The following is a 56624-nucleotide window of genomic DNA, read 5'->3' on the forward strand; positions in this document are numbered from 1 at the left end:
AAACGACTCTATACCAATGAGTACTGGCTAGTAAATAAAGATCAAAATTTATGGATAGGATTTTTTGAAGGTAAAAAGATAAAAGTACCTAAAGGAGTATATTTAAATATATCAGATGAAAGTTATCAAGCCCAGCAAGTCGTTCGAATAAAAGAAAATAGAAAAATATCGCAGTTCTTAATGTCATCAGGAATGGATGAGTATCCAGATATATGTCTTAATAAGAATGATAAGATAATGAAAGACGAAAAATTCTATACATATTTTTATTCAGGTTGCACATATGACTCTCTTCAGAGAAACTCAATCAAACATGATGGGCATTATGATATTTTACTTTTCGATAAAAGATTTAATACATTAGTTAAACTGGATTCAATTCCTTATTCAATCCCTGAAGGTCTTAAATATATGAGTGAATCTTTGGTATCAAAAAATGGATACTATAGGTTTGATTCGGCGCAGGGGGCATTTAAGATAACAGGAAAGGATCAGATCGTTATTGTTGATCCTGACACAGGCAACGTTGTACCCAAGGTACCAAAAACAGATGATAATGGGAGAACCATTTTGATGAATGGAAAGCCAGTAATGGTTGATGACCCAGATAGTTATAACCCTGTAATTTTAAAAAGACTTCCTGATGTTACTGTTGCCAATTGATATATTAAATTGGATAAATCAGAATATGAGAAAAATTATTTGTGTAGGTGATAAAACATCTCATGGTGGATCTGTCTTAACGGGCTCATCTCAGATAACCATTGATGGTAAATCTGTGGCACGCAAGTCTGATTTGGTTTCATGTCCAACACACGGTATAAATAGTATAAATGAGGGAGATGAAAAACATTGCGATAACGGGTTAGCTGTTGCGTTAGAAGGGCATCGCTGTTCATGTGGCGCTATTCTTATTTCCGCCGGTTCGCGTGTTTTAAAGGAGTGAATTTATGCCAGTAAATATTTTTGATATTCCTTCGGAGGAAAAAATATCCAAAACAGCATTATCATTATGGGTTGAAATTGGAATTTGCGTTTGCATACTTGCTGTATATGTATGTGTTTTTTTGATCTATTTTCCTGAGTTTTTATCAAAAAATAGTTATGCTTTTTGGTCTGAGTTATTGCTGGTACCATTACTCTTCTGCGGGGCTGTGTTTTTCTTCAGAATTATATTATGGAATAATAAGAATATCGAAGCAATTAACTGGAATAGAACTCGCCAGGATTATTATCAGGAGTTGCTTCAAAAAGGAAGGGCCTATCTTGATGTCATTGAGTTGCAGGTCAGATTGCCCGATTTAAATGGTAATGTGACTAATAGCATAGAGGGGAAGTTATTGCCTGTGCGCTATGCACCAAAGTTAACGCATATGTCCAGATATCTTACTTTTAATTCTCCAATACCTGAATTAATTAGCATTTATCAAATGCAGGAGAGAAATGCTATTTTATTTAGTAAAATAATCGGGGGTATTATTAACGATATCCATATGCATTTAAGTCTTTTGCCTAAGTATGCCAGGGTAAAAGTGGTGTGTGTTCTTAATGATAATTTAAAACCTCTCATAAAAAAGATTTGGCAGGAACGGCTTGATAGTATATATCTGGGGGCGAATATTGAGTTTAGTAAAAACTTATCAGAATCCATTGATAACTGGTTGGATAGATCTTCTGATGAATATATAGTTCTTATTGCTGCCAATTTTCATGGCGCAGAATTACTTGACGATGAAATCGACAATAAATCTGAATCTGTGGTTTTTTTGTTTGGAAGATTGAGAAATGATGGTGAGACTGGTGACCACTCATCTTTAGGGGCTTTTTTTCGTCCTGAATGTGATTGGGCAGGAATAGATAAATCCCTCCTCTGGGGAAGGGTTAATGAAGGGCGAGGGCTATCTGGTGTTATATATTCTGGGTTGAATGAAGAAGAGTTAAAAAAAATGGTGTTAAAAACAACAGATGTAATGTCGGAAAGTGCACTTTCGTCGTATATGTACGTTGATTCAGACAACTATTTATGTAAGTGCCCGCCTCTTACCGAGTTTTTGCAATTGAGTTATGTAAATGAGCATCTCCCCCCAGGGCAGTATTTATTGATAAGTAAAAATAATGATATTTTGAATTCCCATTTATTTAACTCGGCTGCCAGTGTTTAGAGGTTTATTATAATATGAAAAAAATCTTTATTAAATTTTCTGGCGTTTTTTTTGTTATAATCATTGCTATTATTTTGCTTCTAATTTATTACCTGTGGGGATCATCCCTGGGATGGATGGAACCAGCAGAAAAATTTCGCGTACTCTGTACCATTCTCGCAGTTCCTGTTTTCCTCTCTTTGTTGCTAGTCAGTCGCTACTCACTTGTTGCGTTTGGGTCAAGATTGCGTTTTTTCCGTAAGTTAAATGATAAACAGAGTACTCAGTCAAACAATAATAGTGCTCATTTGAAACAAGTAGACATAAGTAAAAAAATAATAACCGAAGTACAACAAGCTCTGCGCCATACTTACGGTCATTTCTGGCATAGCAAAATTCGTATCTTGCTTGTAACTGGCAACGCTGCCGATGTCGAACATCTCACCCCCAAGCTCCCCCGTGAACTCTGGCAGGAAGATCGCGGCACGTTGCTGCTGTGGGGCGGTGACCTCAACACCCCAGCCGACAGCGTCTGGCTGACCGCACTGCGCAAACTGCGCCGCCGTCCGGTAGATGGTCTGGTGTGGGTCACCTCAGCCTTTGACCAGCTTTCAGCGCCAGGGCTGGAGCAGCCGCTGCCGGTACCGTCTGAAAGCACCATGGATTCTCTGTCTCATGCCATCTGCGCACGTATGGAAGCGCTTGGCTGGAAACTCCCCCTGTATGTCTGGTCCCTACACACGCGCGGCGGTAAACCAGAAGGTCGCATTACCCAGGCGACTGGTTGTTTGTTACCTGCAGGCTGTCGTGCCGAGGGGCTGGCAGAACAACTCTCCACCCTGACGGCAGATTTGACTTCACAGGGTCTGCAGCAGACCTGTAGTGAAGTGAAACATAACTTCCTACTGTCCCTTGCCGACCAACTCATTCGTGAGCCGGAAAGCATGACCGCACCGCTGTCGGTGATGCTCAATCCGTACCGCCCGCTGCCGCTGGCCGGTGTGGTGTTCAGTCAGCCTTCAGCCGGTGCAGAACGCGCCGTGCCGCACCACTGGGGCATGGATAAGCGCTGGGATGTTCTGCCTGAATCAGTCCGGACGCTTCCTGCCGGGCTGCGTCCTCGCAAGCCCGGTATTCCATGGCGCAAGGTAATGGCATCTGCAGCTGCGCTCACGATGGTGAGCTGGGCTATGTGGATGAGCATCGCGTATGTCACCAACCGCAGCCAGATTGACGGTGCGAATGCTCAGGCCGAACTTGCCGCTCGACAGAATCAGCCCCTGGAGCAGCGTCTGCAAGCGCTGTCTGAACTTCAGAAAACGCTGGCCCGTCTGCAGTACCGTTCTGAGCATGGTGTGCCGTGGTACGAAAAGGCCGGGCTGAGCCAGAACAATGCGCTGCTGGCGGCACTCTGGCCACACTATCAGGACAGCGCGTTGCCGCTGTTGCGCGATGCGGCTGCAGACCATCTGCAGAAGCAGGTCAGTGCCTTTAACGCGCTGCCTCCGGATAGCCCGCTGCGCGAGCAGAGGGCAAAAGCGACCTATGACCAACTGAAACTTTACCTGATGCTGGCGCGTCCTGAGCATATGGATGGTGCCTGGTTTAGCACGGTGCTGCTTCAGGACTGGCCGAAGCGTGACGGCGTGAAAGACGGTATCTGGCTAGGCGTGGCTCCGTCGCTGCTGTCGTTTTATGGTGCACAACTGGTCACACATCCTGAGTGGAAACTGCGAGCTGATGAAAACATGGTCAGCCAGGCGCGTTCCCTGCTGGTTCGCCTGATGGGCGTGCGTAATAGCGAATCGACCCTGTACCAGAAAATGCTTTCACAGGTGGCACATCTGTATGTCGATATGCGTCTCGAGGACATGACCGGCGATACTGATGCTGCCCGCCTGTTCAGCACCACCGAGATCGTGCCAGGTATGTTTACCCGCCAGGCATGGGAGCAGGCCGTCCAGCCTGCCATCGAAAAGGTGGTGAAGGCGCGCCGGGACGAGCTCGACTGGGTGTTGACGGACAGCAAACGTCCGGTCAGTAAGCAGGATGAAATCTCACCGGAAGCACTTAAAAATCGCCTGACGGAGCGTTATTTTGCCGATTTTGGCGGCGCCTGGCTGGAATTCCTCAACAGCCTGCGCTGGAACCAGGCCACCACGCTGTCGGATTCCATTGACCAGCTGACTCTGATGGCCGACGTGCGCCAGTCACCTCTGGTGGCGCTGATGAATACCCTTAATGTGCAGGGGCGTACCGGACAGACCGGGGAGGCGATTTCGGATTCACTGGTGAAATCAGCGAAAAATCTGCTGGGCGGTGACAATACGGATGTCATTGACCAGAGTGCCGGCGTTCACGGCCCGCTGGATGCAACCTTTGGTCCGGTGCTGGCGCTGATGGATAAAAGCAACACCGTTGCGCAGTCGCTGAGCTTGCAGTCGTACCTGACCCGCGTGACGCAGGTTCGGCTGCGCTTGCAGCAGGTGACTAATGCTGCCGACCCTCAGGCCATGACCCAGACCCTTGCTCAGACCGTATTCCAGGGCAAGGCCGTGGATCTGACTGAAACCCGCGACTACGGCAGCCTGATTGCTGCCGGTCTGGGGCAGGAGTGGAGCGGTTTTGGTCGTTCGGTCTTTGTGATTCCGATGGAACAGGCCTGGCAGCAGGTGCTGGCTCCGGCGGCCGCTAGCCTAAATGCCCAGTGGCAACAGGCTGTAGTGGCTGAGTGGAACAGTGCCTTCGGTGGGCGCTATCCATTTAACAATTCCAGCAGTGATGTATCCCTGCCGCTGCTGGCTAAATACCTTAATGTCGATTCCGGGCGTATTGCGCAGTTCCTGCAAAACCGCCTCAAAGGCGTGTTGCACAAAGAAGGAAACCACTGGGTGCCGGACAGCATCAACTCGCAGGGGCTGGCCTTTAACCCAGAGTTTCTCAATGCCATCAACACCCTGAGTCATATCTCGGATGTCGCCTTCACCGAAGGCAATGCCGGGATGAACTTCGAACTGCGTCCGGGTACTGCCGATGGCGTGATGCAAACCACCATGATTATCGACAACCAGAAGCTGATATACGTTAACCAGATGCCAGTCTGGAAGCGCTTCGCCTGGCCTGCGGATACTGAGGCCCCTGGTGCGAACCTGAGCTGGATAAGCACCCAGGCAGGCACCCGTCAGTATGCGGATATTCCAGGCGCCTGGGGATGGATCCGACTGCTCGACAAAGCTGCCGTCAGTGCTTATCCGGGCGTGGGTAGCAGCTACAGCCTGAGCTGGCTGGCTCAGGACGGTCGTACACTCAATTACACCCTGCGTACCGAAGCGGGAGAGGGCCCGCTGGCGCTGCTGAAGCTGCGTAATTTCCGCCTGCCAGAGACCATCTTCAGCACGACAGGCCTGGAAGCATCAGACCAGGCCGAAAGCGCAAGCAATGATACAGAGAACGTATATTGATGAGCACGCTCAATGCTTTACTCAGCGCCTGCCAGACTGAGCAGGAGCCACTCCTTGCGGCCACCCGTGAGCGGGTTAGGCTCTGGGATAGCTGGCTGCAGCCGCTGTCCGGTCCATCACCTCAGGGTGACGACCCGGGTTATGACGATGACTTTCAGCAGATGCGCGAGGAGGTAAACAAACTCTCAGGTGCGGATACCGAACTTATTTGCCAGCTTGCAGAGAAGCTTCTGACCACGACCGCCAAAGATATCCGTGTGGCCACCTACTACTGCTGGGCAAAGCTGCACCGCGAAGGTGAGCAGGGGCTCGCTGAAGGACTTGAACTGCTGTGCGGCCTGCTGGAGCGCTTTGGTACACAACTGCATCCACAGCGTGATCGCAGCCGTAAGGCGGCACTGGAATGGCTGGCGGGATCGCGAATGACTGATTCTCTTTCCCTGTACCCCGAAGTGGTCAGGATCGATGCGATACGTACCACCGGGGCACTGCTGCTGATAGAGCAACTGACGGAAAATGAGCCGGATGAAATTCGACCGGAACTCAATACGCTGTATGGTGCTCTTGAAAGCCGCTTGCAGAAAGCGGGTGGTGTGGATGCGGTTGTGCCTCAGAACGCCAGTGCCTTCGAACCCCCTGCGAGTGCCAGCCACTACGATGCCCCGGTCATCGGACGTATCACCTCCGGTCAGGATTTGCTGGCGCAGGCCCGCGTGCTCGCTGAATATCTGCGTGAACAGCCGGACGGCTGGCTGTCAGCACACCATCTGATGAAGAGCCTGCGTCACGATACCCTGCGGGCAATTCCGGCCCCGGATGCGCAGGGCCGCACCCGCATCGAACCGCCAAGAGCAGACCAGCGCGCGTTACTTAAACGCCTCTACCTACAGCAGAACTGGGCTGAAATGCTGGAAACGGCGGACAACGCGTTTTCTCGTGGTGCCAATCACCTGTGGCTGGATTTGCAGTGGTATATCCATCAGGCGCTGACGAAATCCGGTCAGGACACGCTGGCCGGTATTATCGCGGCTGACCTGAAAGGGCTGCTGACCCGTCTGTCCGGGCTCGAAACACTGGCCTTCAGTGACGGCACACCATTTGCGGATGACGTGACACTGAACTGGATCCAGCAGAGCGTGCTGGATTCGACAGGCGGGTGGGGCAATGACACTCCTTCCGCACAGATGTCCCCAGGCAACGATGACATTCTGGCGCTGGAGCCGGAAGCAGTGGCACTGGCCGACAGTGAAGGCCCGGATGCGGCACTGAGCTGGTTGCAGGCCCGTCCCGGCATCACTACCGTACGCCAGCAGTGGCTGCTGCGCCTGCTGATGGGGCGTATCGCGGAGCAGTACGGCAAAAATGAGCTGGCGGTGCATCTGTTTGCGGAGCTGGGCGAGCGGGCCGGTGAAGTCACCCTTACGAACTGGGAGCCTGAGCTATTGTTTGAGGTACAGACCCGTCATCTGAAACTCCTGCGGCTGAAAGCCAGTCGCAGTGAGGCTGATAAGACTCGCCTTACACCGGTAATGGACCAGTTACTTGCCGGGTTGATCGCAGTTGATCCTGCCCGTGCCGCCGTGCTTTGCGGATGATAATTAGTCATACCTTCAGGAAAGAAATCAGAATAAAGGGAAATTAAAAAATGAAACGTCTTAGAATATTTACTTGTTTAGGTGTGATGTTCTTGCTTTCAGGTTGTACAGCACTGCTGTGGGGAGGAAATAAGGTCGCCGAGCCAAAAACAGAGAGACATATTCAGATTCAGGACAGTGTAACCGGTGTATTTCAGTATAAAAACCTTGCTGTTTCTGTTGTTCAGGGAAGCAAAAAAACTACTGTTAACGTTCCCTCTGAAGGTGTTGCCTTTGTAGGTGAAAAATATATATACATTCTGACCCGGGGGGCTGATGAACTTCTGTCCTTTAATAAACTTGCAACTCAAATTCCCCTGATATCAGGTCGGGAAGAGAATACCCTTAAGTTTCTGATAAACAAACCATCAGGCAGCGACAGCGTGCTTCAGTTCAGCGATGCTCTTCCTGTCGAAGTCAATGAACCCTCCAGGATGCTTTCAAAAGAAGAGTTAGAGACTATTCAGCATGCAGGCTTCCGGAGCAACGGTGTCCGGTATGTCAGGGACGTATATATCACGGGAGTGATTATTCCCAAAGTGAGCCTTAATTATAATTTTGATAAGACTGAATCTTTGGGGAGAACGTACAGCGTTCAGTTTTATTCGCTGGAGTCTGGAACCGATTTTCATCCCGTAAATCTGGCGACCAATATTGTCGTTACCCCGTTAGCACTCACTGCTGATATTGTTTTTTTCCCGATATCATTAAGTCTGCTTCAGCTCATTAATGGCCCTTCACCATTCGGACATTAATCAAACAGGTGTTTTATGGAAGATTTAACCCTGCGCTATTTTGATGCAGAAATGCGCTACCTGCGTGAAGCCGCAAAAGAGTTCGCGCAGACCCATCCCGATCGTGCAGCGATGCTCGACCTGGATAAAGCCGGGACTCCCGATCCGTATGTTGAACGGCTGTTCGAAGGATTTGCCTTCTCAATGGGGCGGCTTCGCGAAAAGATTGACGACGATCTGCCGGAGCTGACTGAAGGACTGGTCAGTATGCTCTGGCCACATTACCTTCGGACCATTCCGTCACTCTCGGTGGTCGCGTTCACGCCTGCGCTTCAGACCGTTAAGATGGCAGAGGTGATGCCCGCGGGGCTGGAAGTGTACTCCCGCCCGGTGGGGCCGAAAAACACGGTCTGCCGTTACCGCACAACCCGCGATGTGATGCTCAACCCGCTGAATATCTCTCGGGTGACCATGACCACTGAGCCGGACGGGCGCTCGTTACTGAGAATGCGCTTTGCCTGCAGCACACAGGCGGACTGGTCCCATGCGGACCTCAGTGACCTGAGCCTCTATCTCGGGGCGGATGCACCGGTCAGCAGCCAGCTGCACCTTATGCTGACCAAACGGCAGGCCGCACTCTATATGCGCCTGCCTGGTCAGACTGACCGTATCCGGCTTGACGGATATTTCTCACCGGGCGGCTTTCGTGACGAAGACTGCCTGTGGCCGAAAGGCGATACCGCGTTCAGCGGCTACCAGCTTCTGTTGGAGTATTTCACCTTCCGCGACAAGTTTATGTTTGTCCACCTTAACGGCCTTGAGGGCATCACGCCGCCAGCGGGGGCCGAGTATTTTGATATTGAAGTGGTGTTCACTACGCCATGGCCATCTGACCTGCCGGTCACTGATGATGCGGTTCGCCTTCACTGCGTGCCGGTGATTAACCTGTTTACGCTGGAGGCTGACCCGCTGACCATTACCGGGCTTGAAAGCGAATACCTGCTGCGTCCAAAACGTCTGCAGGACGGACATACCGAGATTTATTCGGTGGATTCAGTCACTGGCTCAAACCGCACCAATGACGCGGAGTATGTGCCGTTTAGCAGCTTCAGGCACAAGGGCGGGATGATGCGCCGTCATGCTCCCCCCCGTTACTACCATACCCGCGTGAAGCGCAGCGTGACCGGGCTGTATGACACCTGGCTTATCCTTGGCGGGCACCAGTGGGAAGAGGACCGCCTGTTTGAACGTGAAGCCGTGTCGCTGCAAATCACCGGCACCAACGGCCAGCTGCCGCGCCGTGCGCTCCAGAGCACGCTGCTTGACCGCTGTGAGCAGGTGATGAGTACGCAACTTTCAGTACGTAACCTCTGCAAACCAACGCTGCCAGTCTATCCGCCTTCTGAAGACCGTTTTCACTGGCGGGTGCTGAGCCACCTGGGATCCGGATTCCTGAACATGATGAGTACTGCCGAAGTGCTGCGCGGCACGCTTGCCCTGTATAACTGGCAGGAAGATGAAATGAACACCCGGCGTCTGGAGGCGATTCAGCATGTAAAACATCATCGCCTTCAACGTTTTGAACAGGGCTATCTGCTGCGGGGGCTGGATATCGAAGTCACCCTCGACAGCAATGGTTTTACCGGTGAGGGTGATATTCACCTGTTCGGTGAAATGCTCAACCGATTCTTTGCGTTGTATGCCGATATGAACCAGTTCAACCAGCTCACCCTCATTGTTCAGCCAGAAGGAAAATGTATCCGGTGGAAAGAGAATCACAGTCCGCGTCTGCCAGGCTGATAGCGCAACTGGGCGACCGGCTGCCGTACATGAACTTTTATCGTTTTTGCCAGCTGCTGGAGCAGAGCCAGCCGGATAAACCGGTCACCGGTAGCACCTGGCAGGTGCGACATGAGCCGGTACGCTTCCGTCCCCATTCGGGGATGGGGTTCCCGGCCTCTGAAATCAAAGGGGCAGAGCTACCGGAACATCCGCACCTTCCACCCACAATCCGTACCACCTTTATGGGGCTCTACGGCGTGGAGTCTCCGCTGCCGACGCACTATATCGATGACATCGCTCAGCGACGGGAAGGGTACGAAGCTAACGCGGACTTCCTCGATATCTTCAACCACCGGCTGATTGCTCAGTACTACCGTATCTGGCGTAAATATTCATACCCGGCGACTTTCGAAGAAGGCGGCAAGGACAAAACCTCGCAGTACCTGCTGGGACTGGCCGGGCTCGGGATTAACGGCTGCACGGACAGTATCGCGACCCCGGCTTCGCGCTTTCTGGCACTGCTGCCGGTCATGTTACTGCCGGGGCGTACCGCAGAAGGCATGGCCTCGCTGGTGCGCCTGCTGGCACCCAACACGCAGGCGAAAATCTGGCACCATGACAAACGCCGTGTGCCGCTGAAGAAGCCACTGACCATGAGCGTCAGCCAGCCCGTCACCCTGACAAATCGACCGGTGATGGGCAACTATGCCACCGACGTGAACAGCCAGGTGCTGATGCGTCTGACCACCACTGACCCGGCAGAAGTGCAGGGCTGGTTACCGGGCGGGGAGCTTCACGCGGACCTGATGGCGCTCCTGCACGTGTATCTTGGCTCTCGCCTGGAAGTCCGCCTGCAGCTGTGTGTCGATCGTAGCCTGCTGCCTGACGCGACAATGAGCACTCAACCCAAAGCGGGTGCAGTGCAACTGGGCCGCACCGCCGTGATGCGACCGCTGAATGCGGCTAAGACTGCATCACACCCAAAAACAATAACCATCAATCTTGGCCGCTACGAGCGCGTACAGGAAAATATTCACCGCAGGGAGACTGATGAAGATGGCGATTACCGCTGGTAAATTTCCTCTGGTTACGCTGGCTACAGGCATTACGCTGATGCTGGTAGGCTGTGGACTTACTCAGAGTGTTACGGACGGCACTGTCGCCGTGACTAAATCAATTTTTTATAAGCAGGTGAAGATCCTGCATCTGGATATACGTGCCCGTGAAGCCGTGAACAGCAATGCTGGTGGTGTAGCTCTGTCGACGATTGTGCGTATTTATCAGCTTAAAGATCGCAAAACTTTTGACAGCACGGACTACCCGTCATTGTTTAAAGACGACAGCCAGGCTGTCAAGGCAGACCTGGTGGCGGAGAAAGATATACGGCTGCAACCGGGTGGTGCTGTCATGGTCGATATGCCAATGGAAAAGGATGCGCAGTATGTGGCAGTGGCCGGGATGTTTATGTCACCGGACCAGGAGAACAACACCTGGCGTGTGGTAATGAGCCGCGATGAGCTTGATCCTGAGAAGGCCCGGGTGATTGAAGCGGGCAACAATCGACTGACTCTGCAGGCGCTGAAAGATGAGTGAATCATCTCGTCCTTCTCTGTATGAAGTACTTTATGGCAATTTCACCGGCGGTCTCGACCTGCATCAGGTCAGCGAGCAGAACCAGGTCATTTTGTCCGTACTCGATAACATGCAGCGCGTTCTCAACTGTCGCGCCGGCACGCTGGCGCATCTGCCTGACTACGGCCTGCCGGATATGACCAAAATCCTGCAGGGCATGCCGGGAACGGCTCATGAGCTTATGGGCACATTATCTGCCGTCCTGCTCAAATACGAACCGCGCTTGAAAAAAATAACCGTTGTTCTGCTGGAACAGAACATCCCCGGCGAACTGCGCTATGCCATTGACGCTGAACTTAAAGGGATTGGTCTGGTGCGCTACGGGACTGAATTTATGCCCGAAGGGCGGGTCCTGTTAAGGCATCTCAGACAACAACAGTATCTCGACACAACTCTCCATTTGTAAGGTCCGATAACATCATGTCCGTAAAATTACAGTTCCTGAAGAAGTTGCAGGCGCGACAAGCTGCACCTGTTCCTGCAATCAGCAAGAGTCAGGCTGATATTGCAGAGTTTCGCCAGCGAATGGCTCAGCTGCAGGATGAAATGGACGCGTGGCTGACGGATACGGGACTGAATGTGGAGCCACTAACGGTATCCGTTCCGGATCTGCTGGTAGAGGGCGGAGCTTTTGAGATTTCCGGTATTGTTCTGCGTTATGACTGCCGGGCGGTAAAATTTATGCCGATCTTTCTGTATGGACAGGGAGTCGCCGGTTGTGTCGAGGTGACTTTCTGTTCCGGGGATAAGGTGATTTCTCAAGGACGCCTGTTCATGCGGGTGGGGAGCGCAAATGGCTGGATCTTTACTCCCCCAGATACCTCATCCCGATCCGGACAACTATTGGACGAAGGTGTGTTTTTCGGTCTGATTTTAGCGCTGCTGCCATAGCGATAACATTCATTCCTTTTATGCGTCATTGCATTTTTAATCGCCAAATAGCCTTAGAGATCAATTGACAAAATTAACCACACGGATATGCAGGCCCATCCAGGATGACCACACACACAACGCTAAAAACCGGCGGCGACCCGCGCACGCTGCCAGATTACGCTAACCTCCGCGATGAACTCAGCAAGCTGACGCATCCTGCTCGCCCGGATGTGAACTGGCAGTATGTCGAAAGACGCTGTCTCTCTCTGTTTGAACAGAACGGCGTGGAGTTGCAGACCGCGGCCTGGTACACCCTTGCCCGGACTCACCTGTCGGGGTTAGCTGGCCTGAACGAAGGGCTGGCGATTCTGGAGGCCCTGATTAGCCATCAGTGGGACGTTTTCTGGCCGAAGACGCTACACGCTCGTATGGAAATTCTTAGCGGCCTGAGCCAGCGACTGCAGCAGCGCATGCGTATGCTCCCACTCAACAACAGCCATCTTAGTGAGCTTTATCGTGTTGAAGCGTTGCTTACCCGCCTGAGTGCGGTCCTTCAGCGCCTTGAACTGAAACACCTAAGCCAGTTCGATACGTTACGAATGATGATACGTTCGAATGCTGAACGGCTGGAAAGCAGTAATGACGCATCAGATCTGAATGCACTCATGCTGCCCGATCGCGAATTACCTCAGGAGAGGGCAGACCCGATTGACGAAGTGAAATGGGTCTATGTTGTGCAACCGGAAAACCAGCCTAATGCAGAGGGGCTTACGACAGCGCATGGATCGGCCAGACCATGGAAGCCCTTTGTCGCCGGGATGTGTTCTATGCTGGTGGTCTGCGTCGCCGTAGCGTGGGGAGGGGGCTTTCTCTCCAGACCCGATCCCTTAACGACTCAGGCCATTGCCTCGCTGGCGCCGTTACCTGAAGTGCTTACACCTGTTCAGCAAGACGCGTTAACGCAGCGAGGAACGTTACCGTCTACGTTTATCTCAGATACGCAGCAGCAGCTTGCACGGCTGGATAAACTGTCTCCTGACTGGAATATTTCCTACAGCCTACAGCTGTTAAAGCAGCTCCAGACATTACGGCCCGAAGAGGCTAAAGCGCTGATAATACAGTGGCAAAAAAAGTTTAACGCGACGGCGTTGCCTGTAGACGCAATGAACAGCTGGTATCAGGGGATGATGACGCTTCAGCAACTGAGTGATCGGCTGAGTAGTCTGGATGAGCAAAAAGGAAAATATATAACCGTGAGTGAGCTTAAATCCGTGGTTTTTTCGACTATACAGTCATTTAACCATGCGATACCCGCTGAAGAGCAGCTCAGGCGCCTGTCGCAGTATCCTGCAGGAAGTGCGCTCCCTGAAGCAGAAAAGACCCAACTTGAGCTTCACCTAAAGCAACTGGCAACGCGTTATGCTCAAATAAAGCAGGATGCTTCTGCTCAATGAGTTTTTGCAGCGAACAGACTAATTCGGGTTAAAAACAGAGGAAGATAAAAGTGTCCCCTGCAGGAATCGAACCTGCAACTAGCCCTTAGGAGGGGCTCGTTATATCCATTTAACTAAGGGGACGAGGCGGCACGAGTATAGCGTTATTTACACTTTGCGTTAAGCGCGTTGCCGCCTGACTGCTCAAAGAGTCACCATTCAGGTTGATTTTTTTGCTGCTTTATCCTTTTCTGCCTGCGCCTTAAGCTCGGCTTTGCGTTTATTCGACATGTCGTTACGGATTTGGGCATGGCTTAACAGCGCGAAGATAAACGTTCCACCGCAGATATTCCCCGCCAGCGTCGGAATGGCGAACGGCCAGAAAAAATCGCTCCAGTGAAGCGTACCGTTAAAGACCAGGTAAAGTATCTCAACGGTACCGACCACGATATGCGTGGTATCCGCCAGCGCAATTAGCCAGGTCATCAGTATGATCACCACGATTTTAGCGCTACCGGCAGAAGGGAACATCCACACCATTGTGGCGATAATCCACCCAGAGATAATGGCATTTGAAAACATTTCGACTGGCGTGTTTTTCATCACATCCATACCGATCTTCACAAATGCGTCCCGGGTGGGTTCATCAAATATCGGCATATATTCAAATGCCCAGGCCGCGATGCCCGTGCCGATGATATTTCCCAGCAGAACCACGCTCCAGAGCCTCATCAATAAACCAAAATTGCCGAGGGTAGGGTTTTGCATCACCGGCAGTACGGCGGTCACCGTGTTCTCAGTAAATAGCTGCTGGCGGGCCATGATGACGATAATAAAGCCGAAGGTGTAGCCGAGGTTCTCCAGTAAAAATCCGCCGGGAACGCCCTCCAGCTGCACATGAAATATCCCTTTAGCAAGCAGCGAGGCGCCCATTGACAATCCAGCCGCGATAGCTGACCAGAAGAGGGCCATGGCATCGCGCTCCATCTCCTTTTCGCCGTCCTGGCGTATATGTTCGTGAATTGCCATCGCGCGGGAGGGGAGGCGCTCCTCATCAATCTCTATCTCCTCACCGCGCGCTTTCTCCTCGCTTTCAATTTCATGTTCCTCATTACTTTCGCCAATTTTGTCTTCACCCACTTCTTTCATATCTGCTCCCGGAGGTTGATCTTTCTTTTAAGCGTAGCGGCTTTTATCGGGATGCCTGTGGGGATGCTCTTAAATTGGCGGGAATGACAACAAAGGTGATACATCTTGTTCAAAGACATTATAAAATTGCCAGCGAAACGAATTCCAAAAGTCAGGCTATGCTGAGATCAGAGTCACGGTGATTACTGCCCGTAACTGTACTCATAGACATCGGTAAACGTGCTGTTACAATCACTTGCACGTTTTCAGACGGAGCGCCAGATGCTCCGTTACGGATGGCAATCAACGATAGCCATACTGAACAGGGAGATATTTATGAAACTTCGGCTGTCGGCGCTTGCGCTGGGCGCGACGATGCTTGTGGGCTGCGCCAGCTCCGGGGAGCAAACGGGACGCTCCGATCCTCTCGAAGGATTTAACCGCTCTATGTATAGCTTCAACTACAACGTGCTGGACCCGTATGTGGTTCGCCCGGTGGCAGTAGCATGGCGCGATTACGTTCCACAGCCCGCGCGTAACGGGTTAAGCAATTTTACCAGCAACCTCGAAGAGCCTGCGGTGATGGTCAACTATTTCCTGCAGGGCGATCCGTATCAGGGGATGGTGCACTTTACGCGCTTCTTCCTGAACTCCCTGCTGGGTATGGGTGGTTTTATCGATGTTGCAGGTATGGCAAACCCGAAACTGCAGCGTGAACAGCCGCACCGTTTCGGCAGTACGCTGGGGCATTATGGTGTCGGTTACGGTCCTTACGTCCATCTGCCGTTCTATGGCAGCTTCACCGTGCGTGATGATGGCGGCGATATGGTCGATACGCTGTATCCGGTTCTGTCGTGGCTGACCTGGCCGCTGTCGGTGGGTAAATGGACGGTGGAAGGGATTGAAACCCGTGCGCAACTGCTTGATTCAGACGGTCTGCTGCGCCAGTCGTCCGATCCATACATTATGGTGCGTGAAGCGTACTTCCAGAATCATGACTTTATCGCCAACGGCGGCAAGCTGAAGCCGGAAGATAATCCAAACGCGAAGGCTATTGAAAACGAACTCAAAGATATTGATTCGGAATAAATAAAAAAGGTGAGCAACGCTCACCTTTTTTGATCCCTGCGCGATTAGAACGCGTAGTTGAAGTTAGTACCGAACAGCCAGGCTTTACCTTCAGAGGTAAATTCGTACGGGCCTTCCTTGAAGGTCACTTTCTGGCCATGCATATAAGATACGCCCGCATCGACAGAAGCATTCTCGTTGAACGCGTAGGTTGCACCAGCACTCACCCAGAAGCGGTCCTGATCCGGAATGGAAATGGAGCGCTTATCAGCCGGTACCGGGCTGTCATCGAATGCGATACCGGTACGGAATGTCCAGTTATCATCCATATAATAGGTGGTACCCAACGCAATGCGATAGGCGTCGTGGAAGCTCTCGTCCTTATAGAACAGCGTTTGACCGTTGGTGCCGGTCGCTTTCAGTTCCTGGAACTGGCTCCAGCTGGTATAGGCCAGGCTATAGTGAATAGCCCACTGTGGCGCTACGCGGTTGTAACCCGAGACTTCCCACATTTCTGGCAGATGCAGTGACAGTGAGCCAGGGACAGTTTGACCGGAAGTCCCCCACGGGATAGTGGTACCCGCACCAGGGACCAGGCTGTTGACCGGCGTCAGGATGCCGCTCTTGTAATCACCGTCGAAGTCAATTTTTACTTCGGAACGATAGGTCAGGCCCCAGCGGTTGTTTTTGTCCAGCTCGTACAGAATACCGGCGTTCCAGCCATAGCCCCACTCATCGCCCTTCAGGCTGGCAATTTTGTTGCTGTTTTTCGGCAGGCGAGCCGTTTGTTCACCGGCGTAACGCTCAATTTTTGCATCGGCGTAGACGGCATCAAAGCCCAGACCGAAGCTCCAGCTGTCGTTCAGACGATAAGCACCGCTCAGGTTCAGGTTTAGCGTTGTCAGGTCTGTTTTACCGCCGTATTCGCCTGCCGGGTAGTTGTTATTGAACTCGGTAGCAAGGCCATAGTTAGACGTGACGGATGCGCCCCAGCCAAATTGTTCATTGATTGGTGCAACGAAGTGCAGGTTAGGTACCCACGCCGTTGGCGCAATGTTATCTGCTTTCAGGCTCGCACCAGAAGGTGACGTGCCGGAAATGTTGACATCAGGATCGATATACACCGCACCAGCAGAGAAGGTCGGGCGATCGAACATCATGATTAATGCAGGGTTACGGCTTGCGTTACCCGCATCATCAGCGATTGCACCTTCCCCTGAATACGCGCGGCCAAGGCCAGAGGAAGAAAATTCGTTTAGCTGAAAGCCCGCTGACCAGGCGGAAGTAGAGACGATTGCCACTGCGACTGCCAGCGCAGTCTTGTTGAACAGGGTTTTCTGGCTCATGACCATAACCTCATTGAGTTATTTTTATTCAATAATTGTTACATACCGTAACAGGAGCGCGAAGTGTAGGGTCTGAGGTATGACAGACAAATCAGACCAGTGGCCAGAGTATAGGTCCGACCAGCCTGAATGTTGCAAGTTTGTTTATTAATATTTTCAAACATGTTTCTTGAAACGAGATCTGGTTGGCAAAATTGTGACCATCGCGGCTCACCCAAAAGGGTGGTTTTTGTTTTAGATCATTTTTTAGTGTGATATCGGTCACTTATCCGATTTTGCGCCATTAACGGCTGGAGAGAGCCAGCGCTGGGGCGTAAAATATCAGCATCGTGTTTATCTCGCGCGCTGCGCGAATACAGAGGAAATTGAGCTATGAGTAAATGCAGTGCTGATGAAACCCCGGTTTGCTGCTGTATGGATGTTGGCACCATCATGGACAACACCGATTGCACCGCGTCTTACAGCCGTGTGTTCACCAACCGCGCCGAAGCCGAAGAAACGCTGGCCGCGCTGAGCAAGCGCGCGCGTGATGTGGAGTCCGATCCGTGTGAAATCAAATCTACCTTCACGGAAGTGGACGGCGGCGTGAAGCTGGATATCGACTTTGTGTTTGCCTGCGAAGCTGAAACGCTGATTTTCCAGCTCGGTCTGCGTTAATCCTTTTTGCCCGGCGGCGCTTCGCTTGCACGGGCCTACGATCGTGTAGGCCGGGTAAGGCACCGTCGCCACCCGGCAACAAACCGCACAATTGCCTCTGCCATGCAGGGGCATTTTCTTTTTCTTCTCTGTGTTTTACCTCGCATTTTTAAGCTTCCCCGATTGGCTGAATGTAAAAAAATGGTTAAGACTGTTATCAGGTCAGACCACTTTATAGTCATGTAAAATTTTTCACAGGGGAAGGTTATGAGTCAGGCATTACCGCTAATCACCCGACAAGGTGACCGCATTGCCATTGTCAGCGGTCTGCGTACGCCGTTTGCGCGTCAGGCGACGGCGTTTCACGGTATACCGGCTGTCGATCTGGGGAAAATGGTAGTGGGGGAGATGCTGGCTCGCAGCGAAATTCCGCCTGAGGTCATCGAACAACTGGTCTTCGGCCAGGTGGTACAGATGCCTGAAGCCCCTAACATTGCGCGTGAGATTGTTCTCGGTACCGGCATGAACGTTCATACCGATGCCTACAGCGTTAGCCGCGCGTGCGCGACCAGCTTCCAGGCGGTAGCAAACGTGGCGGAAAGTCTGATGGCGGGCACCATTCGCGCCGGGATCGCAGGTGGCGCCGATTCTTCCTCCGTACTGCCGATTGGCGTCAGTAAAAAGCTGGCCCGCATTCTGGTGGATGCTAATAAAGCCCGCACCACCGGTGCGAAGCTCAAACTCTTCTCGCGTTTACGCCTGCGCGATCTCATGCCCGTGCCACCTGCCGTCGCGGAATACTCGACTGGCCTGCGAATGGGCGATACCGCCGAGCAGATGGCAAAAACCTACGGCATCACCCGCGAGCAGCAGGATGCGCTGGCGCATCGCTCGCATCAGCTGGCAGCGAAAGCCTGGTCGGAGGGCAAACTCACCGACGAGGTCATGACCGCCTACACGCCTCCCTATCGAGAGCCTCTTACTGAAGACAATAATATTCGTGGCACCTCGACGCTGGCGGATTACGCCAAACTGCGCCCGGCGTTTGACCGCAAGCACGGCACCGTGACGGCGGCCAATAGTACGCCACTGACCGATGGTGCTGCTGCGGTGATCCTGATGACGGAGTCGCGTGCAAAAGAGCTGGGCATCACGCCGCTGGGCTATTTGCGCAGCTATGCCTTTACCGCCATTGATGTCTGGCAGGACATGCTGTTAGGTCCGGCGTGGTCCACGCCGCTGGCGCTGGATCGTGCGGGGCTAACGCTGGCGGATTTAACCCTGATTGATATGCACGAAGCCTTTGCCGCGCAAACCCTGGCAAACGTGCAGCTGCTGGCAAGCGAGCGTTTTGCACGCGATGTGCTGGGCCGCGCCCATGCCACCGGCGAAGTGGATCAGAGCAAGTTCAACGTGCTGGGTGGGTCGATCGCCTACGGCCATCCGTTTGCGGCCACGGGCGCGCGAATGATCACCCAGACACTACACGAACTCCGTCGCCGCGGCGGCGGGTTTGGTCTCGTCACCGCCTGCGCGGCGGGCGGCCTTGGTGCAGCAATGGTTCTGGAGGCTGAATAATGGATATGCCATCTGCATTTAATCTGACGGTTCGCCTCGATAACGTCGCGGTTATCACTATTGATGTGCCTGATGAAAAGATGAATACCCTGAAGGCTGAATTCGGCACTCAGGTTCGCGCCATGCTCAAGCAGATCCGCGAAAATAAAGCGATTCGTGGTCTGGTCTTTATCTCGGCTAAGCCGGATAACTTTATTGCCGGGGCCGATATCAATATGATCGCCCGAGCGAAAAGCGCGCAGGAAGCTGAAGATCTGGCGCGTCAGGGACAGCAGGTGATGGCTGAAATCAACGCTCTGCCGATTCCGGTTATTGCCGCGATCCACGGTGCCTGCCTGGGCGGCGGGCTGGAGCTGGCGCTGGCCTGTCACAGCCGTATCTGCACTGAAGATCCGAAAACCGTTTTAGGGTTGCCAGAAGTGCAGTTAGGCCTGCTGCCGGGATCGGGTGGAACACAGCGTCTGCCGCGTCTGGTTGGGGTTAGCACCGCCCTGGAGATGATCTTAACCGGCAAGCAGCTACGCCCCCGTCAGGCACTGAAAGTGGGGTTGGTTGACGACGTCGTTCCGCACACCATTCTACTGGACGCTGCCGTTGAGCTGGCGCTGAAGGGACGTCAGACAAAACGTCCCCTCCCTGTACGCGAGCGCGTGCTGGCAGGGCCACTGGGGCGCGCGCTCCTGTTCAACATGGTAGGCAAAAAAACCGAGCAAAAAACCAAAGGCAACTACCCGGCGGCAAAGCGCATTCTGGAAGTGATGGAAACCGGGTTGTCGCAGGGAAGCAGCAGCGGCTATGCCGCTGAGGCCAAAGCCTTTGGTGAACTGGCGATGACGCCGCAGTCGCAGGCGCTGCGCAGCATCTTCTTCGCCAGTACTGAGGTGAAAAAAGATCCTGGCAGCGAGGCAGAGCCTGCGCCGCTGCGCGCCGTTGGCGTGCTGGGCGGTGGGCTGATGGGCGGCGGAATCGCGTTTGTTACCGCCAGCAAAGGCAAATTGCCCGTGCGCATCAAAGACATCAGCGCAAAGGGCATCAACCACGCGCTGCAGTACAGCTGGCAGAACCTTGATCGGAAGGTCAAACGCCGCCATATCAAGGCAAGCGAGCGTGATAAAACCTTGGCGACGATCTCCGGCACGACGGATTACAGCGGTTTTGCACACCGGGACCTGGTGATTGAAGCCGTATTCGAAGACCTGGCGCTTAAGCAGCAGATGGTGGCTGACGTAGAGCAGCATTGCGCGCCGCACACTATTTTTGCCTCAAACACCTCGTCTTTACCGATTGGCGATATCGCGGCGAAAGCTGCTCGTCCGGAGCAGGTCATTGGTCTGCACTTTTTCAGTCCGGTCGAAAAAATGCCGCTGGTGGAGGTGATCCCGCACGCCACGACCAGCCCGCAGACCATCGCTACCGTGGTGAAGCTGGCGAAAAAACAGGGTAAAACCCCGATTGTGGTCGCGGACAAGGCTGGCTTCTACGTCAACCGTATTCTGGCACCCTATATCAACGAAGCGATGCGGCTGCTGACGGAAGGGGAGAAAATCGAGCACGTCGACGAGGCGCTCGTAAAGTTTGGCTTCCCCGTCGGTCCAATCCAACTTTTGGATGAGGTGGGAATAGACACCGGCACTAAAATTATACCTGTGCTGGAAGCGGCTTATGGCGATCGTTTTACCCCGCCTGCAAACATTGTTTCTGCAATTTTGAAGGACGATCGCAAAGGCAGAAAAAATGAACGCGGTTTCTATCTTTACGGCGCGAAAGGGCGTAAAAGCAAGAAACAGGTCGACCCTTCGGTTTATGGGCTTATTTCGGCCACCGGTCAGGGAAGACTGTCTGCCGTTCAGTGCGCAGAACGTTGCGTCATGATGATGCTCAATGAAGCGGCGCGCTGCTTTGGTGAACAGGTGATCAAGAGCGCACGCGATGGCGACATCGGCGCGGTATTTGGTATTGGTTTCCCGCCGTTCCTTGGCGGCCCGTTCCGTTACATGGATACGCTCGGTGCGGGTGAAGTGGTTGTCATTTTGCAACGTCTGGCCTCGCAATACGGTCCGCGGTTTACACCGTGTGACGAATTATTGCAGATGGCGGAGCGGGGCCAGACATTCTGGCCTGCAAGGGAAACTGATTTCGTAAACTGAAGTCAAAGAAGGGTAAATCCTGAGGTGAATGAACCTGTTCTGGCGATTTTGTAAACAGAGATTGACTATACTTACGCCATTGAGGTAAAAAACAGCGTTTCATTCACCGAATGGATCAGGCACAATGCCCGGCCATCGGGTTTTCTACCTCAGAGCATTAATCGCGGGTAGTTAACGCCGGTGATTCTGGTTAACAAAAGCGGTGCAATATGCAAGTTTTTATCATGCGTCACGGCGACGCGGCACTCGATGCCGCCAGTGACTCAGTACGTCCTTTAACCGTCTGTGGCTGTGACGAATCCCGTCAAATGGCGACGTGGCTTAAAGGTCAAAAAGTGGACATTGAACGCGTTCTGGTGAGTCCGTTCCTGCGTGCAGAACAGACGCTGGACGTGGTAGGGGAGTGTATGAACCTGCCATCCAGCGTGGACGTTCTCCCTGAGCTGACGCCATGCGGCGATGTCGGTCTTGTCAGCGCTTACCTTCAGGCGCTGTGCAATGAAGGTGTCGCTTCCGCACTGGTCATTTCCCACCTGCCGCTGGTCGGCTATCTGGTATCTGAGCTGTGCCCGGGCGAAACGCCGCCAATGTTCACCACTTCCGCCATTGCCAACGTCACTCTCGACGAAACCGGCAAAGGGGTCTTCAACTGGCAAATGAGCCCGTGCAACCTGAAGATGGCAAAAGCCATCTGACGTGACGTGTGACAGGGCGGGGTACTACGTGTTTCCCGCCCTTCTGTCAGGGCAACTCTGGCGGCTGCCACTCCTCAACTTCAATCAACACCAGCAATGCGGCATCGCCGCCGTACTCTTTCGGTGCCTGATGAAACGCCATCACGTGCGGGTGCTGAGCCAGCCACAGCGGCGTCTGTTGCTTCAGAATGTGCTTACCGTGGCCGTGCATCACGCAGGCGCAAAAAACGTGTTCGCGGCGACAGGCGGCAATCAACGCCCCCAGCTCCTGTTTCGCCTGCATCTGCGTTAAGCCGTGCAGATCGAGAAACAGCTCCGGCGAATAATCTCCGCGTCGTAACTTTTTCAGCTCAAAATGGCTGACGTCTTCGCGCACGTACTTCACAGCCCCTTGCGTATTGAGCAGCGGCTGAAATTCATCTGAAAAATAGTGGCTGTTATCCGCCTGCTCCTGTAGCAGCCGTTTGACCGGAACTTCGCTGATTTTTTTACGCTGCGGACGGTGGACAATCGTGTCCTGCGCGATTTTACGCGTCCCGGTCATCAGCTGGCGGAAGAGAGCCTGATCCTCCTCGCTGAGCGATGTTTTCTTTTTCATTCGTCATTCTCATCTCGTATTTCTGATAGTGTACCCGACTAAACGCATTTTTTAACCTCAAGCGGTACGCGTCATTGCTGATTTATCGCCGTCTTCATGGCAAACTAGCCGCCGAAAATTATGCGAGCATGCCCTGGAGGAAAGAGTGGATAAAATATTTGTCGATGAAGCAGTAAACGAGCTGCATACCATACAGGACATGTTGCGCTGGTCGGTTAGCCGCTTCAGCGCCGCTAATATCTGGTACGGTCACGGTACCGATAACCCGTGGGACGAGGCCGTTCAGCTGGTGCTGCCGTCTCTTTACCTGCCGCTGGACATTCCGGAAGACATGCGCACCGCGCGCCTGACCTCCAGCGAAAAACACCGCATCGTTGAGCGCGTGATACGTCGCGTAAACGAACGCATTCCGGTGGCTTACCTGACCAACAAAGCCTGGTTCTGCGGCCACGAGTTTTACGTCGATGAACGCGTGCTGGTGCCGCGCTCGCCGATTGGTGAGCTGATCAACAACCACTTTGAAGGCCTGATTAACCATCAGCCGCAGCACATTCTCGATATGTGCACCGGCAGCGGCTGCATCGCTATTGCCTGCGCCTACGCTTTCCCTGAAGCGGAAGTGGACGCCGTCGATATCTCCACCGACGCGCTGGCCGTGACCGAACACAATATCGAAGAGCACGGCCTGATCCATCACGTCACGCCAATCCGCTCTGACCTGTTCCGCGACCTGCCGACGCTGCAGTACGATCTGATCGTCACTAACCCGCCGTACGTCGATGCAGAAGACATGTCCGATCTGCCGAACGAATATCGTCACGAGCCGGAGCTGGGCCTGGCGTCAGGCTCTGACGGCCTGAAGCTGACCCGCCGCATTCTGGCCTGCGCGCCGGATTACCTGACCGATGACGGCGTTCTGATTTGTGAAGTGGGCAACAGCATGGTACATCTGATAGAGCAGTACCCGGATGTGCCGTTCACCTGGCTTGAGTTCGACAACGGCGGTGACGGCGTCTTTATGCTGACCAAAGCGCAGCTGCTCGACGCGCGCGAACACTTCAGCATCTATAAAGATTAATCCAGCGGGCTTCGGCCCGTTTCACAACGCTCAAACACAAACAACAACATCGGAGCCGTGATGGCAGGAAACAGTATTGGACAGTTATTCCGCGTGACCACCTTTGGCGAGTCGCACGGGCTGGCGCTGGGCTGTATCGTTGATGGCGTACCGCCAGGCATCGAACTGACCGAAGCAGATTTACAGCACGACCTTGACCGCCGTCGTCCGGGCACCTCTCGCTACACCACGCAGCGTCGCGAGCCGGACCAGGTCAAAATTCTCTCCGGCGTTTTTGAAGGCCGCACCACCGGCACCAGCATTGGTCTGCTGATTGAAAACACCGATCAGCGCTCTCAGGACTACGGTGCTATCAAGGACGTGTTCCGCCCGGGCCATGCCGACTACACCTACGAGCAAAAGTACGGCTTTCGCGACTATCGCGGCGGCGGACGCTCTTCCGCGCGTGAAACCGCGATGCGCGTGGCCGCTGGCGCTATTGCAAAAAAGTATTTGCAGCAGAAATTTGGCATCGTCATTCGCGGCTGTCTGACCCAGATGGGCGACATTCCGCTGGCGATCAAGGACTGGGATCAGGTCGAGCAAAACCCGTTCTTCTGCGCCGATGCGGATAAGCTTGACGCCCTGGACGAACTGATGCGCGGCCTGAAAAAAGAGGGCGACTCCATTGGCGCGAAAGTCACCGTGGTGGCAGATGGCGTCCCGGCTGGCTGGGGCGAGCCGGTATTTGACCGTCTCGACGCCGATATCGCCCACGCGCTGATGAGCATCAACGCGGTGAAGGGCGTCGAGATTGGCGACGGCTTCGACGTGGTGGCGCTTCGCGGCAGCCAGAACCGCGACGAAATCACGAAAGCCGGCTTCCAGAGCAACCATGCGGGCGGCATTCTCGGCGGTATCAGCAGTGGACAGCAGATTATTGCCAACATCGCGCTGAAGCCGACCTCAAGCATCACCGTGCCGGGCCACACGATTAACCGCTCAGGCGAAGAAGTTGAGATGATCACCAAAGGTCGTCACGATCCGTGCGTGGGGATCCGCGCGGTGCCGATCGCGGAAGCGATGCTGGCGATCGTGCTGATGGATCACTTCCTGCGCCAGCGCGCGCAGAACGCGGACGTGACGACCACCATTCCACGCTGGTAAACATGAAAAAAACCGCAATTGCTCTGCTGGCGCTGCTGGCCAGTGGAGCCAGTCTGGCCGCCACGCCGTGGCAAAAAATCACCCATCCGGTGGCGGGAAGCGCGCAGTCCATCGGCGCCTTCTCTAACGGCTGTATCGTGGGCGCGCAGGAGCTGCCGCTGCAATCAGATACCTATCAGGTGATGCGTACCGACCAGCGTCGTTACTTCGGCCACCCTGCTCTGGTGCTGTTCATTCAGCGACTGGGGAACCAGGTGCATAACCTGGGGCTGGGGACGATGCTGATTGGCGATATGGGGATGCCTGCCGGTGGTCGCTTTAACGGCGGGCACGCCAGCCACCAGACCGGACTGGATGTCGACATCTTCCTGCAGCTGCCGAAAACGCGCTGGACGTCTGCGCAGCTGCTGAAGCCGCAGGCGCTGGATCTGGTGTCGCGCGACGGCAAAAGCGTGGTGCCATCACTGTGGTCACGGGATATTTCGAGCCTGATCAAGCTGGCGGCGAAAGATAACGACGTCACGCGGATTTTCGTCAACCCGGCGATCAAGCAGCAGCTTTGCCTGGATGCGGGGACGGATCGCGACTGGCTGCGCAAAGTGCGCCCGTGGTTCCAGCATCGTGCGCATATGCACGTTCGTCTGCGCTGCCCGGCGAACAGCCTGGAATGTGAAGATCAGCCGCTACCGCCGCCAGGCGATGGCTGTGGTTACGAACTGCAAAGCTGGTTTGAGCCGGCAAAACCTGGAACCTCTAAGCCTGAGAAGAAGACACCGCCTCCGTTGCCGCCTTCCTGCCAGGCGCTACTGGATGAGCATGTACTTTAATGGATAATTTCGTCGATCTGTTTATGGTGTCACCGCTGCTGCTGGTGGTGCTGTTCTTTGTGGCCATGTTGGCCGGTTTTATCGATGCACTCGCGGGCGGCGGCGGGCTGTTAACCGTGCCCGCGCTGCTGGCGGCGGGCATGAGCCCGGCGCAGGCGCTTGCCACCAATAAGCTGCAGGCCTGCGGCGGCTCGCTTTCGGCGTCGCTCTATTTTATCCGCCGCAAGGTGGTGAATCTCGCCGACCAGAAGCTCAATATCCTGATGACCTTTATCGGCTCAACGTCGGGCGCGCTGCTGGTGCAGCACGTGCAGTCGGATATTTTGCGCCAGATCCTGCCGATTCTGGTTATCTGCATTGGTCTCTATTTCCTGCTGATGCCTAAGCTCGGCGAGGAAGACCGGGCGCGGCGGCTGCACGGCCTGCCGTTTGCGCTGATTGCCGGTGGCTGCGTCGGCTTTTACGACGGTTTCTTTGGCCCGGGCGCAGGCTCGTTTTACGCGCTGGCGTTCGTGACGCTGGCCGGCTTTAACCTCGCTAAATCCACCGCCCACGCTAAGGTGCTGAATGCGACCTCGAACGTCGGCGGCCTGCTGCTGTTTATCATTGGCGGCAAGGTTATCTGGGCAACCGGGTTTGTGATGATGGCAGGGCAGTTTTTGGGCGCGCGCGCAGGCTCGCGTCTGGTATTAAGCAAAGGGCAAAAGCTGATCCGCCCGATGATTGTTGTCGTCTCGGCGGTGATGAGCGCCAAACTTCTTTATGACAGCCATGGACAGGAGATCCTCACCTGGTTGGGGATGAACTAATGAACAGTACGCATAAATACGAACAGCTGATTGAGATCTTCGATAGCTGTTTTGCTGATGATTTTAATACCCGTCTGATTAAAGGCGACGACGAACCGATCTATCTTCCTGCTGATGCAGAGGTTCCGTACAACCGCATCGTCTTTGCCCACGGCTTTTACGCCAGCGGTTTGCACGAGATTTCGCACTGGTGCATCGCGGGGAAAGCGCGTCGCGAGCTGGTGGACTTCGGTTACTGGTACTGTCCGGACGGGCGCGACGCCGCCACCCAGGGCCAGTTTGAAGATGTGGAAGTGAAGCCGCAGGCGCTGGAATGGCTGTTCTGCGTGGCGGCGGGCTTCCCGTTCAACGTGAGCTGTGACAACCTTGAAGGCGACTTCGAGCCAGACCGTATCGTCTTCCAGCGCCGCGTGCATGCGCAGGTGATGGAGTATCTTGAGAAGGGCATCCCGGAACGTCCGGCGCGCCTGATCAGGGCTTTACAGAATTATTACCACACGCCGGAGATCACGGCGGAATGCTTCCCTTGGCCGGAAGATCTTTAACAGAGGAAAGAAGATGATCGCAGAATTTGAATCACGCATTCTGGCGTTAATTGATGACATGGTGGAACACGCCAGTGATGATGAGCTGTTCGCCAGCGGTTATCTGCGTGGTCACCTGACGCTGGCGGTAGCCGAGCTGGAAGCAGGTGACGATCACTCTGCCGACGCCGTTCACGCTGAAGTCACGCGCAGCCTGGAAAAAGCCATTCTGGCCGGGGAGCTCTCTCCGCGCGACCAGTCTCTGGTGCTGGGCATGTGGAACAATTTATTCCAGCAGGCTAAACGCTAAGCCGCTGCCCACTTTTCCCTCTCCCCTTTGGGGAGAGGGGATTTGACCGCACCCTACTTAACCATTTTCCCCTTCAGCAGTTTCCGTACCCACAGTCGATTCGGGTTCAGCCCCGCAAGCGTGGTTCTGTCCAGCGGAACAGGCTCATTACTCATTTGCGCGGCTAACGTTTCAGCCAGCAGCGGCGCGGAGCACAATCCTCGCGATCCTAATCCGCCCAGCATGAACAGTTCCGGATAAACCGGGGCACTTACCGCCGTTTCCTTGTTTTCTGCCAGATCCTGATAGAGTTCAAGCGTGGCTTCATAGTCCGGCACGTTTCCCGCCATCGGCAGATGATCGCGGGTCGCACAGCGCACGCCGCAGCGCGCTTCGCCCTCGCTCACGTCAACCTCTTTCGCCCACGCCGCGTCCGGGAAGCAGTCAATCAGGCGCTGGCGGTTTTGCTGCTGATCCGCTTCGCTGTAGCGCATATCCGCTTCGCCACGATGGTAGCTGGCGCCGATGCAGTGATGTCCGTTAGACGGATTTTGTGGCGTCAGATAGCCGTCATAGCACAGCACCTGGCGCAGCTTGCTCAGTTCGGGCGCGGTCGGGATATGGCTTACCTGGCCGCCGACCGGATAAACCGGCAACGTCTCGGTCTGGATATACTGGCTGATGTTATGTCCGTTTGCCAGCACAACGCTGGCATGGTGTGCCGCTTTGCCATCAGCAAAATGCAGAGTCCACCGTTCTGACCGGCTAAGCGATTCAACCTTATGAGCATAATGCACCCTCAGCCCGCGTGACTGCGCCAGGCTAATCGCCGCCGCGGTCAGTTCAGCCGGGCACAGCCAGCCGCCGAGCGGATATTGAATGCCGCCACAGCCGGTTTCCACGCCCGCGGTGTCTGCCACCTCTTGCGCACTGACCGCGCGGGCAATCTCCTCCGGCAGACCCAGCGACAGCATCTGCGCGATTTTTTGCTGGCTCTTCTCATCCCAGCCGAGCTGCGTGACGCCGCACCAGTCATGGTCGAATGCCACTGGCAGCGCGTCGTACAGGCGACGGGCGAAGGTAAACGCTGCCGGGAAAAACTGGAACAGGGCCGGGTCGTGCGCGCTTAAAAGCGGGTAAAGCGCGCCCTGGCGGTTGCCGGACGCGCAGCTGGCTGGTGCCTCGTCAGCGCAGTAGAGCGTCACCTGCCAGCCCCGGTGCAGCAGCGCGAGAGAGAGCAGGGCGCTGGCGATCCCTCCGCCAACGATCGCCACTTCGCGCGATGCGCTGGCGCTGCGCGCAAACCAGGGAGTCCGAGCGGGAATGTCCAGCGTCCGTTCCATCGTGCCGACCAGCATGTCGCGCTTGCGGCCAAAGCCTTTGGTCTTCTGCATGGTAAAGCCCGCGTCCTGCAGGCCGCGGCGAACAAAGCCGGCCGAAGTAAAGGTGGCGAGCGTTGCGCCGGGACGCGCCAGCCGGGCCATCGCGCTAAACAGATGCTGGCTCCACATGTCCGGGTTCTTGGCGGGCGCAAAGCCGTCAAGGAACCACGCGTCCACCGTCTGGTTCATCGCGTCGTCGAGCGTATCGGTCAGGTCGTTAATGTCGCCCAGCCATAAATCCAGCGTCACCCTTCCGCCGTCCAGAATCAGACGGTGGCAGCCGCCGATATGCGGCGGCCACTGCGCCTGAAGCTGCTCCGCCCAGGCTGCAAGCTCCGGCCAGCGCTGGTGGGCGAGCCGCAGATCGTGCGCGGTAAGCGGAAATTTTTCAAAACTGATGAAATGTAATCTTTGTAGCGTAGCCTCGGGGTGCGCAGCGTGAAATTGGTCAAACGCCTGCCAGAGGGTTAAAAAATTGAGCCCGGTGCCGAATCCGCTTTCCGCAACAACGAACAGGCTGCGCGGGTGCGCAGGGAAGCGGGCGCTGAGCTGGTTTCCCTCGAGGAAAACATAGCGGGTTTCTTCGAGTCCGTTATCATTAGAAAAGTAGACGTCATCAAAATCTCGGGAAACAGGTGTACCCTCAGCGTTGAATTCGAGGTTGGCGGGTTGTATAGCGTTTTGTTTCACGTAAGTTACTCGTCTGACAGGCAGTGGCACGATCTTAACGATGTGAGTCCATCGGTGCAAATTTCCGCAGAAAATGTCTGATCGGACTTGTTCGGCGTACAAGTGTACGCTATTGTGCGACTCGAAACTTTTTATAGTGCGACTTACAGAGGTATTGAATGAAACGTGCAGTGATTACTGGCCTGGGCATTGTTTCCAGCATCGGTAATAACCAGCAGGAAGTCCTGGCATCTCTGCGTGAAGGACGCTCCGGGATCACTTTCTCTGAAGAGTTTAAAGATTCAGGTATGCGTAGCCACGTATGGGGTAACGTCAAACTGGACACCACCGGTTTGATTGACCGCAAAGTGGTTCGTTTCATGAACGATGCCTCTATTTATGCTTATCTCTCCATGCAGGAAGCGATCAAAGATTCCGGCCTGAGCGAAGAGGTTTATCAGAACAACCCGCGCGTGGGCCTGATTGCCGGTTCCGGCGGTTCCTCTAAAGCGCAGGTATTCGGTGCTGACGCAATGCGTAGCCCGCGTGGTCTGAAAGCGGTAGGTCCGTACGTGGTCACGAAAGCTATGGGTTCTGCGGTTTCCGCGTGCCTGGCGACCCCGTTCAAAATCCACGGTGTGAACTACTCCATCAGCTCCGCGTGTGCGACTTCCGCACACTGTATCGGTAACGCTGTTGAGCAGATCCAGCTGGGTAAACAGGACATCGTATTTGCTGGCGGCGGCGAAGAGCTGGGCTGGGAAATGGCCTGTGAGTTCGACGCGATGGGCGCACTGTCCACCAAGTACAACGAAACCCCAGACAAAGCCTCCCGTACTTATGACGCGCACCGTGACGGTTTCGTCATCGCGGGCGGCGGCGGAATGGTTGTGGTTGAAGAGCTGGAGCACGCGCTGGCGCGCGGCGCGCACATCTACGCTGAGATCGTGGGCTACGGCGCAACGTCCGACGGCGCCGACATGGTTGCGCCATCCGGCGAAGGCGCGGTGCGCTGCATGAAGATGGCGATGCACGGCGTTGATACCCCAATCGACTACCTGAACTCCCACGGTACCTCCACGCCGGTAGGTGACGTGAAAGAGCTGGGTGCGATCCGCGAAGTGTTCGGCGACAACAGCCCGGCTATCTCTGCCACCAAAGCCATGACCGGTCACTCTCTGGGTGCGGCGGGCGTGCAGGAAGCGATCTACTCTCTGCTGATGCTGGAAAACGGCTTTATCGCCCCAAGCATTAACATCGACGAGATGGACGAGCAGGCGGCTGGCCTGAACATCGTGACCAAACCAACGGAAGCGACGCTGACCACCGTGATGTCCAACAGCTTCGGCTTCGGCGGCACCAACGCCACGCTGGTTATGCGCAAGCTGAAAGCATAAGCGTTTGAATGTATAATGGAAGGGAGCCGGAAGGCTCCCTTTTTTTATGCCTGAACACGGAGTTATGCATGAAGGCTGTTACCCCCGAGAAGGGCACTCCTTCCGGGAACCTTTCTCTTTTCCGCATCGCCTTTGCGGTATTCCTGACCTACATGACCGTTGGCCTGCCGCTGCCGGTGATCCCGCTGTTCGTTCATCAGGAACTCGGCTATGGCAACACTATGGTCGGCATTGCTGTGGGCATTCAGTTTTTAGCCACGGTATTAACCCGCGGCTACGCAGGACGGCTGGCCGATCAGCACGGTGCAAAACGCTCGGCGCTGCAGGGCATGTTTGCCTGCGGTCTGGCGGGGGGCGCGTGGCTGCTGGCCGCTCTCCTGCCGGTCGACGCCGCGTATAAATTTGCGCTGCTGGTGGTGGGCCGTTTAATCCTTGGCTTCGGTGAAAGCCAGCTGTTGACCGGCACCCTGACCTGGGGGATGGGGCTGGTGGGGCCTGCGCGCTCCGGCAAAGTGATGTCATGGAACGGGATGGCGATTTATGGCGCACTGGCTGCAGGCGCGCCGCTGGGTTTGCTGATCCACAGCCAGTTTGGTTTTGCGGTACTGGCAGCAACCACCATGGTATTACCGCTGCTGGCGTGGGCTTTTAACGGTTCGGTACGCAAGGTGCCCGCCCATAAAGGCGAACGTCCTTCGCTGTGGAGTGTGGTGGGGCAAATCTGGCAGCCAGGGCTGGGCCTGGCGCTTCAGGGAGTAGGCTTCGCGGTGATTGGTACCTTCGTCTCCCTCTATTTCATGAGCCGCGGCTGGGCAATGGCGGGCTTTACGCTGACGGCCTTTGGCGGCGCGTTTGTCCTGATGCGTGTCCTGTTCGGCTGGATGCCGGATCGCTTTGGCGGCGTGAAGGTGGCGGTGGCGTCGCTGGTGATTGAAACCGTTGGGCTGGTGTTGCTCTGGCAGGCGCCGGTCGCCTCCGTTGCGCTGCTTGGTGCGGCGTTAACCGGCTGCGGCTGCTCGCTGATCTTCCCGGCGCTGGGCGTTGAGGTGGTGAAGCGCGTGGCGCCGCAGGTCCGCGGTACGGCGCTGGGCGGCTATGCGGCGTTTCAGGATATCTCATACGGCGTAACCGGGCCGCTGGCGGGTCTGTTAGCCACTTCGTTTGGCTACCCGTCCGTCTTCCTGGCGGGCGCGGTTTCTGCGGTGGTGGGGATCGTGGTGACGCTGGTGGCGTTTCGCAGAAATTAACTGTTGTCGCCGGGTGGCGGCTGCGCCTTACCCGGCCTACGGTTCGAGCCGTTGTAGGCCCGGTATGCGTAGCGCCACCGGGCAAATCCTCAGGCAACCAGCCAGAAAATCGCCAGCGCAATCAATAATGCAATCAACATTAATCCCGGGCGGGCAGAGAGCGTTCTGAACGTCTCCACAACGGGCGCAAACAGCGGGCTGTAGATCGGCTGAACGTTTCTTACCTCCGGCACGCCGCCTTCCCGCTCGGCGCGGCGAACAAAGATCTGATTCAGCACATCCTGCACCTGCGCGGTGGTCAGTACCGTTTGCGGCGTGGCCTGCCAGTTCTGCTGGGCGTAATCCCGAATCACCTCGAACTCGTGCGGTTCCAGCGGCTGTTTAAGCGCCGCCTGAACGGTATGCAGGGTAGGGGCGCTCTGGGTGCTGAGCGTCTGGCGCGCCTGGAGCCAGGTCACCAGATGGGTAAACTGTTTGGCCGGAATCAGCTCGCCCGCCTTCACGCCGGACAGTTCCAGCATGGATTGCCAGATAAGCTTCGTCGACTCGCCGGTGGCGGCGGCCAGTTTGGTCACCATCTGGTTCAGCGTGTTGTGCTCGGCAGGCTGCAGCGGGCGCTCGGTTGAGGGGCGCACCTGAGGCTGCGGAATAGACAACTGATTGTTCTGCAACAGCGTCAGCACGGTTTTAAGCTGGTCTGGCGTCAGCTGGCTCAGGGCGGTCTGGCCATACTGCTGACGGATAAAGTCACTGACAGCCTGACGGTTATTTCCCTGGCCCAGCAGCTCGGTCAACTGCGTGACAATCTGACGCGTGGTGTGGTTCTGCTGCGCGGTCGTAATACGCTGGTTGAGATTTTGCTCGGCGGCAGGGAAATGGCGCGACTGCAGCGGTGCGTCGTTCCTCACGCCTAAATCATGCTTTACCCCGGCCCAGACTTCCGCGTTTTGCTGCGAAGTCAGCGCTATCAGGCGCGTGATCAGTCGCTCCAGCACGGTGCGCTGTTGCGTGGATAGTGGCTGTTCACCGGCAACGTTTGGCGTGACAGGGCCTTCACCCGGAGGGCGTGGCGGCGTACCTGAAATGGGCTGCATCGTCAAAAATCCTTAAAGTCAAAACTCAGCGTAAACCCGGCATACGTATATGCCTGGCGGCCAGATTATGGCACACTTGGCAGGTTTTCTTCCTCTCAAACAGGTACTCAGACGTGAAAATCCTCGTTGATGAAAATATGCCTTACGCCCGCGAGCTGTTTAGCCGCCTCGGCGACGTTAAGGCTGTCCCTGGTCGCCCGATCCCGGTTAACGAACTGGATGACGCAGACGCGCTGATGGTGCGCTCGGTGACCAAAGTAAATGAGGCGTTGCTTGCCGGTAAAGCGATTAAGTTTGTCGGAACCGCAACGGCAGGGACCGATCATGTGGATGATCAGTGGCTGAAGCAGGCCGGAATCGGTTTTTCCGCCGCGCCGGGCTGTAATGCCATTGCCGTCGTGGAATACGTTTTCTCCTCGCTGCTGATGCTGGCCGAGCGCGATGGTTTTGCGCTGAAAGACCGCACCGTGGGGATTGTCGGCGTGGGTAACGTCGGCGGGCGTCTGCAAAAGCGCCTTGAAGCGTTAGGTATCCGCACGCTGCTGTGCGATCCGCCGCGTAAAGACAACGGTGACGACGAGGATTTCCGCGCGCTGGATGAGCTGGTTGAACAGTGCGATGTGCTGACGTTCCACACGCCGCTGTTTAAAGAGGGGCCGTATAAGTCCCTGCATCTGGCGGACGAGGCGCTGATTCGCCGTCTGAAGGCTGGCACTATTCTGATTAATGCCTGCCGTGGCCCGGTGGTGGATAATGCCGCGCTGCTGAAATGTCTGAATGAAGGACACGATCTCAGCGTGGTGCTGGACGTCTGGGAGCCGGAGCCGGATCTCAACGTTGAGTTGCTGAACAAGGTTGACGTTGCCACCGCGCATATTGCGGGCTATACGCTTGAAGGCAAAGCGCGCGGCACGACGCAGGTGTTTGAAGCCTACAGCGCCTTTATCGGCCATCCGCAGCAGGTGGCGCTTGATACTTTACTCCCCGCGCCTGAATTTGGCCGCATTACCCTGCGTGGCCCGCTCGATCAGGCAACGCTGAAAAGGCTGGTGCATTTGGTGTATGATGTGCGCCGCGACGATGCGCTGCTGCGTAAGGTGGCGGGGATCCCGGGTGAATTTGATAAGCTGCGCAAGAACTACGTTGAGCGCCGCGAGTGGTCTTCCCTGTATGTGATGTGCGACGACGCAGCGGCTGCGACGTTGCTCAAGAAACTGGGTTTTAACGCCGTTCATCACCCGGCGCATTAATGTCTTCTTAATGCTCCCTGTCGGATACGCCGACAGGGACGCTTTTTTATTTCTGGAGTAAACCACCATGTCTGAAGGCTGGAATATTGCCATTTTAGGTGCCACGGGTGCCGTGGGCGAAGCCCTGCTCGAAACTCTTGCCGAGCGTCAGTTCCCGGTGGGAGATATCTATGCGCTGGCGCGCACCGACAGCGCGGGCGAACATCTGCGTTTTGGCGGTAAATCCGTGATGGTTCAGGATGCGGCCACGTTTGACTGGACCCAGGCGCAGCTGGCGTTTTTTGCCGCAGGTGCTGAAGCCACGGCGTCTTACATTGAAGAGGCGACCAATTCGGGCTGTCTGGTGATCGACCTGAGCGGTCTGTTCTCCCTGGAGCCGGACGTGCCGCTGGTGGTCCCGGACGTCAATCCGTTTGTGCTGGCTGACTACCGCAACCGTAACGTTATCGCGGTACCGAACAGCCTGACCAGCCAGCTGCTGACTGCCCTGAAACCGCTGATTGACGACGGCGGCCTGTCGCGCATTACCGTCACCAGCCTTCTGTCCGCGTCGGCGAACGGTAAAAAGGCCGTTGACGCGCTGGCCGGGCAGAGTGCGAAGCTGCTGAATGGCATCCCGATCGACGAAGATGATTTCTTTGGCCGCCAGCTGGCGTTCAACATGCTGCCGCTGCTGCCGGATCGTGAAGGTTCCGTGCGCGAAGAGCGTCGTCTCGTCGACGAAGCGCGCAAGATTCTGCAGGACGAGGGGCTGATGATTTCCGCCAGCGTCGTACAGTCCCCGGTCTTCTACGGCCACGCGCAGATGGTCGGCTTTGAAGCCCTGCGTCCGCTGGCGGCAGAAGAGGCCCGCGATGCGTTTGGCCGCGGTGAAGATATCGTCCTTTCCGAAGAGAGCGAGTTCCCGACCCAGGTGGGCGACGCCACCGGCAGCGCGCATCTTTCCGTTGGCTGCGTGCGTAACGACTACGGTATGCCGGAGCAGGTCCAGTTCTGGTCCGTTGCCGATAACGTTCGCTTTGGCGGCGCGCTGATGGCGGTCAAGATCGCCGAGAAGCTGGTGCAGGAGTATCTGTACTGATGTCCGAAGTGGATCAAAAGCCGGTTCATAAAATTGCCCTCGGTATTGAGTACGATGGCAGTAAATATTATGGCTGGCAGCGTCAGAATGAGGTGCGCAGCGTTCAGGAAAAGCTGGAGAAAGCGCTCTCTCAGGTGGCAAACGAGCCGATTAACGTCCTGTGCGCGGGGCGAACGGACGCGGGTGTTCATGGCACGGGGCAGGTGGTTCACTTTGAAACCACCGCCGTGCGTAAGGATGCCGCCTGGACGCTGGGTGTAAATGCGAATTTACCTGGTGACATCGCGGTGCGTTGGGTGAAAGCTGTGCCGGATGATTTTCACGCGCGCTTCAGCGCAACGGCGCGTCGCTATCGCTATGTCATCTACAACCAGCGTCTGCGCCCGGCGGTGTTAAGCCAGGGCGTGACGCATTTTTATGAACCGCTCGATGCAGAACGCATGCATCGCGCGGCGCAGTGTCTGATTGGTGAAAATGACTTTACGTCGTTTCGTGCGGTGCAGTGTCAGTCCCGTACGCCGTGGCGTAACGTCATGCACATTAACGTCAGTCGTTATGGCGCGTATGTGGTGGTGGATATCAAAGCCAATGCCTTTGTACATCATATGGTGCGGAATATTGTAGGCAGCCTGATGGAAGTGGGCGCCGGACACCAGCCGGAGAGCTGGATTGCAGAACTGCTGGCAGCGAAGGACAGAACGCTTGCGGCAGCAACGGCGAAAGCGGAAGGGCTTTATCTGGTCTCGGTAGACTATCCGGATCGGTTTGACCTGCCAAAACCGCCAATGGGCCCGCTGTTTTTAGCGGACTAAACAAAGGTGCAATTAAGGCTTAGACAATATGGACGTAATACGTTTTCTGATTGATTTCATTCTGCATATTGATGTTCACCTGGCGGAGCTGGTCGCGCAGTACGGCGTCTGGGTTTACGCCATTCTGTTCCTGATTCTGTTCTGTGAAACCGGTCTGGTCGTTACCCCGTTCCTGCCGGGAGACTCGCTGCTGTTTGTGGCCGGTGCGTTGTCGGCGCTGCCCACCAATGATTTGAACGTGCATCTGATGGTGGTGTTGATGGTGATTGCCGCGATTGTCGGGGATGCAGTCAATTATACGATTGGCCGGGTGTTCGGTGAGCGGTTGTTCAGTAATCCGGACTCGAAAATTTTCCGCCGCAGCTATTTAGACAAGACCCATGCCTTCTATGAACGTCATGGTGGAAAAACCATTATCCTTGCGCGTTTTGTGCCTATTGTGCGCACATTTGCGCCGTTTGTGGCGGGAATGGGCCATATGTCCTATCGTCATTTTGCAATGTATAACGTGGTGGGCGCACTGCTTTGGGTGTTGCTCTTTACCTATGCAGGCTATCTGTTTGGCGACTTGCCGGTGGTTCAGGAAAACCTTAAGTTACTGATTGTAGCGATTATTGTGCTTTCCGTGCTGCCGGGTGTTATCGAAATCATTCGTCACAAACGCGCGGCAGCAAAGCAAGCGAAGTAAATGCACGCTGGCGGTTCGACCACTTTTTTATCCAAAGTTTCGGGCTGTTATGTTTTAATGTGCAACATTCATGGTCTGTTGGAGGCAAAAATGGCATTATTCGCCTCTTATAGCAAAACTGGCATACGACCAGGTTCAGGCAGAAAGGTTATCAATGAGCTGGATTGAACGAATTAAAAGCAACATTACCCCGACGCGCAAAGCGAGCATTCCTGAAGGGGTATGGACGAAGTGTGATAGCTGCGGCCAGGTTCTGTATCGCGCAGAGCTGGAACGCAATCTTGAGGTGTGTCCGAAGTGTGACCACCACATGCGTATGTCGGCGCGCAACCGCCTGCATAGCCTGCTGGACGAAGGTTCTCTGGTAGAACTGGGCAGCGAGCTTGAGCCAAAAGACGTGCTGAAGTTCCGCGATTCCAAAAAATACAAAGATCGTCTGGCCTCTGCACAGAAAGAAACCGGCGAGAAAGACGCGCTGATCGTCATGAAGGGCACCCTGCACGAGATGCCGGTGGTTGCCGCTGCGTTTGAGTTCTCCTTTATGGGCGGCTCAATGGGCTCCGTGGTCGGCGCGCGTTTCGTGCGTGCCGTAGAGCAGGCGCTGGAAGACAACTGCCCGCTGATCTGCTTCTCCGCCTCCGGTGGTGCGCGTATGCAGGAAGCGCTGATGTCCCTGATGCAGATGGCGAAAACCTCTGCAGCGCTGGCGAAAATGCAGGAGCGCGGTCTGCCGTACATCTCCGTGCTGACCGACCCAACCATGGGTGGCGTCTCCGCAAGCTTCGCGATGCTGGGTGACCTGAACATCGCTGAGCCAAAAGCGCTGATCGGCTTTGCCGGTCCTCGCGTCATCGAGCAGACCGTTCGTGAAAAACTGCCGCCGGGCTTCCAGCGCAGTGAGTTCCTCATTGAGAAAGGCGCTATCGATATGATCGTCCGCCGTCCGGAAATGCGCCTGAAACTGGCCAGCATTCTGGCGAAGCTGATGAATCTGCCAGCGCCTAACCCGGATGAGCCGCGCGAAGGCGTGGTGGTACCGGATCAGGAACCCGAGGCCTGATAACTGAAAAGGGCAGGGCCAGATGGCGCTGCCCTTTTGCTTTATAACCTGTTAATGACAACCGGGCATTATGGAAAATAAAAGCATTCCCCAAGCCACGTCGCCCCTGGCCGCGTGGCTTTCTTATCTGGAAAACCTGCACAGTAAAACCATCGATATGGGCCTTGAGCGCGTAAGCCAGGTTGCCGCGTGTCTCGACGTGCTGAAACCGGCTCCGTTCGTGTTCACCGTTGCAGGTACTAACGGTAAAGGGACGACCTGCCGCACGCTGGAGTCAGTCCTGATGGCGGCGGGGTACAAGGTTGGCGTTTACAGCTCACCGCATCTGGTGCGCTATACCGAGCGCGTGCGGGTGCAGAACACCGAGCTGGCGGAATCTGCCCATACGGCGTCGTTCGCGGCTATCGAAGCGGCGCGCGGGGAAACCTCATTAACCTATTTTGAATACGGCACCCTGTCGGCGCTGTGGCTGTTCAAACAGGCGCAGCTGGACGTGGTGATCCTGGAAGTGGGGCTGGGCGGGCGTCTGGATGCCACCAATATGGTGGATGCGGACGTGGCGGTGGTCACCAGCATCGCGCTGGATCATACCGACTGGCTGGGCCCGGACCGTGAAAGCATTGGCCGCGAGAAGGCCGGTATTTTCCGGGCGAATAAGCCCGCCGTGGTGGGCGAGCCGGACATGCCACATACCATTGCCGACGTGGCGAAAGAGAAGGGCGCACATCTGTTGCGCCGAGGCGTTGACTGGCAGTATGAGGTGCAGGGTAATGGCTGGCGCTTCAGCGATGCGCAGGGCGTGCTGGAGAATCTGCCGCTGCCGCAGGTGCCACAGCCTAACGCGGCAACCGCGCTGGCGGCACTGCGCGCCAGCGGATTAGCTGTAAGTGAGCAGGCGATCCGTGACGGCATTCAGAATGCGCTGCTGCCGGGTCGTTTCCAGATAGTCAGCGAGTCACCGCGTCTGATTCTGGATGTGGCGCACAACCCGCATGCGGCGGCGTATCTCGCAGGACGTCTCAAATCGTTACCAAAAACCGGGCGCGTGCTGGCGGTTATCGGTATGCTTCATGATAAAGATATCGGCGGCACGCTGGCCTGCATGGAGAGTGTGGTCGATAGCTGGTATTGTGCTCCTCTGGAGGGGCCGCGCGGTGCGACTGCTGAGGAGTTGATGGAACATCTCGGTAAAGGTGCAATCTACAGTAGCGTGGCGCAGGCCTGGCATGCCGCGATGGCGGATGCTAAACCAGAAGATACCGTGCTGGTGTGTGGCTCTTTCCACACGGTGGCACATGTCATGGAAGTGATGGACGCGGGGAGAACCGGTGGCGAGTAAGTTTCAGAACCGTTTAACAGGAACCATTGTGCTGGTCGCGCTCGGGGTGATTATTCTTCCCGGGCTGCTCGACGGGCAGAAAAAACATTATCAGGACGAGTTTGCAGCCATTCCGCTGGTGCCGAAGCCGGGCGACCGCGATGAGCCGGATATGCTGCCTGCGGCGACCCAGGCGCTGCCTGCTCAGCCGCCTGAAGGGGCGGCGGAAGAAGTTCGCGCGGGCGATGCCGCTGCACCGTCACTCGACCCGTCGCGTCTGGCGGCGAATAACAACATCGAGATCGATCCGGTACCGGTAGAGAAGCCTAAGCCTGTTGAAAAACCGAAGCCGGTAGAAAAACCGCAGCCGAAGCCTCAGCAACAGCGAGATAAAGCAGCAGAGCAGCTGGCTGCAGCGTCTGAAACTCCACCACCTGCGAAGCAAGACGCAGCGCCGACCGGCAAAGCCTACGTTGTGCAGCTGGGGGCGCTGAAAAACGCCGATAAAGTCAACGAGGTTGTGGGTAAACTGCGCAGCGCGGGCTATCGCGTTTACACTTCACCTTCCACGCCGGTACAGGGTAAAATTACCCGTATCCTCGTGGGGCCGGAGGCGTCGAAAGACAAGCTGAAAGGGTCGCTGGGCGAGCTGAAGCAGATCTCCGGGCTGAGTGGTGTGGTGATGAGCTACAGCGCGAACTAAGTACGACCTGCTCCTTTAGAGAGAGGCGATAAGCCACGGCGTTGAACATTTTTTCAGCGCCTTTTTTATTTACGCGCGGGAAGGAAATCCCTACGCAAACGTTTTCTTTTTCTGTTAGAATTCGCCCCGAACTGGATGACAGGGCGTTTAATCGTGGGACACATATGGTCTGGATTGATTACGCCATCATTGCGGTGATTGGTTTTTCCTGTCTGGTTAGCCTGATCCGTGGCTTTGTTCGTGAAGCGTTATCGCTGGTAACCTGGGGTTGTGCTTTCTTTGTTGCCAGTCATTACTACACTTACCTGTCTGTCTGGTTCACGGGCTTTGAAGATGAACTGGTCCGAAATGGAATCGCCATCGCGGTGCTGTTTATCGCGACGCTGATTGTCGGCGCTATCGTGAATTACGTGATAGGTCAGCTGGTCGAGAAAACCGGTCTGTCAGGAACGGACAGGGTACTCGGGATCTGTTTCGGGGCATTACGAGGCGTGCTGATTGTGGCCGCGATCCTGTTCTTCCTGGATACCTTCACCGGGTTCTCCAAAAGCGAAGACTGGCAGAAATCGCAGCTCATTCCAGAGTTCAGCTTCATCATCAGATGGTTCTTTGACTATCTGCAAAGCTCGTCGAGTTTTTTGCCCAGGGCATAAACCCTGAGATGTGGCTTAACGAGGAAAAGACGAATGTGCGGTATTGTCGGTATCGCCGGTTTCATGCCGGTAAACCAGTCGATTTATGACGCGTTAACGGTGCTTCAGCACCGTGGGCAGGATGCTGCGGGTATCATCACCATTGATGCAAACAACTGCTTCCGTTTACGTAAGGCCAATGGCCTGGTAAACGATGTGTTTGAAGCCCGCCATATGCAGCGTCTGCAAGGTAATATGGGGATCGGTCACGTTCGTTATCCTACTGCTGGCAGTTCCAGCGCCTCTGAGGCACAGCCTTTCTACGTCAACTCACCGTATGGCATCACGCTTGCCCATAACGGCAACCTGACCAACGCTCATGAGCTGCGTAAGAAGCTGTTCGAAGAGAAACGTCGCCACATTAACACCACCTCTGATTCAGAAATCCTGCTCAATGTGTTCGCCAGCGAGCTGGATAACTTCCGTCACTACCCGCTGGAAGCAGACAATATCTTCGCTGCCATTGCCGCGACCAACCGCCAGATCCGCGGTGCGTACGCCTGCGTGGCGATGATCATCGGTCACGGCATGGTCGCCTTCCGCGATCCAAACGGCATTCGTCCGCTGGTGCTGGGCAAGCGCGACCTCGGCGATGGCCGTACCGAATATATGGTTGCCTCTGAGAGCGTGGCGCTGGATACTCTGGGCTTCGAATTCCTGCGCGACGTTGCGCCGGGCGAAGCGGTGTATATCACCGAGAAGGGCCAGCTGTTCACCCGTCAGTGTGCCGACAACCCGGTCAGCAACCCGTGCCTGTTTGAATACGTCTATTTTGCCCGTCCGGATTCGTTCATCGACAAGATTTCCGTCTACAGCGCGCGCGTCAATATGGGCACGAAGCTCGGCGAGAAGATTGCCCGCGAGTGGGACGATCTCGACATTGACGTGGTGATTCCTATCCCGGAAACCTCCTGCGATATCGCCCTGGAGATCGCCCGCATTCTGGACAAGCCGTACCGTCAGGGCTTCGTGAAGAACCGCTACGTTGGCCGCACGTTTATCATGCCGGGCCAGCACCTGCGCCGTAAGTCTGTGCGCCGCAAGCTGAACGCCAACCGCGCGGAATTCCGCGACAAAAACGTTCTGCTGGTGGATGACTCCATCGTTCGCGGCACCACCTCTGAGCAGATTATCGAGATGGCGCGCGAAGCGGGTGCGAAGAAAGTCTACCTGGCGTCTGCCGCGCCGGAGATTCGCTTCCCGAACGTGTACGGCATTGATATGCCAACCGCCAACGAGCTGATTGCTCACGGCCGTGAAGTGGATGAGATTCGCCAGATCATCGGTGCCGACGGCCTTATTTTCCAGGATCTGAACGATCTCATCGACGCGGTGCGCGCCGAGAATCCGGAGATTCAGCAGTTCGAATGCTCCGTGTTCAATGGCGTCTACGTGACGAAAGACGTTGACCAGCAGTACCTCGACTACCTTGATTCGCTGCGCAACGACGATGCGAAAGCCGTTCAGCTGCAAAACGATCTCGAAAGCTTAGAGATGCACAACGAAGGTTAATCTCTGCGCAGGTGAGGGCGCTCGCCCTCACTTGCAACTCCCCGCAAAATCCTGCACAGTCAGCCCAGAATTCAGCAAGGGCGAAATCATGAAACGACTCATAATAGGCATCAGCGGTGCCAGCGGCGCGATTTACGGCGTACGCCTGCTACAGGTTTTGCGTAACGTGGCAGAAGTGGAAACGCATCTGGTGATGAGCCAGGCGGCGCGGCAAACCCTCTCCCTTGAAACGGATCTCTCCCTGCGCGATGTCCAGGCGATGGCGGACGTGGTTCACGATGCCCGCGATATCGCCGCCAGCATCTCCTCAGGCTCGTTTAAAACCGCCGGTATGGTGATCCTGCCCTGTTCAATCAAAACGCTTTCCGGGATTGTGAACAGCTATACCGACACGCTGGTAACGCGCGCGGCGGACGTGGTGCTGAAGGAGCGCCGCCCGCTGGTGCTCTGCGTGCGGGAAACGCCGCTGCACCTGGGCCATCTGCGCCTCATGACCCAGGCCGCCGAGCTGGGCGCGGTGATCATGCCGCCGGTGCCGGCGTTCTACCACAGACCGCAGTCGCTGGACGATGTGATTAATCAGACCGTCAATCGCGTGCTGGATCAGTTTGACATCGACCTGCCCGAAGACCTCTTCACCCGCTGGCAGGGAGCCTGATTCTGTGCACAAATGCTGTGCATGAAAAGAGACGTTGCCCTGTTTCAGGGCAATTATGCAACGGCGATCATATCCTCGACATTTAATTCGCTTTTTCCCTTTTTCTCTTTCCGGTTCGTTCGGCAGACCTGCTATCTTTCACCATTAAGGCAATATCGCAACGTTTTATTAACATATTTAACGTCGAAGTTTTGACCAGACGGCAATGTGGCATAAGACCTGCAAGAGAAGCCTGCAACACAACACACAACACAATACATAATAAAATCACGGTACTTGAGGGTAAATGTATGAAGAAGACGGTTCTGGCTCTGTCTTTGCTGGTGGGGTTAAGTGCGGCGGCAGGTAGCTACGCAGCGCTTCCACAGACGGTTCGTATCGGTACAGACGCAACCTACGCGCCATTCTCTTCCAAGGATGCGAAAGGCGATTTCGTGGGGTTTGATATCGATCTGGGAAATGAAATGTGCAAACGTATGGAAGTGAAATGCACATGGGTGGGCAGCGACTTCGACGCGTTAATCCCGTCGCTGAAGGCAAAGAAAATCGACGCCATTATCTCTTCTCTCTCCATCACCGAAAAACGCCAGCAGGAGATTGCCTTCTCTGACAAGCTCTACGCTGCGGATTCGCGTCTGATTGCCGCGAAAGGTTCCCCGATCCAGCCGACCATCGACTCGCTGAAAGGCAAGCATGTGGGCGTGCTCCAGGGCTCGACCCAGGAAGGTTACGCGAATGCCAACTGGCGCGAGAAGGGCGTCGACGTGGTGGCTTACCAGAACCAGGATCTGATCTACTCTGACCTGGCGGCAGGCCGTCTGGATGCCGCGTTCCAGGATGAAGTCGCGGCGAGCGAAGGCTTCCTTAAGCAGCCGGCCGGTAAAGATTACGCCTTTGCGGGCCCGTCCGTGAAAGACAAAAAATACTTTGGTGACGGCACCGGCATCGGCCTGCGTAAGGACGATAAAGAGCTGAAAGCCGCCTTTGACAAAGCATTCACGGAACTGCGCAAAGACGGTACCTACGACAAACTGGCGAAGAAATACTTCGACTTCAACGTCTACGGTGACTAACGCACCAGCGTGGTGCGTCGCGGGTGTGGATGATTCAATATGGTGCGATTTGTGCACCATATTGGGTCGCTACGTGCATACTTAAGCATTTATAATGCAAAAATTCCCGTCTGAAAGGCATTATTCTTTGCCTGACAGCGTGGATTAATGGCACATTAACCCCACCCCGTCGTCGTAAAAAAACCGTATGAAGACAGTTTGTTGAGGACAAATATGAAAAAACTCGTGTTGTCATTATCTCTGGTACTGGCCTTTTCCAGCGCCACCGCGGCCTTCGCAGCCATTCCGCAGAAAATTCGTATTGGCACCGATCCAACCTACGCGCCGTTTGAATCGAAGAATTCAAAGGGTGAACTGGTGGGTTTTGACATCGATCTGGCCAATGAGCTGTGCAAACGCATCAAAGCACAGTGTACTTATGTAGAGAACCCGCTCGATGCGCTGATCCCTTCACTGAAAGCTAAAAAAATAGACGTGATTATGTCCTCGCTTTCCATCACCGAGAAACGTCAGCAGGAGATTGCCTTCACCGACAAGCTCTATGCGGCCGATTCACGTCTGGTAGTGGCTAAGTCTTCTGACATTCAACCGACCCTCGAGTCGCTGAAGGGGAAACGCGTGGGCGTGCTGCAGGGCACCACGCAGGAAACCTACGGTAACGAACACTGGGCGCCGAAGGGGATCGAAATCGTCTCCTATCAGGGCCAGGAAAATATTTACGCAGACCTGACGGCAGGCCGTATTGATGCGGCATTCCAGGATGAAGTCGCGGCAAGCGAAGGTTTCCTGAAGCAGCCGGTAGGCAAAGATTACAAGTTCGGCGGTCCGTCCATTAAGGATGAGAAGCTCTTTGGCGTGGGTACCGGTATGGGCCTGCGTAAGGAAGACAACGAACTGCGTGAGGCGCTGAACAAAGCGTTTGCTGAAATGCGCGCTGACGGTACCTACGACAAGCTGGCGAAAAAGTACTTCGATTTCAATGTGTACGGTGGCTAATCGCTCCGTCAAATAACGTGCGGCCCCTCCCGCTGGGGGAGGGGATAAGACACGGTTTACCACTCACGATACGACAGGGCTCGCGGTATGCTGTACGGATTTTCTGGCGTTATTTTACAGGGCGCGCTTGTCACCCTTGAGCTGGCTATCAGCTCCGTGGTGCTGGCGGTGCTGATAGGTCTGGCGGGCGCAGGGGCGAAGCTTTCGGCTAACAAACCGCTGGCGCTCATTTTCGAAGGCTATACCACGCTCATTCGCGGCGTACCCGATCTGGTGCTGATGCTGCTTATTTTTTACGGCCTGCAGATTGCCCTGAACAGCGTGACGGATGCGATGGGCATGGGACAAATTGATATCGACCCGATGGTGGCCGGTATTATCACCCTCGGTTTTATCTACGGTGCCTACTTCACGGAAACCTTCCGTGGCGCTTATATGGCGGTTCCCAGAGGACACATTGAAGCGGCAACCGCATTTGGTTTTACCTCTTCACAAACGTTTCGCCGGATTATGTTCCCGGCCATGATGCGCTATGCGCTGCCGGGCATCGGTAACAACTGGCAGGTTATCCTCAAAGCGACGGCGCTGGTCTCGCTGCTCGGTCTGGAAGACGTCGTGAAAGCGACTCAGCTGGCGGGCAAGAGCACCTGGGAGCCGTTCTACTTTGCGGTGGTCTGCGGCGCGATCTATCTGGTCTTTACGACCGTCTCCAATGGTGTGCTGCTTCTGCTCGAGCGTCGCTACTCCGTGGGTGTGAAGAGGGCTGACCTGTGATTGAGATTATTCAGGAATACTGGAAATCCCTGCTGTGGACGGATGGCTACCGCTTTACCGGCGTGGCGATCACGCTCTGGCTGCTGATTTCTTCCGTGGTGATGGGCGGCATTCTGGCGGTGTTTCTCGCCATCGGTCGCGTGTCGAACAATAAATTTATTCAGTTCCCGATTTGGCTGTTTACCTATGTGTTTCGCGGCACGCCGCTGTACGTGCAGCTGCTGGTGTTCTATTCGGGGATGTATACGCTGGAGATCGTAAAAGGCACGGAAATGCTGAATGCGTTCTTCCGCAGTGGCCTGAACTGTACGGTGCTGGCGCTAACGCTCAATACCTGCGCCTATACCACCGAGATTTTCGCCGGGGCCATTCGTTCCGTGCCGCACGGTGAGATCGAGGCCGCGCGCGCGTACGGCTTCTCCTCGGTGAAGCTTTACCGCTGCATTATTCTGCCGTCGGCGCTGCGCATTGCGCTACCGGCCTACAGCAACGAAGTGATTTTGATGCTGCACTCCACCGCGCTCGCCTTTACCGCCACGGTGCCGGACCTGCTCAAAATCGCGCGCGATATCAACTCCGCGACCTATCAGCCGTTTACCGCGTTTGGCATTGCGGCGGTGCTCTATTTAATTATCTCTTATGTTCTGATTAGCCTGTTCCGTAAGGCTGAAAAACGCTGGCTGCAGCATATAAAACCTTCTTCGACGCACTGAGAAAGATGATGGCTGAGAACAAATTAAACGTTATTGATTTGCACAAACGCTACGGCGAACATGAAGTGCTGAAAGGGGTGTCGCTGCAGGCTAACGCAGGCGACGTAATCAGTATCATCGGTTCATCCGGCTCGGGTAAAAGTACCTTCCTGCGCTGCATTAACTTCCTCGAAAAGCCGAGCGAAGGCTCGATTGTGGTGAGCGGGCAGAACATCAACCTGGTGCGTGACAAAGACGGCCAGCTGAAGGTGGCGGATAAGAATCAGCTGCGCCTGCTGCGTACGCGCCTGACGATGGTGTTCCAGCATTTCAACCTCTGGAGCCACATGACGGTGCTGGAGAACGTGATGGAAGCGCCGGTTCAGGTGCTCGGCTTAAGCAAGCAGGAAGCCCGGGAACGCGCGGTGAAATACCTGGCGAAAGTGGGTATCGACGAGCGCCAGCAGATGAAGTATCCGGTACACCTTTCCGGCGGCCAGCAGCAGCGTGTCTCCATCGCCCGCGCGCTGGCGATGGAGCCGGAAGTGCTGCTGTTCGACGAACCGACCTCCGCGCTTGACCCGGAACTCGTCGGCGAAGTGCTGCGCATCATGCAGAAGCTGGCCGAAGAGGGCAAAACGATGGTGGTGGTGACGCACGAGATGGGCTTCGCCCGTAACGTCTCGAACCACGTGATTTTCCTGCATCAGGGGAAAATTGAAGAGCAGGGGCACCCTGACGAGGTGCTGGCAAACCCGCAGAGCCCGCGTTTGCAGCAGTTCCTTAAAGGATCTCTGAAATAAAGAGGGCATCAGCCCGCAGTGCAGCCCAATCGCCCGGTGGCGCTTCGCTTACCGGGCCTACGGGCCGGGTGAGGGCATCAGGCCGCACCACACTCCAGCCGATAGACCCAGTCGTCATACCGCACGCCGTCAATCTCATACGCCTTTTCAAGCACCTGCGTGCGCACAAACCCGGCTTTCTCAAGCACCCGCACAGACCCGCCGTTGTCTGCCAGCACGTACGCGTTAATCGCCTTCACGCCGGTCTGGTTAAACGCGTACTCACATACCGCGCGCAGCGCCTCGCTGGCGATGCCTTTTCCCTGCGCGGCAGGCACAACCGTGTAGCCAATGTCCGCCTCTTCACGATTCTCAGGGCTGATTTGCAGGCCGATATCGCCGAGTGGCGTATCTTCATTCAGAAAGCGGATCACGAAGACATGCTCCGCCATCAGACGTGCGGCAAACACGCGTCGGGTCTCTTTCTCAGGCGCAATCGCGGCCATATAGCGCATGATGTCGCGGTTTTCGCGCAGCGAGCGGAAGAACGCCCAGTCAGAGGGTTCGAAAGGGGTGAGATGAAGCCGGGGAGTGGTGATGGTTGCCATTGTTACGCCATTTCATCGGAACATGGCGTATCACTGTAACATATTCAGCGTACCACATCCCCCAGTGCCTCTTCTAAGTCATACCAGCGAAACGCAAAACCGGCCGCTTCCAGCCGTTTTGGCAGCGCGCGCTGACCGCCCAGTACCAGCACGGACGCTTCGCCCATCAACAGGCGAATCGCCGTCGCAGGCACGCGTAATATCGCCGGGCGGTGCAGGGCATGGCCCAGCGCGTGGGCAAACTGTTCATTTCGCACCGGATACGGCGCAACCATGTTAAACGGCCCGCGCAGATCGTTATCCAGCAGCCAGATAATGCCGTTCACCATATCGTCGATATGGATCCAGGCCAGGTACTGTCGCCCGTTGCCGATCGGCCCGCCGAGCCCCAGCCTGAAGGGCGGAAGCATTTTACCCAGAATGCCGCCTTTCGGCGCAAGCACCACGCCGGTACGCAGCAGGCAGACGCGGGTATTATCGCTTTGCGCCGCGCTGGCGATGCGCTCCCACTGGGCGCAGAGTTTATGGGTGAACTCGTTGTGGGGCGGCTCTTCCTCGGTGACCACCACTTCGCCGAGATCGCCGTAATAGCCCGTCGCAGAGCCTGAAATCAGCACCGACGGCGGGGTCTGGCTGTTGCGAATCAGCTCAACCAGCTTCTCGGTGATGTTCCAGCGGCTGCTGCACAACCGCTGTTTCTGCTCTTCGGTCCAGCGCTTATCGGCGATGGGTTCGCCCGCAAGGTTGATGACGGCGTCGAAGCCGTCCAGATTCTGCCGATCGGCCAGCCCTTTCCAGATATCGACCCCCGCGCCCAGCACCTGGCGCGCTTTCTCCGGGCTGCGGGTCACTACGGTAATGTCGTGATGCAGCGCCTGCAAACGCGCAATGAGATGGCGCCCAATCAGGCCTGTACCGCCGGTCAGCAGAATCTTCATACAACCTCCAGGTTTACGCCTGGCGTCGCCAGCTTAACGTCATGGAGACGGAGTCGGCATAGCGCAGGGCGTGAAGTTTATCGATCTCTACTTCAGCATAAGTGACCCAGTGATGATCGCGTGCGATATCGAGCACATCCTGAGTTAATTTCTCCAGCAGAGAGAAGCGGTTGTTTTCCACGTACTGGATGATGTTTTTAGTGATCGTGCGATAGTTCAGCGCGTCATTGATGTCTTCGCTGGCCCGCGCTTTGTCTGCCGGGTAGTGAATCACCACATTAATGACAATATCCTGACGGTTGGCAATCTCTTCCTCTTTGATACCAATGAACGTGCGCAAGCGTAAATTTTTTATACGAATAATAGCGTCTGGCTGTGACATTGCAGGTCTTCTCCGTGTCAGTATTTCCCGCCCATAATACATGAGAGCCTCTCAGCCACCCAGCCTCATAGGTGATTAAACCTGCTGGATTTTTTGCATTGCGCGTTCGGTGGCCGGGCGGGTCCGGATACGCTCAAACCAGTTGTTCACCGCCGGGTAAGACGCTAAGTCAATCCGGTGTTTATCATGCGTATTTACCCACGGCCAGCAGGCGATATCGGCAATGCTGTAATGGTCGCCCCCGAGCCACGGCGTTTTCTCCAGCCGCTGGTTCAGAACGCCGTAAAGACGCTGGGTTTCAACCTGATATCGCTCAATGGCGTAGGGAATGGTCTGCGGCGCGAAGGCGGTGAAGTGGTGGTTCTGCCCCAGCATCGGCCCAAAGCCGCTTGACTGCCAGAAAAGCCACTGCAGAGTGTGGTGACGCTCGCGCAGTTCACCGCTCAGCAGCTTGCCGGTTTTCTCTGCCAGATAAAGCAAAATTTCACCGGATTCAAACAGGCTTAACGGCCTGCCTCCGTCCGCCGGCTGGCTATCAATAATGGCCGGAATTTTATTGTTGGGCGAAATAGCCAAAAACACAGGGTTGAACTGTTCGCCTTTGCTGATATCCACGCGGATGATTCTGTAATCCAGTTCGGCTTCTTCGAGAAAGAGGGTGATCTTGTGGCCGTTTGGGGTAGGGGCGTAATAAAGGTCAATCATTCTCAACTCCTGTCCATGCAAATAGTGGTGCCATGACAAATGAGTATAGGTGCTTGTTGTAAATCGTGAGTTTTCATCAAGTGACAGCGAAGCAAAGAGATTATATGTTGAGTAAAAACCGATCAGCCGATGAGGATGTTATGAACCAGCCCGTAATTACATTGTGGTCCGATGCAAATTTCTTTTCTCCCTATGTTATGAGCGTTTACGTCGCGCTGGCCGAAAAGGGGCTCTCTTTTACGCTGAAGACTGTCGATCTCGACGGTGGTGAACACCTCAAACCCCAGTGGCAGGGTTACGACCTGACGCGACGCGTGCCGGTGCTGGAACTGGATGGTTTTGCACTGAGCGAATCCTCGGCTATCGATGAATATCTGGAAGATCGTTTTGCGCCGCCGGAGTGGGAGCGCATCTATCCTCACGATCTGCAAAAGCGCGCCCGCGCCCGGCAGATCCAGGCGTGGCTGCGTAGCGACCTGGTGCCGATTCGCGTCGAGCGCTCCACGGATGTCGTGTTTGCCGGTGTGAAAAAGCCAGCGCTCAGCGCAGAAGGCGTCGAAAGCGCGCAAAAGCTGATTGAAACTGCAACCTCGCTGCTCGCTCACGGCAACCCGAACCTGTTCGGTGAATGGTGTATTGCCGATACCGATCTGGCGCTGATGCTGAACCGTTTGATCCTCAACGGCGATGAGGTCCCTCAACTGCTGGTGGACTATGCGGCGTTCCAGTGGCAGCGAGCCTCCGTACAGCGCTATGTGGCACTCTCCGCTAAGCGCGCGGGCTGATAAGCCCTGACGCTTCAGGTATGATAAGGGGAGTTTTTTTACCAGGGAGTGACGGATGAAACTGATGTTTGCGTCAGATATCCATGGATCGCTGCCCGCGACCGAGCGAGTGCTTTCTCTGTTTTCGCAAAGCGGGGCCCAATGGCTGGTGATTCTGGGGGATGTGTTAAATCATGGTCCGCGTAATGCGCTGCCGGAAGGCTATGCCCCGGCGCAGGTGGCGGAAAAGCTTAACCCGTTTGCCTCGCGCATTATCGCCGTTCGCGGTAATTGCGACAGCGAAGTCGACCAGATGCTGCTGCATTTTCCCCTTACCGCGCCATGGCAACAGGTTCTGCTGGAAAACAGCCGCCTGTTTCTGACCCACGGACACCTTTTCGGCCCGGATAATCTCCCGGCGCTCGCGGCTGGCGATGTCCTGGTTTACGGCCATACTCATATTCCGGTGGCTGAAAAACGCGGTGAGATTTATCACTTTAATCCGGGGTCGGTCAGCATCCCGAAAGGCGGATATCCTGCGAGCTATGGCCTGCTGGATGGAAATACCCTGAGCGTTATCGCACTTAATGATCAGCAAGTTATTGCGCAGGTAGCGATTAATCCGTAAGTTACACCACAACTGCAAACGCGCCGAAAGAGCGCTTAGACGAGAAGGTTTCCCGATGGTGGAGCAGAATCATTTGGCAAGTACTGAATGGGTTGACATTGTCAGCGAAGAAAATGAAGTGATCGCGCAGGCGAGCCGCGAACAAATGCGTGCAGAGCGACTGCGTCACCGTGCAACGTACATCGTTGTGCATGACGGCATGGGCAAGATTCTGGTCCAGCGCCGCACGGACACCAAAGATTTTCTTCCGGGCATGCTTGATGCCACCGCAGGCGGCGTCGTGCAGGCCGATGAAGTGCTGCTGGATTCCGCACGCCGTGAAGCGGAAGAAGAGTTAGGTATCGCCGGGGTGCCGTTTGCCGAGCACGGGCAGTTCTATTTCGAAGACGAACATTGCCGCGTCTGGGGTGGACTGTTTAGCTGCGTTTCCCATGGGCCTTTCGCCCTGCAGGAAGAGGAAGTGAGCGAAGTCTGCTGGATGACGCCGGAAGAGATTACCGCCCGCTGCGACGAGTTCACGCCGGATTCGTTAAAAGCGCTGGCGCTGTGGATGACCCGCAACGCCAAAAACGAATCCGCTAAGCCGGAAAACAAAGCGGAAAAAGAGGAAGAGGCTGAGTAAGCCTTAACAGCTTTCCCGCAGGCACAGGCTGGACGCGATGGGTTTTTGGTCGCGCCAGTCTCCGTCATTCAGACGTTCCAGTAGCGCTTTACCTGCCTCAATCCCAATCTTTCGATGCGGTACCGCCATCGTCGTCAGCGGCGGCTGGCAGACGCGGCTCACATCGCTATCGCCAAAGCCCACGACAGCCAGATCGTCCGGCACTTTAATGCGTCGACGCTGACACTCATACAGCGCGCCGCAGGCCAGCTCGTCTGATACGCACACCAGCGCATCCAGCTCCGGCCACGCCAGCAAGAACTCTGGCAGTTGTGCCGCGCCGGTCGAGAAGCTCGGCGGCATCGCCGCGTTAATCACCCGGTTTGGCGACAGATGATGGCGCAGCATCGCCTTGTACCAGCCCTGCAAATGCTGCTGGAAAATCCACTGCTCCTGGTTGGCGCACAGCAGGCCGATATTCTGGTAGCCGCGCCTAATCACCATTTCCGTCAGCTCGTACATGGCCGCCACGTTATCGATCCCGATATTCATATCGATCGGATCGGCGCGCATCGCACCCATCTCCATTACCGGAATCGAGGCGTTTTTCAGCCAGTGGCGAACAGTGTCGGTGTGCTCGACGCTGAGCAAAATCGCGGCGGCGATATTTGACGCCAGCAGGGTCTCAAGCAGCTTCTCTTCCTGCTCAAGCCGATGCTGGGACTCTGCCAGCATAATCTGGTATCCGGCGGGCTGCAGCACCTGCTGTAAGCCCGCAAACATTTCAGAGCAACCGGCTTCGGAAAGGTTGGGAACAACCATCGCAATCGTCCATGAGGACGCGGATGCCAGTGCGCTGGCGGCGAGATTGGGCATATAGCCCAGCTCCTGCACCGCAGCTTCAATTTTTTCACGCAGTTTATCGGAAACCTGTTCGGGCGTGCGGAGCGCACGGGAGACGGTCATCGTGCCGACTCCGGCAAGCTGCGCGACATCAGCGAGCGTGACTTTTCCGGTACTGCGCCGTTTTCGGGTTAAAGACATACACCTTCCTGCTGACCAGACGCGTTCTTTTTCCTTCATTTCAGGTGACAGGCAGTATACGCCTTAAATCCCTTTTTTTGCTGTGATTTCACACCATGATTACATTTTGATAGCGCTATCACATTTCTGCATGTTGGTAATTGGTAGCGCTATCTTTGTGATCCCGATCGCAGTCAATGATTGATGGGTTGAATAAAGTTTGCCCATCTTTAGCGTTTGGCGGGAGGGAAAATGCTCAAAAAGTGGATATATGATACAACCATCACGCTGCAGGATAGCGTGGAAAGCTGGCCACAGGCGCTGGAGATATGCGCGAAACCGCTGCTGGATCTGCAGGTGATTGCACCGGAATACGTGACGGCAATCATTCAGCAGCACCATACGTTAGGACCCTATTATGTGCTGGCACCAGGGCTAGCCATGCCGCATGCGCGGCCGGAGGAAGGCGCCAAAGGACTGGGCTTGTCATTACTAAAACTAAAACAGGGCGTCTCTTTTGGTGCCGGAGAGTTTGACCCTGTCGATCTGATTATTATGCTTGCGGCACCGGATAAACATAGCCATATCGAAATGATATCCGCGCTCGCTGAATTATTTTCCAGCGACGAAGATATGGAGAAATTACATCAGGCGAATACCCTGGAGGACATTAAAACCATTATTAACCGCTTCTGATTTAATTTTTTAATCCGATTATTCACAACATTACGCGCCAGCGTGGTGGGGCGTGCTCTACTCAAAATAAGGGGACAACAATGAAAATCATGGCTATTTGCGGTTCTGGCCTGGGCAGCAGTTTTATGGTCGAAATGAACATTAAAAAGGTGCTTAAAAAGCTGGACATTGAGGCCGAGGTTGAACACTCCGATCTCTCCTCCGCCACGCCGGGCGCGGCGGACCTGTTTGTGATGGCGAAAGACATTGCGGCCAGCGCCAGCGTGCCGGAAAGCCAGCTGGTGGTGATCAACAACATCATTGATATCAACGAACTCGAAGCGCAGCTGCGCGCCTGGTTCGACAGACAATAACCCTGATAAGGCGAGGTGGATATGTTTATCCTTGAAACGCTGAATTTCGTTGTCGATATTTTAAAAGTCCCTTCGGTGCTGGTGGGTTTAATTGCGTTAATTGGTCTGGTCGCGCAGAAAAAAGCGTTTTCTGATGTCGTAAAAGGCACAATTAAAACGATTCTCGGCTTTATTGTACTGGGCGGTGGCGCCACGGTGCTGGTGGGGTCGTTAAACCCGTTGGGCGGCATGTTTGAGCACGCTTTTAATATCCAGGGCATTATTCCAAACAATGAAGCGATTGTGTCGATCGCGCTGGAAAAATACGGTGCCTCGACCGCGCTGATCATGGCCTTCGGCATGGTGGCGAACATTGTCGTCGCGCGCTTTACCCGCCTGAAGTACATCTTCCTGACCGGGCACCACACCTTCTACATGGCGTGCATGATTGGCGTGATCCTGACGGTCGCAGGCTTCGAGGGAGTAGGGCTGGTATTTACCGGTTCGCTGATCCTCGGCCTGATTATGGCCTTCTTCCCGGCGATTGCGCAGCGCTATATGAAGCGTATTACCGGCAACGATGAGATCGCCTTCGGTCATTTCGGTACGCTGGGCTACGTGCTGTCCGGCTGGATTGGCAGCAGGGTCGGCAAAGGCTCGCGCTCCACCGAAGAGATGAACCTGCCGAAGAACCTCAGCTTCCTGCGCGACAGCTCGATCTCTATTTCCCTTACCATGATGATTATCTACCTGATCATGGCGGTAAGCGCCGGTCGTGAGTACGTGGAGTCCACCTTCAGCGGCGGTCAGAACTACCTGGTCTACGCCATCATCATGGCGATCACCTTCGCGGCGGGCGTGTTCATCATCCTGCAGGGCGTGCGCCTGATTCTGGCGGAAATCGTCCCGGCCTTTACCGGCTTCTCGGAAAAACTGGTGCCGAACGCGCGTCCGGCGCTGGACTGCCCGGTGGTTTACCCCTATGCGCCAAACGCGGTGCTGATTGGCTTCCTGTTCAGCTTCCTCGGGGGAATTGTGGGCTTGCTCATCTGCGGTCAGTTTAGCTGGGTGCTGATCCTGCCGGGCGTGGTGCCGCACTTCTTCACCGGCGCAACGGCGGGCGTGTTCGGTAACGCCACCGGTGGACGCCGCGGGGCAATGATAGGCGCCTTTGCTAACGGCCTGCTGATTACCTTCCTCCCGGTCCTGCTGCTGCCGGTACTGGGTGCGATTGGCTTTGCTAACACCACCTTCTCGGACGCCGACTTCGGCGCGGTCGGGATTGTGCTGGGCAACCTGGCGCGCTTCCTGTCACCGCTTGCCATCACCGGGCTGGTTGTGGCGCTGTTCGCGCTGCTGGTGGCCTACAACATCTTCGCGAAAAACAAACCTGCGGGTAGTAACGCGCAGGAAAATACCGGAGCCAAATCATGAATGAGAACGAGATAACCGAACTGGCGCGTCAGATCCGTCTTGAAACCCTCAAATCCCTGACGCAGCTGGGCTTTGGGCACTACGGCGGCAGCATGTCGGTGGTGGAAACCCTGGCGGTGCTGTACGGCGCCGTGATGAAGATCGACCCGGCGGATCCGGACTGGCCTGAGCGCGATTACTTTGTGCTGTCGAAAGGTCATGCAGGCCCGGCGCTCTACAGCACCCTGGCGATTAAGGGCTACTTCCCGGTTGAAGAGCTGAGCACGCTGAACCAGAACGGCACGCGTCTGCCCAGCCACCCGGACCGCCTGAAAACGCGCGGCGTGGATGCCACCACCGGCTCGCTGGGGCAGGGGATCTCCATTGCGGGCGGTATGGCACTCTCGCACAGGCTGGCCGGGCGACCGAATCGGGTCTTCTGCATCGTTGGCGACGGCGAGCTGAACGAAGGCCAGTGCTGGGAAGCGTTCCAGTTTATCGCTCACCATCGTCTGAACAACCTGACCGTGTTCGTGGACTGGAACAAACAGCAGCTCGACGGCGAACTGGACGAAATCATCTGTGCCTTCGACCTGGAGGGCAAATTCCGCGCCTTTGGCTTTGACGTGGTGACGGTCAAAGGGGATGACATCCCGGCACTGCTGAAGGTGACTTCAAGGGTACCGGAGGCCGATGCGCGTCCGCGGGTGGTGATCCTCGACAGCATCAAAGGGCAGGGGGTGCCGTACCTGGAACAGCTCAGCAACTCGCACCACCTGCGATTGACCGCGGAGAGCAAAGCGGCCCTCAATGAGACGATTCGCCAACTGGAGGCTTCACATGATTAAGGTTGCACCGGCAGGACAGAAAGACGCCGTTGAGATGCGCAAGGTCTACGCGGGCTTTGTGGCAAAGCAGATTGAGGCCGGCAGCGAGATTATCGCCCTGGAAGCGGACCTGATGAGCTCAATGGCGATGGACGGCGTAGCGCGCGATTATCCGCAGCACGTGATTAACTGCGGCATTATGGAGGCCAACGTCATCGGTACTGCGGCGGGCCTGTCGCTCACCGGCCGTAAGCCGTTCGTGCACACC

At 55.5% G+C, this 56624-nt stretch carries 58 protein-coding genes and 1 tRNA gene (1 of these 59 running past the window's edge); 48 read left to right on the forward strand and 11 right to left on the reverse strand.

The genetic code is table 11. The annotated features are described in order from the left end of the window. From IM265_RS16130 to IM265_RS16185, 12 genes are all read left to right on the forward strand, one after another. On the forward strand, positions 1-663 hold a 663-nt coding region (locus tag IM265_RS16130), incomplete at its 5' end, for a hypothetical protein (protein WP_193056012.1). A gap of 25 nt (positions 664-688) precedes the next feature. Further along, entirely contained in the window at positions 689-946 is a 258-nt protein-coding gene (locus IM265_RS16135; protein WP_072049668.1) for a PAAR domain-containing protein, read from the forward strand. 4 nt (positions 947-950) lie between these two features. After that, positions 951-2162, forward strand: a complete 1212-nt coding sequence (locus IM265_RS16140) for a hypothetical protein (protein WP_193030395.1) — start codon at positions 951-953, stop codon at positions 2160-2162. 14 nt (positions 2163-2176) lie between these two features. Continuing rightward, positions 2177-5602 carry an ImcF-related family protein gene (locus tag IM265_RS16145; RefSeq protein ID WP_193030397.1) on the forward strand — a complete coding sequence of 1142 codons (3426 nt, stop codon included), beginning with the start codon at positions 2177-2179 and terminating at the stop codon, positions 5600-5602. Next, the gene (gene tssA, locus IM265_RS16150) at positions 5602-7197 is read left to right on the forward strand and encodes a type VI secretion system protein TssA (protein WP_193030399.1); all 1596 of its coding nucleotides are present in this window, start codon (positions 5602-5604) and stop codon (positions 7195-7197) included. Before IM265_RS16145 ends, tssA begins: the two co-directional genes overlap by 1 nt. A 50-nt stretch (positions 7198-7247) precedes the next feature. Continuing rightward, entirely contained in the window at positions 7248-7991 is a 744-nt protein-coding gene (locus IM265_RS16155) for a hypothetical protein (protein ID WP_193030401.1), read from the forward strand. A gap of 15 nt (positions 7992-8006) precedes the next feature. After that, positions 8007-9770, forward strand: a complete 1764-nt coding sequence (tssF, locus tag IM265_RS16160) for a type VI secretion system baseplate subunit TssF (RefSeq protein ID WP_193030403.1) — start codon at positions 8007-8009, stop codon at positions 9768-9770. Further along, entirely contained in the window at positions 9725-10828 is a 1104-nt protein-coding gene (gene tssG, locus IM265_RS16165; protein ID WP_193030405.1) for a type VI secretion system baseplate subunit TssG, read from the forward strand. The genes tssF and tssG overlap by 46 nt, the downstream gene beginning before the upstream one ends. After that, positions 10809-11345, forward strand: coding sequence for a type VI secretion system lipoprotein TssJ (tssJ, locus tag IM265_RS16170; RefSeq protein ID WP_193030536.1), 537 nt, complete (start codon positions 10809-10811; stop codon positions 11343-11345). Before tssG ends, tssJ begins: the two co-directional genes overlap by 20 nt. After that, positions 11338-11790: a type VI secretion system baseplate subunit TssE gene (tssE, locus tag IM265_RS16175; RefSeq protein ID WP_045259669.1), complete on the forward strand. Its 453-nt coding sequence runs from the start codon at positions 11338-11340 to the stop codon at positions 11788-11790. The genes tssJ and tssE overlap by 8 nt, the downstream gene beginning before the upstream one ends. Before the next feature lie 14 nt (positions 11791-11804). Beyond that, on the forward strand, positions 11805-12275 hold the full coding sequence (locus IM265_RS16180; protein WP_193030407.1) for a hypothetical protein: 471 nt from the start codon (positions 11805-11807) through the stop codon (positions 12273-12275). Positions 12276-12379: 104 nt separating this feature from the next. After that, the gene (locus IM265_RS16185) at positions 12380-13711 is read left to right on the forward strand and encodes a VasL domain-containing protein (protein ID WP_193030409.1); all 1332 of its coding nucleotides are present in this window, start codon (positions 12380-12382) and stop codon (positions 13709-13711) included. Between the two features lie 51 nt (positions 13712-13762). On the opposite strand, the gene IM265_RS16190 is transcribed toward IM265_RS16185, so the two are convergent. Beyond that, positions 13763-13834 (reverse strand) — tRNA-Arg (locus IM265_RS16190). 75 nt (positions 13835-13909) lie between these two features. Beyond that, positions 13910-14839 carry a formate/nitrite transporter family protein gene (locus IM265_RS16195; RefSeq protein WP_193030411.1) on the reverse strand — a complete coding sequence of 310 codons (930 nt, stop codon included), beginning with the start codon at positions 14837-14839 and terminating at the stop codon, positions 13910-13912. A gap of 315 nt (positions 14840-15154) precedes the next feature. On the opposite strand from IM265_RS16195, the gene mlaA reads away from it, so the two are divergent. Beyond that, the gene (mlaA, locus tag IM265_RS16200) at positions 15155-15907 is read left to right on the forward strand and encodes a phospholipid-binding lipoprotein MlaA (RefSeq protein ID WP_041908870.1); all 753 of its coding nucleotides are present in this window, start codon (positions 15155-15157) and stop codon (positions 15905-15907) included. Positions 15908-15951: 44 nt separating this feature from the next. Here the strand turns inward: mlaA and fadL are convergent, their stop codons facing one another. Then, complete coding sequence (gene fadL, locus IM265_RS16205; protein WP_041908871.1) at positions 15952-17232, reverse strand: long-chain fatty acid transporter FadL; 1281 nt, start codon at positions 17230-17232, stop codon at positions 15952-15954. 372 nt (positions 17233-17604) lie between these two features. Between fadL and IM265_RS16210 the strand changes: the two genes are divergently transcribed. The 4 genes from IM265_RS16210 to sixA all read left to right on the forward strand — a co-directional run bounded on the left by IM265_RS16210 (position 17605) and on the right by sixA (position 22288). Continuing rightward, on the forward strand, positions 17605-17889 hold the full coding sequence (locus tag IM265_RS16210) for a YfcZ/YiiS family protein (RefSeq protein WP_028013973.1): 285 nt from the start codon (positions 17605-17607) through the stop codon (positions 17887-17889). Positions 17890-18135: 246 nt separating this feature from the next. Beyond that, complete coding sequence (fadI, locus tag IM265_RS16215) at positions 18136-19446, forward strand: acetyl-CoA C-acyltransferase FadI (RefSeq protein ID WP_041908875.1); 1311 nt, start codon at positions 18136-18138, stop codon at positions 19444-19446. After that, positions 19446-21593, forward strand: a complete 2148-nt coding sequence (gene fadJ, locus IM265_RS16220; protein WP_193030413.1) for a fatty acid oxidation complex subunit alpha FadJ — start codon at positions 19446-19448, stop codon at positions 21591-21593. Before fadI ends, fadJ begins: the two co-directional genes overlap by 1 nt. 209 nt (positions 21594-21802) lie before the next feature. Continuing rightward, a complete protein-coding gene (sixA, locus tag IM265_RS16225; RefSeq protein ID WP_003861375.1) occupies positions 21803-22288 on the forward strand; it encodes a phosphohistidine phosphatase SixA in 486 nt (161 codons plus the stop codon). Between the two features lie 46 nt (positions 22289-22334). Here sixA and smrB read toward each other — a convergent pair whose 3' ends face one another. Further along, the gene (gene smrB / locus IM265_RS16230) at positions 22335-22886 is read right to left on the reverse strand and encodes an endonuclease SmrB (protein ID WP_008502613.1); all 552 of its coding nucleotides are present in this window, start codon (positions 22884-22886) and stop codon (positions 22335-22337) included. A gap of 145 nt (positions 22887-23031) precedes the next feature. On the opposite strand from smrB, the gene prmB reads away from it, so the two are divergent. The 6 genes from prmB to IM265_RS16260 are packed head-to-tail and all read left to right on the forward strand — an operon-like array spanning position 23032 to position 27580. Next, entirely contained in the window at positions 23032-23964 is a 933-nt protein-coding gene (prmB, locus tag IM265_RS16235; protein WP_023312578.1) for a 50S ribosomal protein L3 N(5)-glutamine methyltransferase, read from the forward strand. A gap of 60 nt (positions 23965-24024) precedes the next feature. Beyond that, positions 24025-25110, forward strand: coding sequence for a chorismate synthase (gene aroC, locus IM265_RS16240; protein WP_028013970.1), 1086 nt, complete (start codon positions 24025-24027; stop codon positions 25108-25110). A 2-nt stretch (positions 25111-25112) separates the two neighbouring features. Beyond that, the gene (mepA, locus tag IM265_RS16245; RefSeq protein WP_193030415.1) at positions 25113-25937 is read left to right on the forward strand and encodes a penicillin-insensitive murein endopeptidase; all 825 of its coding nucleotides are present in this window, start codon (positions 25113-25115) and stop codon (positions 25935-25937) included. Then, positions 25937-26746 (forward strand): sulfite exporter TauE/SafE family protein, encoded by an 810-nt coding sequence (locus IM265_RS16250; RefSeq protein WP_041908882.1) that lies wholly within the window; start codon positions 25937-25939, stop codon positions 26744-26746. The genes mepA and IM265_RS16250 overlap by 1 nt, the downstream gene beginning before the upstream one ends. Next, positions 26746-27291, forward strand: a complete 546-nt coding sequence (locus IM265_RS16255; protein ID WP_047364128.1) for an elongation factor P hydroxylase — start codon at positions 26746-26748, stop codon at positions 27289-27291. Before IM265_RS16250 ends, IM265_RS16255 begins: the two co-directional genes overlap by 1 nt. Positions 27292-27304: 13 nt before the next feature. Continuing rightward, the gene (locus tag IM265_RS16260; protein ID WP_193030417.1) at positions 27305-27580 is read left to right on the forward strand and encodes a YfcL family protein; all 276 of its coding nucleotides are present in this window, start codon (positions 27305-27307) and stop codon (positions 27578-27580) included. A 53-nt stretch (positions 27581-27633) separates the two neighbouring features. On the opposite strand, the gene mnmC is transcribed toward IM265_RS16260, so the two are convergent. Further along, complete coding sequence (gene mnmC / locus IM265_RS16265) at positions 27634-29631, reverse strand: bifunctional tRNA (5-methylaminomethyl-2-thiouridine)(34)-methyltransferase MnmD/FAD-dependent 5-carboxymethylaminomethyl-2-thiouridine(34) oxidoreductase MnmC (protein ID WP_193030419.1); 1998 nt, start codon at positions 29629-29631, stop codon at positions 27634-27636. 158 nt (positions 29632-29789) lie between these two features. Here mnmC and fabB point away from each other — a divergent pair, with 158 nt between their 5' ends. Next, entirely contained in the window at positions 29790-31007 is a 1218-nt protein-coding gene (gene fabB / locus IM265_RS16270; RefSeq protein ID WP_023336433.1) for a beta-ketoacyl-ACP synthase I, read from the forward strand. 68 nt (positions 31008-31075) lie between these two features. Next, the gene (locus IM265_RS16275; protein WP_045259679.1) at positions 31076-32254 is read left to right on the forward strand and encodes an MFS transporter; all 1179 of its coding nucleotides are present in this window, start codon (positions 31076-31078) and stop codon (positions 32252-32254) included. Between the two features lie 89 nt (positions 32255-32343). Here IM265_RS16275 and flk read toward each other — a convergent pair whose 3' ends face one another. Then, positions 32344-33348 carry a flagella biosynthesis regulator Flk gene (flk, locus tag IM265_RS16280; protein ID WP_028013964.1) on the reverse strand — a complete coding sequence of 335 codons (1005 nt, stop codon included), beginning with the start codon at positions 33346-33348 and terminating at the stop codon, positions 32344-32346. A gap of 113 nt (positions 33349-33461) precedes the next feature. Between flk and pdxB the strand changes: the two genes are divergently transcribed. The 15 genes from pdxB to hisP all read left to right on the forward strand — a co-directional run bounded on the left by pdxB (position 33462) and on the right by hisP (position 47460). After that, entirely contained in the window at positions 33462-34598 is a 1137-nt protein-coding gene (pdxB, locus tag IM265_RS16285) for a 4-phosphoerythronate dehydrogenase PdxB (RefSeq protein WP_193030421.1), read from the forward strand. 67 nt (positions 34599-34665) lie between these two features. Continuing rightward, the gene (locus tag IM265_RS16290) at positions 34666-35679 is read left to right on the forward strand and encodes an aspartate-semialdehyde dehydrogenase (RefSeq protein ID WP_041908894.1); all 1014 of its coding nucleotides are present in this window, start codon (positions 34666-34668) and stop codon (positions 35677-35679) included. Next, positions 35679-36491, forward strand: coding sequence for a tRNA pseudouridine(38-40) synthase TruA (gene truA / locus IM265_RS16295; protein WP_028013961.1), 813 nt, complete (start codon positions 35679-35681; stop codon positions 36489-36491). Before IM265_RS16290 ends, truA begins: the two co-directional genes overlap by 1 nt. Before the next feature lie 28 nt (positions 36492-36519). Then, a complete protein-coding gene (locus tag IM265_RS16300; RefSeq protein WP_008502599.1) occupies positions 36520-37179 on the forward strand; it encodes a DedA family protein in 660 nt (219 codons plus the stop codon). A 154-nt stretch (positions 37180-37333) separates the two neighbouring features. Further along, positions 37334-38239: an acetyl-CoA carboxylase, carboxyltransferase subunit beta gene (accD, locus tag IM265_RS16305; RefSeq protein ID WP_003861408.1), complete on the forward strand. Its 906-nt coding sequence runs from the start codon at positions 37334-37336 to the stop codon at positions 38237-38239. 70 nt (positions 38240-38309) lie between these two features. Beyond that, a complete protein-coding gene (folC, locus tag IM265_RS16310; RefSeq protein WP_193030423.1) occupies positions 38310-39578 on the forward strand; it encodes a bifunctional tetrahydrofolate synthase/dihydrofolate synthase in 1269 nt (422 codons plus the stop codon). After that, the gene (dedD, locus tag IM265_RS16315) at positions 39568-40260 is read left to right on the forward strand and encodes a cell division protein DedD (protein ID WP_045259684.1); all 693 of its coding nucleotides are present in this window, start codon (positions 39568-39570) and stop codon (positions 40258-40260) included. Before folC ends, dedD begins: the two co-directional genes overlap by 11 nt. Positions 40261-40424: 164 nt before the next feature. Further along, positions 40425-40913 (forward strand): colicin V production protein, encoded by a 489-nt coding sequence (gene cvpA / locus IM265_RS16320; protein ID WP_000262116.1) that lies wholly within the window; start codon positions 40425-40427, stop codon positions 40911-40913. 33 nt (positions 40914-40946) lie between these two features. Further along, positions 40947-42464 carry an amidophosphoribosyltransferase gene (gene purF / locus IM265_RS16325; protein ID WP_014884664.1) on the forward strand — a complete coding sequence of 506 codons (1518 nt, stop codon included), beginning with the start codon at positions 40947-40949 and terminating at the stop codon, positions 42462-42464. Positions 42465-42552: 88 nt separating this feature from the next. Continuing rightward, positions 42553-43122 (forward strand): UbiX family flavin prenyltransferase, encoded by a 570-nt coding sequence (locus IM265_RS16330; RefSeq protein ID WP_028013957.1) that lies wholly within the window; start codon positions 42553-42555, stop codon positions 43120-43122. 290 nt (positions 43123-43412) lie between these two features. Then, the gene (argT, locus tag IM265_RS16335) at positions 43413-44195 is read left to right on the forward strand and encodes a lysine/arginine/ornithine ABC transporter substrate-binding protein ArgT (protein ID WP_028013956.1); all 783 of its coding nucleotides are present in this window, start codon (positions 43413-43415) and stop codon (positions 44193-44195) included. Between the two features lie 213 nt (positions 44196-44408). Next, the gene (gene hisJ / locus IM265_RS16340) at positions 44409-45191 is read left to right on the forward strand and encodes a histidine ABC transporter substrate-binding protein HisJ (protein WP_047367997.1); all 783 of its coding nucleotides are present in this window, start codon (positions 44409-44411) and stop codon (positions 45189-45191) included. Positions 45192-45278: 87 nt separating this feature from the next. Next, on the forward strand, positions 45279-45965 hold the full coding sequence (locus IM265_RS16345; RefSeq protein WP_028013954.1) for a histidine ABC transporter permease HisQ: 687 nt from the start codon (positions 45279-45281) through the stop codon (positions 45963-45965). Further along, positions 45962-46678, forward strand: a complete 717-nt coding sequence (locus tag IM265_RS16350) for an ABC transporter permease (RefSeq protein WP_028013953.1) — start codon at positions 45962-45964, stop codon at positions 46676-46678. The genes IM265_RS16345 and IM265_RS16350 overlap by 4 nt, the downstream gene beginning before the upstream one ends. A gap of 8 nt (positions 46679-46686) precedes the next feature. Beyond that, positions 46687-47460: a histidine ABC transporter ATP-binding protein HisP gene (gene hisP / locus IM265_RS16355; RefSeq protein ID WP_028016220.1), complete on the forward strand. Its 774-nt coding sequence runs from the start codon at positions 46687-46689 to the stop codon at positions 47458-47460. 77 nt (positions 47461-47537) lie between these two features. Here hisP and IM265_RS16360 read toward each other — a convergent pair whose 3' ends face one another. The 4 genes from IM265_RS16360 to yfcG all read right to left on the reverse strand — a co-directional run bounded on the left by IM265_RS16360 (position 47538) and on the right by yfcG (position 50072). Beyond that, positions 47538-48047, reverse strand: coding sequence for a GNAT family N-acetyltransferase (locus IM265_RS16360; protein ID WP_028013952.1), 510 nt, complete (start codon positions 48045-48047; stop codon positions 47538-47540). Between the two features lie 44 nt (positions 48048-48091). Further along, complete coding sequence (locus IM265_RS16365; protein WP_193030425.1) at positions 48092-48985, reverse strand: TIGR01777 family oxidoreductase; 894 nt, start codon at positions 48983-48985, stop codon at positions 48092-48094. A gap of 13 nt (positions 48986-48998) precedes the next feature. Further along, a complete protein-coding gene (gene folX / locus IM265_RS16370; RefSeq protein ID WP_028013950.1) occupies positions 48999-49367 on the reverse strand; it encodes a dihydroneopterin triphosphate 2'-epimerase in 369 nt (122 codons plus the stop codon). Between the two features lie 75 nt (positions 49368-49442). Further along, positions 49443-50072 carry a GSH-dependent disulfide bond oxidoreductase gene (gene yfcG, locus IM265_RS16375; protein WP_028013949.1) on the reverse strand — a complete coding sequence of 210 codons (630 nt, stop codon included), beginning with the start codon at positions 50070-50072 and terminating at the stop codon, positions 49443-49445. Positions 50073-50212: 140 nt separating this feature from the next. Between yfcG and yfcF the strand changes: the two genes are divergently transcribed. From yfcF to yfcD, 3 genes are read left to right on the forward strand one after another with little or no spacing between them, the layout of a single operon-like run. Continuing rightward, positions 50213-50857 (forward strand): glutathione transferase, encoded by a 645-nt coding sequence (gene yfcF / locus IM265_RS16380; protein WP_063943400.1) that lies wholly within the window; start codon positions 50213-50215, stop codon positions 50855-50857. A gap of 55 nt (positions 50858-50912) precedes the next feature. Further along, on the forward strand, positions 50913-51464 hold the full coding sequence (gene yfcE / locus IM265_RS16385) for a phosphodiesterase (protein ID WP_028013947.1): 552 nt from the start codon (positions 50913-50915) through the stop codon (positions 51462-51464). Positions 51465-51519: 55 nt separating this feature from the next. Next, entirely contained in the window at positions 51520-52086 is a 567-nt protein-coding gene (yfcD, locus tag IM265_RS16390) for an NUDIX hydrolase YfcD (protein WP_006811396.1), read from the forward strand. A 3-nt stretch (positions 52087-52089) separates the two neighbouring features. Here the strand turns inward: yfcD and IM265_RS16395 are convergent, their stop codons facing one another. Continuing rightward, positions 52090-53109 (reverse strand): LacI family DNA-binding transcriptional regulator, encoded by a 1020-nt coding sequence (locus tag IM265_RS16395; protein ID WP_041908911.1) that lies wholly within the window; start codon positions 53107-53109, stop codon positions 52090-52092. A 231-nt stretch (positions 53110-53340) separates the two neighbouring features. Here IM265_RS16395 and IM265_RS16400 point away from each other — a divergent pair, with 231 nt between their 5' ends. The 5 genes from IM265_RS16400 to IM265_RS16420 form a co-directional block, all read left to right on the forward strand. Then, positions 53341-53784: a PTS sugar transporter subunit IIA gene (locus tag IM265_RS16400; protein ID WP_047363541.1), complete on the forward strand. Its 444-nt coding sequence runs from the start codon at positions 53341-53343 to the stop codon at positions 53782-53784. Positions 53785-53864: 80 nt separating this feature from the next. After that, a complete protein-coding gene (locus IM265_RS16405; protein ID WP_041908914.1) occupies positions 53865-54137 on the forward strand; it encodes a PTS sugar transporter subunit IIB in 273 nt (90 codons plus the stop codon). A 21-nt stretch (positions 54138-54158) separates the two neighbouring features. Then, positions 54159-55550: a PTS ascorbate transporter subunit IIC gene (locus tag IM265_RS16410; RefSeq protein ID WP_045631476.1), complete on the forward strand. Its 1392-nt coding sequence runs from the start codon at positions 54159-54161 to the stop codon at positions 55548-55550. Then, entirely contained in the window at positions 55547-56377 is an 831-nt protein-coding gene (locus IM265_RS16415) for a transketolase (RefSeq protein ID WP_028013942.1), read from the forward strand. The genes IM265_RS16410 and IM265_RS16415 overlap by 4 nt, the downstream gene beginning before the upstream one ends. Continuing rightward, a protein-coding gene (locus tag IM265_RS16420) for a transketolase family protein (RefSeq protein ID WP_193030427.1) crosses the window boundary here: on the forward strand, positions 56370-56624 show its start. 699 nt of this gene lie beyond the right edge of the window; the window shows 255 of its 954 coding nt (coding positions 1-255); it begins with the start codon at positions 56370-56372; its stop codon lies off the right edge, out of view. Before IM265_RS16415 ends, IM265_RS16420 begins: the two co-directional genes overlap by 8 nt.

Origin of the sequence: Enterobacter cloacae complex sp. P17RS (assembly GCF_014895885.1) — a bacterium.
GTDB lineage: Bacteria > Pseudomonadota > Gammaproteobacteria > Enterobacterales > Enterobacteriaceae > Enterobacter > Enterobacter bugandensis.

What these genes read in the sequence shown, in the direction of transcription:
- IM265_RS16135 (WP_072049668.1), top strand. Translation starts at nt 689, where the DNA reads ATGAGAAAAATTATTTGTGTAGGTGATAAAACATCTCATGGTGGATCT.
- IM265_RS16140 (WP_193030395.1), top strand. Translation starts at nt 951, where the DNA reads ATGCCAGTAAATATTTTTGATATTCCTTCGGAGGAAAAAATATCCAAA.
- IM265_RS16145 (WP_193030397.1), top strand. Translation starts at nt 2,177, where the DNA reads ATGAAAAAAATCTTTATTAAATTTTCTGGCGTTTTTTTTGTTATAATC.
- tssA (WP_193030399.1), top strand. Translation starts at nt 5,602, where the DNA reads ATGAGCACGCTCAATGCTTTACTCAGCGCCTGCCAGACTGAGCAGGAG.
- IM265_RS16155 (WP_193030401.1), top strand. Translation starts at nt 7,248, where the DNA reads ATGAAACGTCTTAGAATATTTACTTGTTTAGGTGTGATGTTCTTGCTT.
- tssF (WP_193030403.1), top strand. Translation starts at nt 8,007, where the DNA reads ATGGAAGATTTAACCCTGCGCTATTTTGATGCAGAAATGCGCTACCTG.
- tssG (WP_193030405.1), top strand. Translation starts at nt 9,725, where the DNA reads ATGTATCCGGTGGAAAGAGAATCACAGTCCGCGTCTGCCAGGCTGATA.
- tssJ (WP_193030536.1), top strand. Translation starts at nt 10,809, where the DNA reads ATGGCGATTACCGCTGGTAAATTTCCTCTGGTTACGCTGGCTACAGGC.
- tssE (WP_045259669.1), top strand. Translation starts at nt 11,338, where the DNA reads ATGAGTGAATCATCTCGTCCTTCTCTGTATGAAGTACTTTATGGCAAT.
- IM265_RS16180 (WP_193030407.1), top strand. Translation starts at nt 11,805, where the DNA reads ATGTCCGTAAAATTACAGTTCCTGAAGAAGTTGCAGGCGCGACAAGCT.
- IM265_RS16185 (WP_193030409.1), top strand. Translation starts at nt 12,380, where the DNA reads ATGACCACACACACAACGCTAAAAACCGGCGGCGACCCGCGCACGCTG.
- IM265_RS16195 (WP_193030411.1), bottom strand. Translation starts at nt 14,839, where the DNA reads ATGAAAGAAGTGGGTGAAGACAAAATTGGCGAAAGTAATGAGGAACAT.
- mlaA (WP_041908870.1), top strand. Translation starts at nt 15,155, where the DNA reads ATGAAACTTCGGCTGTCGGCGCTTGCGCTGGGCGCGACGATGCTTGTG.
- fadL (WP_041908871.1), bottom strand. Translation starts at nt 17,232, where the DNA reads ATGAGCCAGAAAACCCTGTTCAACAAGACTGCGCTGGCAGTCGCAGTG.
- IM265_RS16210 (WP_028013973.1), top strand. Translation starts at nt 17,605, where the DNA reads ATGAGTAAATGCAGTGCTGATGAAACCCCGGTTTGCTGCTGTATGGAT.
- fadI (WP_041908875.1), top strand. Translation starts at nt 18,136, where the DNA reads ATGAGTCAGGCATTACCGCTAATCACCCGACAAGGTGACCGCATTGCC.
- fadJ (WP_193030413.1), top strand. Translation starts at nt 19,446, where the DNA reads ATGGATATGCCATCTGCATTTAATCTGACGGTTCGCCTCGATAACGTC.
- sixA (WP_003861375.1), top strand. Translation starts at nt 21,803, where the DNA reads ATGCAAGTTTTTATCATGCGTCACGGCGACGCGGCACTCGATGCCGCC.
- smrB (WP_008502613.1), bottom strand. Translation starts at nt 22,886, where the DNA reads ATGAAAAAGAAAACATCGCTCAGCGAGGAGGATCAGGCTCTCTTCCGC.
- aroC (WP_028013970.1), top strand. Translation starts at nt 24,025, where the DNA reads ATGGCAGGAAACAGTATTGGACAGTTATTCCGCGTGACCACCTTTGGC.
- mepA (WP_193030415.1), top strand. Translation starts at nt 25,113, where the DNA reads ATGAAAAAAACCGCAATTGCTCTGCTGGCGCTGCTGGCCAGTGGAGCC.
- IM265_RS16250 (WP_041908882.1), top strand. Translation starts at nt 25,937, where the DNA reads ATGGATAATTTCGTCGATCTGTTTATGGTGTCACCGCTGCTGCTGGTG.
- IM265_RS16255 (WP_047364128.1), top strand. Translation starts at nt 26,746, where the DNA reads ATGAACAGTACGCATAAATACGAACAGCTGATTGAGATCTTCGATAGC.
- IM265_RS16260 (WP_193030417.1), top strand. Translation starts at nt 27,305, where the DNA reads ATGATCGCAGAATTTGAATCACGCATTCTGGCGTTAATTGATGACATG.
- fabB (WP_023336433.1), top strand. Translation starts at nt 29,790, where the DNA reads ATGAAACGTGCAGTGATTACTGGCCTGGGCATTGTTTCCAGCATCGGT.
- IM265_RS16275 (WP_045259679.1), top strand. Translation starts at nt 31,076, where the DNA reads ATGAAGGCTGTTACCCCCGAGAAGGGCACTCCTTCCGGGAACCTTTCT.
- flk (WP_028013964.1), bottom strand. Translation starts at nt 33,348, where the DNA reads ATGCAGCCCATTTCAGGTACGCCGCCACGCCCTCCGGGTGAAGGCCCT.
- IM265_RS16290 (WP_041908894.1), top strand. Translation starts at nt 34,666, where the DNA reads ATGTCTGAAGGCTGGAATATTGCCATTTTAGGTGCCACGGGTGCCGTG.
- truA (WP_028013961.1), top strand. Translation starts at nt 35,679, where the DNA reads ATGTCCGAAGTGGATCAAAAGCCGGTTCATAAAATTGCCCTCGGTATT.
- IM265_RS16300 (WP_008502599.1), top strand. Translation starts at nt 36,520, where the DNA reads ATGGACGTAATACGTTTTCTGATTGATTTCATTCTGCATATTGATGTT.
- accD (WP_003861408.1), top strand. Translation starts at nt 37,334, where the DNA reads ATGAGCTGGATTGAACGAATTAAAAGCAACATTACCCCGACGCGCAAA.
- folC (WP_193030423.1), top strand. Translation starts at nt 38,310, where the DNA reads ATGGAAAATAAAAGCATTCCCCAAGCCACGTCGCCCCTGGCCGCGTGG.
- cvpA (WP_000262116.1), top strand. Translation starts at nt 40,425, where the DNA reads ATGGTCTGGATTGATTACGCCATCATTGCGGTGATTGGTTTTTCCTGT.
- purF (WP_014884664.1), top strand. Translation starts at nt 40,947, where the DNA reads ATGTGCGGTATTGTCGGTATCGCCGGTTTCATGCCGGTAAACCAGTCG.
- IM265_RS16330 (WP_028013957.1), top strand. Translation starts at nt 42,553, where the DNA reads ATGAAACGACTCATAATAGGCATCAGCGGTGCCAGCGGCGCGATTTAC.
- argT (WP_028013956.1), top strand. Translation starts at nt 43,413, where the DNA reads ATGAAGAAGACGGTTCTGGCTCTGTCTTTGCTGGTGGGGTTAAGTGCG.
- hisJ (WP_047367997.1), top strand. Translation starts at nt 44,409, where the DNA reads ATGAAAAAACTCGTGTTGTCATTATCTCTGGTACTGGCCTTTTCCAGC.
- IM265_RS16345 (WP_028013954.1), top strand. Translation starts at nt 45,279, where the DNA reads ATGCTGTACGGATTTTCTGGCGTTATTTTACAGGGCGCGCTTGTCACC.
- hisP (WP_028016220.1), top strand. Translation starts at nt 46,687, where the DNA reads ATGGCTGAGAACAAATTAAACGTTATTGATTTGCACAAACGCTACGGC.
- IM265_RS16360 (WP_028013952.1), bottom strand. Translation starts at nt 48,047, where the DNA reads ATGGCAACCATCACCACTCCCCGGCTTCATCTCACCCCTTTCGAACCC.
- IM265_RS16365 (WP_193030425.1), bottom strand. Translation starts at nt 48,985, where the DNA reads ATGAAGATTCTGCTGACCGGCGGTACAGGCCTGATTGGGCGCCATCTC.
- folX (WP_028013950.1), bottom strand. Translation starts at nt 49,367, where the DNA reads ATGTCACAGCCAGACGCTATTATTCGTATAAAAAATTTACGCTTGCGC.
- yfcG (WP_028013949.1), bottom strand. Translation starts at nt 50,072, where the DNA reads ATGATTGACCTTTATTACGCCCCTACCCCAAACGGCCACAAGATCACC.
- yfcF (WP_063943400.1), top strand. Translation starts at nt 50,213, where the DNA reads ATGAACCAGCCCGTAATTACATTGTGGTCCGATGCAAATTTCTTTTCT.
- yfcE (WP_028013947.1), top strand. Translation starts at nt 50,913, where the DNA reads ATGAAACTGATGTTTGCGTCAGATATCCATGGATCGCTGCCCGCGACC.
- yfcD (WP_006811396.1), top strand. Translation starts at nt 51,520, where the DNA reads ATGGTGGAGCAGAATCATTTGGCAAGTACTGAATGGGTTGACATTGTC.
- IM265_RS16395 (WP_041908911.1), bottom strand. Translation starts at nt 53,109, where the DNA reads ATGTCTTTAACCCGAAAACGGCGCAGTACCGGAAAAGTCACGCTCGCT.
- IM265_RS16400 (WP_047363541.1), top strand. Translation starts at nt 53,341, where the DNA reads ATGCTCAAAAAGTGGATATATGATACAACCATCACGCTGCAGGATAGC.
- IM265_RS16405 (WP_041908914.1), top strand. Translation starts at nt 53,865, where the DNA reads ATGAAAATCATGGCTATTTGCGGTTCTGGCCTGGGCAGCAGTTTTATG.
- IM265_RS16410 (WP_045631476.1), top strand. Translation starts at nt 54,159, where the DNA reads ATGTTTATCCTTGAAACGCTGAATTTCGTTGTCGATATTTTAAAAGTC.
- IM265_RS16415 (WP_028013942.1), top strand. Translation starts at nt 55,547, where the DNA reads ATGAATGAGAACGAGATAACCGAACTGGCGCGTCAGATCCGTCTTGAA.